At 63.0% G+C, this 41,818-nt stretch carries 36 protein-coding genes; 22 read left to right on the top strand and 14 right to left on the bottom strand.

Annotated elements, in window-relative coordinates:
* The 3 genes from HGI47_RS19970 to HGI47_RS19960 form a co-directional block, all read right to left on the bottom strand.
* Window positions 1-137, bottom strand: a 137-nt coding sequence (locus HGI47_RS19970) for an Lrp/AsnC family transcriptional regulator (protein ID WP_240950324.1), incomplete at its 3' end; no start/stop codon positions are given.
* 71 nt (window positions 138-208) lie between these two features.
* Entirely contained in the window at window positions 209-1,204 is a 996-nt protein-coding gene (locus HGI47_RS19965; RefSeq protein WP_168854536.1) for an alpha/beta hydrolase, read from the bottom strand.
* 27 nt (window positions 1,205-1,231) lie between these two features.
* Window positions 1,232-3,367, bottom strand: coding sequence for an FAD-dependent oxidoreductase (locus HGI47_RS19960; protein WP_168854535.1), 2,136 nt, complete (start codon window positions 3,365-3,367; stop codon window positions 1,232-1,234).
* Window positions 3,368-3,624: 257 nt separating this feature from the next.
* Between HGI47_RS19960 and HGI47_RS19955 the strand changes: the two genes are divergently transcribed.
* Both HGI47_RS19955 and HGI47_RS19950 read left to right on the top strand, forming a co-directional pair.
* On the top strand, window positions 3,625-4,020 hold the full coding sequence (locus HGI47_RS19955) for a VOC family protein (protein ID WP_168854534.1): 396 nt from the start codon (window positions 3,625-3,627) through the stop codon (window positions 4,018-4,020).
* Window positions 4,021-4,133: 113 nt separating this feature from the next.
* Window positions 4,134-4,988, top strand: a complete 855-nt coding sequence (locus HGI47_RS19950) for an SDR family oxidoreductase (protein WP_168854533.1) — start codon at window positions 4,134-4,136, stop codon at window positions 4,986-4,988.
* Between the two features lie 55 nt (window positions 4,989-5,043).
* Here the strand turns inward: HGI47_RS19950 and HGI47_RS19945 are convergent, their stop codons facing one another.
* From HGI47_RS19945 to HGI47_RS19930, 4 genes are read right to left on the bottom strand one after another with little or no spacing between them, the layout of a single operon-like run.
* On the bottom strand, window positions 5,044-5,943 hold the full coding sequence (locus HGI47_RS19945; protein WP_168854532.1) for an NAD(P)-dependent oxidoreductase: 900 nt from the start codon (window positions 5,941-5,943) through the stop codon (window positions 5,044-5,046).
* Window positions 5,944-5,963: 20 nt separating this feature from the next.
* On the bottom strand, window positions 5,964-7,400 hold the full coding sequence (locus HGI47_RS19940) for an aldehyde dehydrogenase family protein (protein ID WP_168854531.1): 1,437 nt from the start codon (window positions 7,398-7,400) through the stop codon (window positions 5,964-5,966).
* Window positions 7,400-8,623, bottom strand: coding sequence for a CaiB/BaiF CoA-transferase family protein (locus tag HGI47_RS19935; RefSeq protein WP_168854530.1), 1,224 nt, complete (start codon window positions 8,621-8,623; stop codon window positions 7,400-7,402). Before HGI47_RS19935 ends, HGI47_RS19940 begins: the two co-directional genes overlap by 1 nt.
* Window positions 8,620-9,426, bottom strand: coding sequence for a crotonase/enoyl-CoA hydratase family protein (locus tag HGI47_RS19930; RefSeq protein ID WP_168854529.1), 807 nt, complete (start codon window positions 9,424-9,426; stop codon window positions 8,620-8,622). The genes HGI47_RS19935 and HGI47_RS19930 overlap by 4 nt, the downstream gene beginning before the upstream one ends.
* Window positions 9,427-9,524: 98 nt before the next feature.
* On the opposite strand from HGI47_RS19930, the gene HGI47_RS19925 reads away from it, so the two are divergent.
* From HGI47_RS19925 to HGI47_RS19915, 3 genes are all read left to right on the top strand, one after another.
* Window positions 9,525-10,418, top strand: coding sequence for a LysR substrate-binding domain-containing protein (locus HGI47_RS19925; RefSeq protein WP_168854528.1), 894 nt, complete (start codon window positions 9,525-9,527; stop codon window positions 10,416-10,418).
* Window positions 10,419-10,513: 95 nt separating this feature from the next.
* Complete coding sequence (locus HGI47_RS19920) at window positions 10,514-11,659, top strand: acyl-CoA dehydrogenase family protein (protein ID WP_168854527.1); 1,146 nt, start codon at window positions 10,514-10,516, stop codon at window positions 11,657-11,659.
* A 14-nt stretch (window positions 11,660-11,673) separates the two neighbouring features.
* The gene (locus HGI47_RS19915) at window positions 11,674-12,639 is read left to right on the top strand and encodes an acyl-CoA dehydrogenase family protein (RefSeq protein ID WP_168854526.1); all 966 of its coding nucleotides are present in this window, start codon (window positions 11,674-11,676) and stop codon (window positions 12,637-12,639) included.
* A gap of 4 nt (window positions 12,640-12,643) precedes the next feature.
* On the opposite strand, the gene HGI47_RS19910 is transcribed toward HGI47_RS19915, so the two are convergent.
* Together HGI47_RS19910 and HGI47_RS19905 are read right to left on the bottom strand one after the other, a co-directional pair.
* Window positions 12,644-15,754, bottom strand: a complete 3,111-nt coding sequence (locus HGI47_RS19910) for an alpha-L-rhamnosidase (protein ID WP_168854525.1) — start codon at window positions 15,752-15,754, stop codon at window positions 12,644-12,646.
* Between the two features lie 31 nt (window positions 15,755-15,785).
* Window positions 15,786-18,011: a glycoside hydrolase family 3 C-terminal domain-containing protein gene (locus tag HGI47_RS19905; protein ID WP_168854524.1), complete on the bottom strand. Its 2,226-nt coding sequence runs from the start codon at window positions 18,009-18,011 to the stop codon at window positions 15,786-15,788.
* A 157-nt stretch (window positions 18,012-18,168) separates the two neighbouring features.
* Here HGI47_RS19905 and HGI47_RS19900 point away from each other — a divergent pair, with 157 nt between their 5' ends.
* Both HGI47_RS19900 and HGI47_RS19895 read left to right on the top strand, forming a co-directional pair.
* Window positions 18,169-18,894 carry a TetR/AcrR family transcriptional regulator gene (locus tag HGI47_RS19900; RefSeq protein ID WP_168854523.1) on the top strand — a complete coding sequence of 242 codons (726 nt, stop codon included), beginning with the start codon at window positions 18,169-18,171 and terminating at the stop codon, window positions 18,892-18,894.
* A 79-nt stretch (window positions 18,895-18,973) separates the two neighbouring features.
* Entirely contained in the window at window positions 18,974-19,294 is a 321-nt protein-coding gene (locus HGI47_RS19895; protein WP_168854522.1) for a hypothetical protein, read from the top strand.
* 184 nt (window positions 19,295-19,478) lie between these two features.
* On the opposite strand, the gene HGI47_RS19890 is transcribed toward HGI47_RS19895, so the two are convergent.
* A complete protein-coding gene (locus tag HGI47_RS19890; RefSeq protein WP_168854521.1) occupies window positions 19,479-20,561 on the bottom strand; it encodes a hypothetical protein in 1,083 nt (360 codons plus the stop codon).
* 123 nt (window positions 20,562-20,684) lie between these two features.
* On the opposite strand from HGI47_RS19890, the gene HGI47_RS19885 reads away from it, so the two are divergent.
* The 8 genes from HGI47_RS19885 (at window position 20,685) to HGI47_RS19850 (ending at window position 28,589) form a co-directional block, all read left to right on the top strand.
* A complete protein-coding gene (locus tag HGI47_RS19885; RefSeq protein ID WP_168854520.1) occupies window positions 20,685-21,335 on the top strand; it encodes a TetR/AcrR family transcriptional regulator in 651 nt (216 codons plus the stop codon).
* Window positions 21,336-21,508: 173 nt separating this feature from the next.
* Window positions 21,509-23,194 (top strand): FAD-dependent oxidoreductase, encoded by a 1,686-nt coding sequence (locus HGI47_RS19880; RefSeq protein WP_168854519.1) that lies wholly within the window; start codon window positions 21,509-21,511, stop codon window positions 23,192-23,194.
* The gene (locus HGI47_RS19875; protein WP_168854518.1) at window positions 23,187-24,998 is read left to right on the top strand and encodes an acyclic terpene utilization AtuA family protein; all 1,812 of its coding nucleotides are present in this window, start codon (window positions 23,187-23,189) and stop codon (window positions 24,996-24,998) included. The genes HGI47_RS19880 and HGI47_RS19875 overlap by 8 nt, the downstream gene beginning before the upstream one ends.
* Before the next feature lie 3 nt (window positions 24,999-25,001).
* A complete protein-coding gene (locus HGI47_RS19870) occupies window positions 25,002-25,874 on the top strand; it encodes a Coq4 family protein (protein WP_168854517.1) in 873 nt (290 codons plus the stop codon).
* A gap of 161 nt (window positions 25,875-26,035) precedes the next feature.
* The gene (locus tag HGI47_RS19865) at window positions 26,036-26,491 is read left to right on the top strand and encodes a nuclear transport factor 2 family protein (RefSeq protein WP_168854516.1); all 456 of its coding nucleotides are present in this window, start codon (window positions 26,036-26,038) and stop codon (window positions 26,489-26,491) included.
* A 39-nt stretch (window positions 26,492-26,530) separates the two neighbouring features.
* The gene (locus HGI47_RS19860; RefSeq protein WP_168854515.1) at window positions 26,531-27,310 is read left to right on the top strand and encodes an SDR family NAD(P)-dependent oxidoreductase; all 780 of its coding nucleotides are present in this window, start codon (window positions 26,531-26,533) and stop codon (window positions 27,308-27,310) included.
* Between the two features lie 13 nt (window positions 27,311-27,323).
* Window positions 27,324-27,896, top strand: coding sequence for a carboxymuconolactone decarboxylase family protein (locus HGI47_RS19855; protein ID WP_168854514.1), 573 nt, complete (start codon window positions 27,324-27,326; stop codon window positions 27,894-27,896).
* A 15-nt stretch (window positions 27,897-27,911) separates the two neighbouring features.
* The gene (locus HGI47_RS19850) at window positions 27,912-28,589 is read left to right on the top strand and encodes an SDR family NAD(P)-dependent oxidoreductase (protein WP_168854513.1); all 678 of its coding nucleotides are present in this window, start codon (window positions 27,912-27,914) and stop codon (window positions 28,587-28,589) included.
* Between the two features lie 41 nt (window positions 28,590-28,630).
* Here HGI47_RS19850 and HGI47_RS19845 read toward each other — a convergent pair whose 3' ends face one another.
* Window positions 28,631-29,116 (bottom strand): nuclear transport factor 2 family protein, encoded by a 486-nt coding sequence (locus HGI47_RS19845; protein ID WP_240950320.1) that lies wholly within the window; start codon window positions 29,114-29,116, stop codon window positions 28,631-28,633.
* A gap of 120 nt (window positions 29,117-29,236) precedes the next feature.
* Between HGI47_RS19845 and HGI47_RS19840 the strand changes: the two genes are divergently transcribed.
* The 5 genes from HGI47_RS19840 to HGI47_RS19820 all read left to right on the top strand — a co-directional run bounded on the left by HGI47_RS19840 (window position 29,237) and on the right by HGI47_RS19820 (window position 35,786).
* Complete coding sequence (locus HGI47_RS19840) at window positions 29,237-30,370, top strand: helix-turn-helix transcriptional regulator (protein WP_168854511.1); 1,134 nt, start codon at window positions 29,237-29,239, stop codon at window positions 30,368-30,370.
* 148 nt (window positions 30,371-30,518) lie between these two features.
* A complete protein-coding gene (locus HGI47_RS19835; protein ID WP_168854510.1) occupies window positions 30,519-32,249 on the top strand; it encodes a class I adenylate-forming enzyme family protein in 1,731 nt (576 codons plus the stop codon).
* On the top strand, window positions 32,249-33,115 hold the full coding sequence (locus tag HGI47_RS19830) for an amidohydrolase family protein (RefSeq protein WP_168854509.1): 867 nt from the start codon (window positions 32,249-32,251) through the stop codon (window positions 33,113-33,115). The genes HGI47_RS19835 and HGI47_RS19830 overlap by 1 nt, the downstream gene beginning before the upstream one ends.
* Window positions 33,116-33,204: 89 nt before the next feature.
* Window positions 33,205-34,275 carry an aromatic ring-hydroxylating dioxygenase subunit alpha gene (locus HGI47_RS19825; protein WP_240950319.1) on the top strand — a complete coding sequence of 357 codons (1,071 nt, stop codon included), beginning with the start codon at window positions 33,205-33,207 and terminating at the stop codon, window positions 34,273-34,275.
* Complete coding sequence (locus HGI47_RS19820; protein ID WP_370521804.1) at window positions 34,272-35,786, top strand: amidase; 1,515 nt, start codon at window positions 34,272-34,274, stop codon at window positions 35,784-35,786. The genes HGI47_RS19825 and HGI47_RS19820 overlap by 4 nt, the downstream gene beginning before the upstream one ends.
* Here the strand turns inward: HGI47_RS19820 and HGI47_RS19815 are convergent.
* From HGI47_RS19815 to mdlC, 3 genes are read right to left on the bottom strand one after another with little or no spacing between them, the layout of a single operon-like run.
* On the bottom strand, window positions 35,779-36,276 hold the full coding sequence (locus HGI47_RS19815) for an aromatic-ring-hydroxylating dioxygenase subunit beta (protein ID WP_168854508.1): 498 nt from the start codon (window positions 36,274-36,276) through the stop codon (window positions 35,779-35,781). The genes HGI47_RS19820 and HGI47_RS19815 overlap by 8 nt on opposite strands.
* A complete protein-coding gene (locus tag HGI47_RS19810; RefSeq protein ID WP_168854507.1) occupies window positions 36,276-37,613 on the bottom strand; it encodes an SRPBCC family protein in 1,338 nt (445 codons plus the stop codon). Before HGI47_RS19810 ends, HGI47_RS19815 begins: the two co-directional genes overlap by 1 nt.
* The gene (mdlC, locus tag HGI47_RS19805; RefSeq protein WP_168854506.1) at window positions 37,610-39,169 is read right to left on the bottom strand and encodes a benzoylformate decarboxylase; all 1,560 of its coding nucleotides are present in this window, start codon (window positions 39,167-39,169) and stop codon (window positions 37,610-37,612) included. The genes HGI47_RS19810 and mdlC overlap by 4 nt, the downstream gene beginning before the upstream one ends.
* Window positions 39,170-39,275: 106 nt before the next feature.
* Between mdlC and HGI47_RS19800 the strand changes: the two genes are divergently transcribed.
* Both HGI47_RS19800 and HGI47_RS19795 read left to right on the top strand, forming a co-directional pair.
* On the top strand, window positions 39,276-40,172 hold the full coding sequence (locus HGI47_RS19800; RefSeq protein ID WP_168854505.1) for a LysR family transcriptional regulator: 897 nt from the start codon (window positions 39,276-39,278) through the stop codon (window positions 40,170-40,172).
* Between the two features lie 56 nt (window positions 40,173-40,228).
* Complete coding sequence (locus HGI47_RS19795; RefSeq protein ID WP_168854504.1) at window positions 40,229-41,143, top strand: ketopantoate reductase family protein; 915 nt, start codon at window positions 40,229-40,231, stop codon at window positions 41,141-41,143.
* Window positions 41,144-41,818: the final 675 nt, after the last annotated feature.

Raw genomic sequence — 41,818 nt, 5'->3', positions numbered from 1 at the left:
GCATCCTCCATCCGCCGAATGCGCGTCGATACCGTCGTCGCCGTCAAACCAAGCGTCTCGGCAATCTGCTGGTTGTTCGCGCGACCATTCGCCCGCAATTCGCGGATGATCGCTATGTCCGTCGCGTCGATTGCCATTGTCAGACCTTGCGGATTGCGCGGCATGGCGGGCTGCTTACGAATGGCCCGCCGCTCTTCCGGGGGATGCTTCACGCCGCGCCGATGCCAAGATGGCGTTCGAAGAACCGCGCCATCAGATCAATCGCATCGCGCGATTCCGGCATGGCGACGCTGAACCAGAACCCGTGGGGCATGGCTTCGAACACATGCAGATCGGCATCGCGCCCGGCCTTGCGCAGCGCGCGGTGGAACAGGGCGGCGGAACTCAGCACGGCATCGCGCGTGCCGGTGATCAACAGCGTTGGCGGGAAGTCCGACAGATCGCCCTTGATCGGTGCGAGCAGCGGATCATTGCGATCTGCATTCCCAACGAACACGCCGCGTTCGCACTGCGGATCGTCCAGCTTTGCGCCAAGGTGGCCATAAAAGCCCGATAGCGTCAGGTAATTGAAAGTATCGCCCAGTTGCGTCACGTCGCCGCCAGCGGTGAAGACGCCGCAGGCAGCGGGCAGCGGCAAGCCTTCCTTCTTGAACCGCATGATCGCCATTGCGGTAAGAAATCCCCCCGCCGATGTGCCAAACAGGATGATATCATTGGCTGCATAAGTCTTCAGAGCATCGCGATACACCGCAATGATATCGTCCACGGCAGCGGGGAAGGGGTGTTCCGGGGCGAGCCGATAGTCCACGGCGATCACTTCGCAACCGGTTTCCGCCGCGATCGGGATGGCTTCGACCAGCGAGCCTGACCCCATCACGAAGCCGCCGCTGTGCAAGTTGATCAGCAACTTCCCGGCATGGCGGACGCCGCCCTTCGGCGTGATCCGGTGGCAGCGCACGCCATCTATGGCAGTTTCCGCGATGTCGCAGGGAAAAGCTTCCAGCGCCTGCTGGTTCAGCCATTCGAACATCGGGGCCAGCGGTTCGCGCATCAGCCACATCGGCACTGGCGGCGCGTCTTCGGGCATCTGCTGGTTGGGATCGAAGCGGAGATAGGCTTTGGCCTCCTCGCTGATGGTATCGGGCACGTCGAGCCTGACCCTGCCCAGATCGACCACGCCGTTTTCAACCTTGTAGCTGCGCATCACGTCATCCTTTAAGCCACGATACGGTCAGGCAGCCTGCGCCACGGCGCGCACCGCATTGCGCGCGCCGCGCATTGCGCCTTCGATATAGCCGACGCCGGTGGCATCACCGATGGCATGGACGGCAAAGCCTTCTGCACTGAGCGCATCGGCCAGCGACAGGTCGCCTTCCGCGCCTTTTGCCACGATCACGTTTCCGCCAGGCACTGTCTGGCGCACGCCGGACATGTCGGTAAAGCTCACGCTGTCGGTGCCGATCTCGATCCCGCTCACGCCGCCGTGCAGGCCGACGCCATGTTCGCTCAGTTCGGCCAGCAGGCGCATACGACGCACCAGCGTAAGCCCCTTGCCAAGACGCGGCGCTTCTTCGATGACGTTGACGGTTCGCCCACGTTCGCTGAGGAATTCGGCAAGTTCGAGGCCAACCAGTTCGCCACCGATGATGGTGACCGTATCGGCCAGCGGCATCCATGCGTGCGTGGCCTTGCGCACCAGCGCCAGATTGGCGGTGGCCCCGGTGGCCGCGCCGACTTTGGTGGCAAGGCGCGTGAACAGGCCGGTCTTGCGCTTCAACTCGTCAGAGCTTTCGCCCAGCATCATCCGGCGCATGTCATCGCCCGAATAGACGTGATCCTGATCGCCCCCGGCAATCGGCGGCATCCCGCGCGTGGCCCCCGTGGCAACGATCACGGCGTCCACCTTCATCGCGCGCAGCAGTTCGGGCGTAGCCACCGTGGACAGACGCACTTCGATGCCCGCTTCCTTTACCTCGCGCCGCAGCCATTCGAGAATGCGTTCGTTGGGTTCATAGGCAAGGCTGGCAAAGCGCAGCGTGCCGCCCAGACGATCCGATTTTTCCAGCAGCGTCACGTTGTGGCCCAGCGCGGCCAGCCTGCGCGCGGATTCCATGCCGCCCGGCCCGCCGCCGATGACGGCGACGTGCTTCGGCTTCGCTCCTGCCGCTGCCGGTTCGGCTTCAAATTCAAAGCCAAGCCCCGCGTTCACCGCACAGCGTGCCGGTTCGCCCATGTAGATGGCCGAAACGCAGGTGTAGCAATAGACGCAAGGGCGCACTTTTTCGGTCTGCCCTTCGGTCAACTTGCGCGGGAGATGCGGGTCGGCCAGCAATTTGCGGCCCATCGCGATAAAATCAGCTTCGCCTTTGCTGATGGCGCTTTCGGCGCTGTCCACTTCGATCCGGCCCGATCCGATCACCGGGATGTTCACCGCCTTGCGGATATCGGCAGTGGCCGGAAGGTTCCAGTTTTCCAGATGCGGAATGTTCGATTCCGAATGCAGCTTGCCAACGCTGGTATCGTGATAGGCTGTGATGGTGATGGCATCGACGCCTGCCGCTTCGACCATTTTGGCATTGGCGATGGCATCATCCAGCGTAATGCCACCCGGCTTGCCCACTTCGCGCCAATCGATCTTGATCCACACCGGGTAATCGGGGCCAACTTCGGCCCGGATCGCCGCAATCACCTCAAGCGTCAGGCGCAGCCGGTTTTCGCGGTTGCCGCCATATTCGTCGGTTCGCGAATTGGTATAGGGCGAAGTGAACGACGACAACAGATAGCCGTGCCCTGCGTGGATTTCGATGCCATCGAACCCGGCCTGCTTGGCGCGGCGCGCGCCTTCGGCAAACTGGCGAACAGCAACGGCGATGTCGTCCTTCTCCAGAATTTTTAGCTGCGGCGATTTCATCCCGGCCAGCGGAGCCAGTTCTTCCATCAGGAAATAATCGGTGAAATTGCCCTTGGGCGGAGGCGGCACGGCTGGTCCCCACAGCGGATGCCCCCACCGCGCATGGCTATACGCAGCCACGAAACCTCCATGATGCAATTGCGCCGCGATCTTTGCGCCGTTTGCGTGAACGCGGTCGGTCAATTCTTTCAGACCGGGGATGAACTTGTCATCCGAAATCGCGGTCTGCTGCATCGCCACCGCGCCGACCGGCCAGGCCACGCCGGTAACGCCCGAAATGATCAGCGCTGCGCCACCCTTGGCCTGCTCTTCATGATAGGCGATCATGCGTTCGCCCACGGTACCATCATCTTCCGAAAGGCTGACCCCCATTGCGGTCACGGCAATGCGGTTTTTCAACTCCATCGGGCCGATGCGGCCGGGTGAGAGCAGGTGCGGATAGAGATTGGAGAACACGGGCGCAGTCTTTCTCGCAAAATTGCCGGATGATGGCTTTGTTGGCCGACACATCGTTGAGGGGGAGGTGCGTTTCATCGGAATGACCCACGTCAAGCCATTCGCGCGGATTCACCCGCATTTATCCTCTCAATGCGCCTTTCAGCTTGTCATTGCGTAATCAATGCGCGATTGATCTACGATAATCAAGGATAACTACAACGGAATCTGCTAGTCCGTGCATAACCTGTCAGGCCGGGACGGAGGAGCATTTCAATATGACCGCACTTTCAACCTTTACCAAGCTGATCTGCCGCGATGAGGAGGCGATGGCCACCTATTACATGGCCGTCTATGGCTATGGCGTAGTGCAGCGCGTTGCCGGCTGCAGCGATGGCGAACCCTTTCGCGAAGTGATTCTGGCCCCCGGTGGTGACTGGACGCGCGGTTCGCTGGTCATGTTCAACTTTACCGAACGCGATGCGCCGCGCGATCAGCAGGTAATTCTGGGCTTCGTCGTCGAAGATCTGGACGCGCTGGTCGGGAAAGTTACCGCCAGTGGTGGCAAACTGGTCGGCCCGATCCGCGAAGAGGCCGATCACGGCGTGCGCGTGGTCTTTTCGACCGACCCCGAAGGCGCCCTGTGTGAAAACGTGCAGATGATTGCACACTGATCGATATCGCTTTTGAGCGGCTGACTTTGCCACGGAATGATAGTCAGTGAATACTTATAATCGGCGGGCCATGCCATGCAGCAGCAGCGCGCCATTTTCGGGAGAACAGCGCAATGGCGCGGGATAAAGACGTTTTCGATGGTGGCGTTGCCGTTATTACTGGTGCCGGATCCGGCATAGGCGCGGGCCTTGCCAGGCGTGCGGGCGCATTGGGGATGACCGTTGTCGTCACCGACATCAACGAGGCCGCCGCTGCCGAAACCGTTGCCGCCATCACCGCTGCCGGAGGAAAGGCAGAGGCCGCAAGGGTAGACGTTTCCGTGCCCGACGAACTCGACCGACTGGCCGAACTGGTGTTCGATCGTCACGGTGAAGTGCGCCTGCTGATCAACAACGCCGGTATCGAAACCGTTGGCAACACCTGGGAAGTGCCCACAGCACGCTGGGAAGCGACGTTGAACATCAACGTCCACGGCGTGATCCACGGCGCGCGTGCATTCGTGCCGCGCATCATCGCCAGCGGAAAGGAAGCATGGATCGGCAATCTTTCGTCGGTCGGCGCATTCGGGCAGATGCCGGGGCAGACGGCCTATACCGTCACCAAGCACGCGGTGCAGGCTTTCAGCGAATGCCTCTATCTTGAAATGGAGCTGAAGAACCTGCCCATCCACGTTTCGGCCATCGTGCCGGGCATGATGCGCACCAATATCTTCAACGCGGAAGCGGGCGCGGGCGAACCAGGCAACGCCGCCAACCACCGCCGTGCCATGTTCGAAATGATGCGCGATTACGGCATGGACCTTGATGAAGGCTGCCGCCTGTTCCTTGAACAGATGGCCGAAAACAAATTCTGGGTGCATAGCCAGCCAGAGATGAGCGAGCAGATCATCGCAGGCCGCATCAGATTCCTGCAGGACCAGACCCCGCCGATCATGCCAGATCTTGCCCGCCAGATCGCGGTCGATTGATCGATGCTGAAAGGCGGGCGTGGCGACGGGCATCGTCACCGGCCCGCCTCGCGGTTTAGGCCGTGCGCGGCGTATCGATAGCAGCGTTGCGGCAGGCCCATTCGAGCAGCGCCGAATAGTCCTTTGTCGCAAACTCCGGCACCGCCCGCGCCCCGCCATAGACGGCGTGCGCCGCTGCACCCACTGGCAGGCCCATGCGGTTCTCTGCCGCTGCGGTCATCGCCAGCGTCATATCCTTGAACGCAAGGTCGATGGTAAAGCCCGGCACGGTATCGCCTTTCAGCACCTTGTTGACCATCAGCGTGTGCAACTGCCCGTTCTGCGCAGTGGTGCTGCCGGTCACTTCAAGGATCGTATCGATATCAAGGCCCAGCCGCGTGCCCAGCGCCACCGCCTCGGCACTGACTTGCGCGATGGTCAGCAGCAGGAAGTTGTTCACCAGCTTCATCCGGCTGCCCATGCCCTGACCTCCGCAGCGCATGATGTCCTTGCCCATCGCGCGCAGCAGCGGTTCGACCCGCGCGAAATCAGCATCGCTGGCCCCCACCATGAACAGCGATTCCCCCCGTTCGGCATGAAGCACGAGGCGACCGATGGGGCTATCGACGAAGGCCACTCCCTTGTCCGCGCAGGCCTTGGCAACACGATCGGTGCCGTTGGCATCAATGGTCGACATGTCCAGCAGCAGTGTGCCCGGCGTCATCTGCGCCAGCGCGCCATCAGGCCCAAGCACCACCGCTTCGACATGCGGTGTGGCAGGCAGGCAGGTGACCACCACGTCAACGCCCTGCGCCGCTTCGGCTACTAAAAAAGCCTTGCGCCCACCCAGTTCAACGATGGCATCGGCGCGTACCGGATCGATGTCATAGGCGATCACATCAAAGCCCTTGCGCGTCAAATGCCTGGCCAGTGGCAGGCCCATCGCACCCAAGCCGATATATCCGACTGTGGTCATGTCTCTCTCCGTCCGCGCGTTCAGATCGCGCCGTGATTGATGTAGCTGGTCTTGCTTTCGGTGAAGAAATCGGCGGTCGCAGTGCCTGTCTCGCGCGGGCCGTATCCCGATGGTGCCCGCCCGCCGAGGGGGACGTGATATTCAAGCCCCGCTGTGGGCGTGTTTACCGTGACCATGCCGGCCTGCGATGCCTTGCGGAACCGTTCGGCGTTCTTCAGGCTGGTCGTGGCGATGCCCGATGACAGCTTGTATTCGCAGGCATTGGCCGCGTGGATCGCTTCGTCCAGATCTTCGACCATGATGACAGAGGCAATCGGGCCGAAGGATTCATGCTGGTTGCAACGCCACCCGGCTTTCGTGCCGATCAGCAAAGTCGGTGCCATGAACAACCCGCGCGTGCGGCCTTCTACCGCGCCGCCGCCCGCCACAACTTGCGCGCCTTCGGCCTTGGCATCGGCCACGAATTGCAGGTTCTCGTTGAATTGCTGCACGTTGGCGACCGCGCCGATCTGGGTATCGGCATCCAGCGCGTGACCCACGCGATAGCTGCCCGCAATCCTGGCCATGCGTTCGACAAAAGCGTCATGGATGCCGCGCGTCACGATCAGGCGTTCGGTGCCAGTGCAGCGCTGTCCGGTCTGGATCCACGCACCATTGCTGGCGATTTCGACGGCCAGATCAAGGTCCGCATCGTCCAGCACGACCAGCGCATTTTTGCCACCCAGTTCAAGTTGGCACTTGGTCATCGTTTCAGCCGCGCGGGCCAGAACAGTGCGGCCGGTGGCGGTGCCGCCGGTAAAGGTCAGCGCATCGGCCTCATCGATCATCACGTTGCCCGTCGCGCGGCCATCACCCATCACCAGATTGAACACGCCCGCAGGCACGCCCGCTTCTTCCAGGATTTGCGCCAGCATAACCGCGCAGCCCGGCACGAAGCTGCTGGGTTTGAGCACCACCGAATTGCCATAGGCCAGCGCGCCCGCCACTTTCCACGAAGGCAGCGCAATCGGGAAGTTCCACGGCGTGATCGCGGCCACCACGCCCACCGGTTCGCGCGTGACCAGCACGTTGAAGCCATCGCGCATCGAATTGTACCATTCGCCCTGCGCGCGCACCCCATCGCCAGCGGCATATTGAAAGCACTGCGCCGCGCGCAGCGCTTCGCCCACACCTTCGGGCAGAGTCTTGCCCTCTTCGCGGCTGAGCAGCAGGCCGATGTCCTTTGCGCGCGCTTTGATCAGGTCTGCCGCCTTGTAGAGAATATCGGCCCGCGACTGCATGTTGAATGCCCCCCATGCGGGCTGGGCGCGGCGGGCCGCTGCCATTGCCGCGCGCACCTCTGCCTCGCCAACCTTGGTGTAGCTGCCGACCGTTTCGTCAAGGTCCGAAGGGTTCACCGTTTCGAACGGCACGGCACCTTCAACCCAGCGCCCGTCGATGTAATTCGCGCCCTTCATCACAGCCTTTCCGCAATCACGCCAGCCTTGGCCAGACGCTCAACTTCATTTTGAGTCAGTCCTAACTTATCAAACAGGACCAAAAACGTGTCTTCACCCGAACGCGGAGGCGCATGGCGATATGTGGCGGGGGAGGCGGAGAGCTGCGCGGGAAAGCCCAGCACTTTCAACGGCGTTCCGTCTGCCCGCGCCATGTCTTGCACGAGCCCGCGCGCCTCGATCTGCGGATGCAACAGCACGTCGGGAATTTCGTTGACCTTGCCCCCCGGCAGTTTGGCCGCTTCCATCGCGGCAATCAGATCGTCCGATTTCCAGCGCGCGATGGCCCGGCGCATCTGCGCCAGCAGGGCATCGCGATTGACGCTGCGCGCCCCGCTGATCGCAAAACGATCATCGTCGGCAAGTTCGGGCAATCCGATCAGCGCCGTAAACGCACGGAACTGCCGGTCATTGCCCAGCGCCACCAGAATACTGCCATCGGCGCAGGCGAAATCCTGATAGGGCACGGTGTTGGGGTGTTGGTTGCCCAAGCGGCGCGGCACCATGCCGCCGTTCATCCAGTTCGACGCCTGATTGGCCAACAGCGACACTTGCGTATCCAGCAACGCCAGATCGATGCGCTGCCCTTCGCCCGTGGCGTGGCGATGGTTCAGCGCGGCTAGAACCGAAATCGCCGCATAAAGCCCGGTGGTCAGATCGCTGATCGGAATGCCCACTTTCATCGGCCCGCCGCCCGGCTCACCATCGGGCAACCCGGTCACACTCATCAGCCCGCTCATGCCCTGCACAAGAAAGTCATACCCGCCATTGTCGCGCAAAGGGCCGGTCTGGCCAAAGCCGGTGATCGAAAGGTAGATCAGGTCGGGCTTGATCGCGCGCAGGGCATCGTAATCCAGCCCATATTTGGCCAGTCCGCCCACGCGAAAATTCTCGATCACGATATCCGCATCCGCCGCCAGCCTGCGGATCAGGTCTGCGCCTTCAGGGTCAGCCATGTTGATCGCGACCGAGCGCTTGTTGCGATTGGCGCACAGATAATACGCGGAATCGCCGCTGCCATCATCAAGGAAGGGCGGCCCCCATTTGCGGGTATCGTCACCCTGGCCCGGCTGTTCCACCTTGATCACGTCTGCGCCAAGATCGCCCAGCACTTGCGAACACCACGGCCCGGCCAGCACGCGCGACAGGTCCAGCACCTTGATCCCTGAGAGCGCGCCTATCATTGATCCCTGAACTCCGGCGCGCGCTTTTCAAGGAATGCATCGACCGCTTCGTGGTGATCTTGCGTATGGTGCGCCAGCGCCTGGTATGCGGCGGACAGTTCCAGCAGCGGGGCCAGCTTCATGTCCTGCCCTTCGCGCAGCAGGCGCTTGGCCATGCGCGTGGCATGGCCGGGGTTCGCCGCAATCGAGCGCGCGATTTCTACCGCGCGCGTCAAGACCTGTTCGGGTGCAACCACTTCGCTCACAAGGCCATATTCCAGCGCCTGGGCCGCATCGATGGTATCGCCGGTCAGCGTCATCAGGCTGGCGCGCGCCATGCCGATCACGCGCGGCAGCAACCATGCGCCGCCATCGCCGGGCACGATGCCCAGCTTGACGAAACTTTCGGCAAAGAGCGCCTTTTCCGATGCCACGCGGATGTCGGCCATGCAGGCAAGATCCAACCCCGCGCCGATGGCAGGGCCGTTCACCGCAGCCACCACCGGCACTTCCAGTTCATACAGCGCAGAAGGGATCAACTGGATGCCGGTGCGATACTGGTTGCGGATCGAGAAAGGTGATCCGCCGAACATCCCGGCCTTTTCCGCCATGTGCTTCACATTTCCGCCCGCGCAAAACGCTTTGCCCGCGCCGGTCAGCACGACCGCGCGAACGCTCATGTCGCGCGTGGTGCGCGCGCAGAACTCTGCGATTTCCTCGCTATGCGCGGTTTCCGAAATGGCGTTGCGCGTATCGGGGCGGTTAAGCGTGACGATCACGACGGGACCATCGCGTTCGATCAGCAGGAATGGGGCTTCGGCCATCGGGGCTTCCTCTGCGGTTTTCTTGTGCGAAATGGCTAGGACAGACACACGCGACAGGCTAATATTGATTTTCCGATTATTGATAGTGAGCATATATCATGGACTTGCGCCAACTCCGCTATTTCAGCGCGCTTGCCGAAACGCTGAACTTCCACCGCGCGGCAGAACGCCTGCACATTTCGCAGCCGCCGCTGACAGTTGCGATCCGCAAACTGGAAGAAGACCTTGGCGTTGCCCTGTTTGACCGCGATCCGCGCGGCGTGCGCCTGACCGCCGCCGGGCAGGCCGCACTTGGCCCGGCGCGCGCGGCACTGGCGGCAGCAGAACAGGTGCGCGATGCAGTGCGGCAAGGCGCTGCGGGCTTGCGCGGAAGGCTATCGGTAGGCTTTATCGGATCGGCCATTGGCGATCTGCTGCCGCGCATCGTTTCTCCCTTCCGGCAGGCCTACCCGCAAGTGGAACTGGCGCTGGAAGAGATGAACAGCGTCGAGATCGTCCGAGCCATTGCCGCGCGCCGCCTCGATGTCGGGTTGGTCCGCCTGCCTGTGATGGATTCCGCACCCGTCACAATCGACGTGATCGAACGCGATGTGCTGGTGGCCGTGATCCCGCACGATGATGTGCTGTCACGGCGCAAGGTGGTGCCGCTCAGCGCGCTGTCAGATCGCGCCTTCATCATCTACAGCCCGGTTAGCGTGCTACACGCCACGATCCGGCTGGCCTGCCACCGCGCGGGCTTTACGCCATTGGTCGCGCAAGAGGCGGTGCAGGTGCAGACCATCCTCAGCCTTGTCGAAGCCGGGCTGGGGGTAGCCCTGATCCCGGCGCGCAGTGCCCGCTTTGCAGGGCCGGGCGTGCGCATCGTGGCGCTGGACGATGCGATCCCGATTGCAATGGGCATGGCCCGCGCTGCCGATGCCTCACCGCTCGCACGCAACTTCACCAGAACCGCGCTGGAAAGCGCCACTGATATTCAATCACTATCGAAATGACCGAATTAAATATTTGAATCACACCAGCCTCAGGCGCATCCATCGGCGGAAAGGCAGGCCATGCAGCTTGCCGCCGGGAAAGGAGCCTGTCCCCCGTGTTCGATACCCTGACGCTTGCCGCTCTTCCGGTCGAGGACGAAGCGCTGCGGCCTGCGATCCGCACCTTTATCGCGCGCCACGTTGCCGCCCTCCCGCTCGACCGCCGCGCACGATCATGGCAAGGCTTCAGCGCCGATTTCAGCCGCGCATTGGGTGAAGCCGGTTTCCTTGGGCTGACCCTGCCAAAAGCCTATGGCGGGCAGGGAAAAGGCCCCTTCGCGCGCTTCGTCGTGGTGGAAGAACTGCTGAGTGCAGGCGCGCCGGTTGCGGCGCACTGGATTGCCGACCGTCAAAGCGCACCGCTGCTCCTGAACTTCGGCACCGAGGCGCAGCGCCACAAGCACATTCCCGCAATCTGCCGGGGGAAACAACTGTTCTGCATCGGCATGAGCGAACCCGGCTCAGGCTCAGACCTTGCCAGCGTGCGGACCCGCGCTGACCGCACGGACAAGGGCTGGGTGGTCAATGGCCAGAAGATCTGGACCACCAATGCCATGCATTCGGACTACATGATCGCGCTGGTCCGCACATCGGGCACTTCGGCAGACCGTCAGGCAGGCCTTTCGCAGCTTATTGTCGATCTGAAAGCCCCCGGCGTCACCGTCCGTCCCATCGTCGATCTTACCGGCGATGCCCACTTTGCCGAAGTGTTCTTCGAAAACGTGGAACTGGGCGAAGACGCGCTGATCGGGAAGGAGGGGGAGGGCTGGAAACAGGTCGTGGCCGAACTCGCCTTTGAACGATCAGGCCCGGAACGCATCTATTCCAGCGTCGTGCTGCTTGATGCTTGGGTCAGGCATATGCAGGTTGCCAGGCGTAACACCGCCGCCGCGCTTGTGGGCCGCCTTACGACAGAACTCGCCACTTTGCGCGCCATGTCCATCGCCTGCACCGCGCGGCTTGTGGCGGGGGAAAGCCCGGTGGTGGAAGCCAGCATTGTCAAGGATCGCGGCACCGGTTTCGAACAGGAATTGCCCGTGGTGATAGCCGACGATCTGGCCGCCCACCCGGACGAGCCGGTGAGCGAAGAGCTTTACCGCACGCTGATGTATGTCACGCACATCGCCCCCAGTTTCAGCCTGCGCGGCGGTACACGCGAGATTCTGCGTGGCATCATCGCGCGCGGCATGGGCCTGCGGTGAAGGAACCGGAAATCATGGAAAGCCAAGAACTTCTCGAACCCTTCGTCCGTATGCTGGAGGCCGCTTGCCCGCCTGCGGTGGTCCGCGCCATCGAAGCAGGCGAATCCGCCGCGCCGCTATGGCAGGAAATCGCCCAATCCGGCTTTCTCGATGCGCTGGTGGCCGAAGAGCACGGCGGGCCAGGGCTTGCACTTGCCGATATCGAACCGCTGATCGCCGCGCTTGGCGCGCACGCCGTGCCGCTGCCTGTGGCCGAAACGATGGTTGCCCGCGCGCTGTTGGCACAGGCTGGCGTGGCCGCGCCCGATGGGCCAATCGTGCTTGTTACCGCAGTGGCGCAGCCGGTGCCCTGCGGTCTGGTGGCGGAACACGCCCTCGTCGCTACCGGCGAAGCGCTGATGCTGTGCAGCATTGCGGAAATGTCTCCCGCTCCAACGGGCGTCACCCATTCGCTCGCGGCGCGCCTATCCGGCATTCCGCAAGGCCCCACGCTGCCGCGCCCAACCGCTACCTTACGCGCCATTGCCGCCGTACTGCGCGCCTGCCTGATCGCCGGAGCTGCCGCGCGCCTGTGCGATCTGACCACGGCCTACGCGGCTGAGCGGGTCCAGTTTGGCAAGCCGATTGGTCGCCAGCAATCGCTTCAGCAGATGCTCGCCATCATGGCCGAAGACATGATCGCCTGCCGTATCGCCGCGCAAGTGGGCGCTGCCCACGGGATCGACGTGCCGATGCCCGTCGCCGCTACGGCCAAGATCACCACCTCATCCGCCGCCCCGCGCATCGCCGCCACCGCCCATGCCGTGCATGGCGCCATCGGAATCAGCGCGGAATACGATCTGCAACTGCTCACCCGCCGCCTGCACGGATGGCGCGTGGCCGATGGTTCGGAAAGCTATTGGGCGCAGCTTCTCGGCACAGCGCGCCTTGCGGGTGCAGAAACCAGCGTAGACTGGCTGCGCCATTCGGTTTTCGCCTGAACGGTCAGAGCTTCCCCGAAAAGCGGTTCGGCCCGGCCACCGCGCGCGCCGTGCGTCCGCCCGGCAACACCACGTCGCCATCCACGCCGCCCGGCAGTTCCACGTCCAGCCGGAACTGCCCGTCCTTTGCCGTCCACGCGGTTCGGATCGTGCCGCGCACGCTGCGATAGGTCACGCCACCCCGCCCCAGTGCGGGCGACATGATCGGTGCGATGCGCACCCTGCCAAAGCCGGGCGATGCCGCTGCAATCCCCGCCACCCGCCTGAACAGAAAGTCACCAATCGCGCCAAAGGCATAGTGGTTGCGGCTGTTCATGCCGGTATCGCCCTGATCGCTGTTCCAGCGCTCCCACATCGTCGTCGCGCCCTTTTCCACCATGTAGCCCCACGATGGGAAAGTGCGCTGGGTCAGCAGCGTGATCGCCATATCTTCCTGTCCGGCCATCGCCAGCGCATCGAGGATATGCGGCGTGCCAAGGAACCCGGTCGACAGGTGATTGCCCCGCCGCGCAATATCCGCCGCCAGCGCCCCGCCCGCCGCACGCATGGCTTCAGGCGAAAGCAGGCCAAAGCGGATTGCCACGACCATGCCGGTCTGGCTGCCGTTGCCGATCTTGCCATCAGCACCCACGAATGCCGCATTGAACGCGGTGCGGATGGCATCGAACAGGGCGCGATAGCGCGTCATCGCCGCCTGATCGCCAATCGCCTGCGCCATCTGCACCATCATCGTGGCATCGCTAGCCCAATAGGCGGTGGACAGCAGATCCTTGGGCGTGGTCGGCGCGCCGGGATTGGCGGTTGGCGCATCGACCGAAAGCCAGTCCCCATAATCGGCACCGCGCTGCTTGCGCCAGACGTGATCGGGATTGGCTGCCTCGATCCACACCATATAGGCTTCCATCGCCGCCCAGTTGGCGCGGATCACACCAGTATCGCCGTTCTGCATCCACGATGTGTGCGGCAGGATCACGCCCGCATCGGCCCAGCCGGGCGAGGACAGTTTCATCGTCGGCACAAACGGCGGGATGCAATCGGGGAACGCCCCCTTGGCGCTTTGCGAAAGGCGCGCATCTTCCATCACCCGCGCGGTAAAGGCGGTTACATCCATGTTCCACGCCGCCGCAGGCCAGAAAACCGCCGCATCGCCCATCCAGCCCAGCCGCTCGTCCCGCTGCGGGCAATCGGTGGGCAGGCCATAGAAATTGGACTTCTGGCTCCACACCGAATTGCGCCAGAACTTTTCGATCACCGGATCGCCGCACGAAAGCTCTGCCGTCAGCGGCAAGTCCTGATAGGCGACAAGCCCTTCAAGGCTCCACGCGCCCGTATCGTCCGGCACGCCCATAATCTCGGCATAGCGATAGCCGTGGTAGGTAAAGCGCGGCTCATAGACCTCTCGCCCGCGCCCTGCGGCGATATAGATATCGCGCGCCTTGGCGCTGCGCAGATTGGCCTGATCCACCGATCCATCGGCTTTGAGCATTTCGGCAAAGCGCATTTCGATGCGCGTGCCTTCCGGTGCGCTGATGGTCAGACGCGGAAAGCCTGCAAAGTTCTGCCCGAAATCCAGCACATAGCGCCCTGCGCCGAGCCGCTTTACGCTTGCCGCCTTGCGCGTTTCCAGAACCTTGATCGGCGGGCAGCGCTGCGGATCGGCCGGAATGGCCGGAGCCGCCACGACGCTTGCCGCGCGCCAGCCTTTATCCGGCCCACCGGCACTGGCCCATCCAGCCTGTTCAGCGCGCGCATCGTGAATTTCGCCATCGTAAAGCGAATGCTCCAGCACTTCGGCATCGGCAATCTGCCAGTTCCCACCGCTGGCGATCACGCTGCGCGATCCGTCGCCATGCTCGATCTCAAGCTGGCACAGCATCCGGCACGGTGCTGGCCCAAAGGCAAAGCGCGCCGATGTGCTGAACCGCGATCCATACCAGCCATCGCCCACCACCATGCCCAGCAGGTTCGCGCCGGGTTTGACCAGCGCGGTCACGTCATAGGTCTGGTACAGCACGCGCTTCGACGGATCGGTGAACTCCGGCGCCAGCTTACGGTCGGCAATCGCCGCGCCATTGATCCACGGCTGATAGATGCCCAGCGCCGTGGCATGAAGCCGCGCGGCGCGGATCGGGCGATCTATCGTAAAGGCGTGGCGCAAGCGGCTGGCAGGCGTTAGCGGCCAGGGTTCGCCAATCGGCAAGACCCCCTTGGCCGGAATCGCAGCCACCCAGCCGGAATCATCGAATTGCGACGCCTGCCAGCCTTCGGGTGCGTCCAGCAGCGTTTTCCAGCCAGCGCTGGCAGAAGTCATCCGGTCAGCCAGCCCGGCACCATGCCGCAACAGCGCCGCCAGCACGCAAGGCGGCACGCCAAAGCTGCCCTGACGGCTGCCTTCGATTGCGATGACGTTGCGCCCCTTGTTCAGCGTGACCGGCCACACGGCCATTTCGGTGTGGCGCGCGGGGCCATCGCGCGGTTCGGGCGCGGGCTGGCCGTTGATCCACACTCCGGTCAGTTCATGCAGCGTGGCGCAAAACTCTGCCGCGCCGCCGGGGTGATCAAACGTCCAGCGAAACGCGCAACGCTGCCCCACCTTCTGCCGTTCCGGGCTGGACATCCAGTGCAGCCCGGCTTCCCGATCAGCCTTTGCCACCAGCGTTTCGCTGGCGATCCATTCGCCCTGCCAGTCCTGCGGCGAAAGGCCCGTTTCCCACATCGCGGGCGCGCTGCTCAGTGGTTGGCGGCTGCCTTTGGTCCACGCTTCCACCTGCCACCACACGCGGCTGCGCGATGGCAATTGCGGCCCGGCATAAGGCAATATCCACGCCCGCAGCGCTTTCCACCCGTCCGCTGTCCCACACAAGGTCGCGGCCACTGGCAAGGTCTGCCTCACTGCGCGCCACGCACACGCGGTAGGCCTCCTGGCCCGCCCGACCATCACCGCCCAGCTTCCATGCAAACCGCGGCGTCGCATCGCCGAGCGCCAGCGGGTTATCCAACCCGCACACGCGCAAGGCTCGATCTGCGCCGGTGCCGCCATCGCCCGCAAGGGAACTACAGCCGCGCCCGCGCCAGCAATGCCGATGGCAATGGCTTCGCGCCTGTTGACCTTCATTTCATCTCTCCCGCCGCCATTCTTGCGATGTTCAGGGCTTCAGCTTCTGGGCCGAAAGCGTGGCCTGCGTGCTCAACACAGGCTCCGTGGCAGACCGCGCTAGTTCCACTTTCACCTTGCCCGGCTTCACCACCCAGCGCTGGCTGGGCATATCGAAATCAGCCAGCAGGCGCGGATCGGCCATGACCGTGATCGTGCGGCTTTCGCCCCGTTTCAGCATGGGCTTGTCCCAGCCGACCAGCCGCCGCGCCTTGCCCGGCAGAGTGACATAGACCTGCGGCACATCCGCCCCTTCGCGCCCGCCGGTATTGGTCACGGTAAAGCTGGCGCGCAGCGTCCGCCCACCTTTCACTTTCAGCCTCGAATAGCGGAACATGGTGTAGGACAGCCCGTGCCCAAAGGCGAACAGCGGCTTCTGGCCCGTGCGATCAAACCAGCGATATCCCGCGTCCGATCCTTCGGGATAAGTGATGTTGAACGGTGGGCTGTTGGTGTTCACGCCATACCGGATCTTGTCTTCCTTGCTCGGCGGCGGAAGGTCCGCGCCGGGCAGCTTCGGATTGGGCAACTGCGCCACGCTGGCCGGAAAGGTCACCGGTAAACGGCCCGATGGGTTCACCGTGCCCGCGATGATATCGGCAATCGCATCGGCCCCGCGCTGCCCCGAATACCATGCAGAAAGCACGACGGGCACTTTGCCCAGCCACGGCATCGCCACCGGATTGCCGGTTTCCAGCACCACTACGGTGCGCGGATTGGCGCTGGCGACCATATCGATCAGCGCATCCTGCGCGCCATCCAGTACAAGGTCCGCCTGATCCTCGGCCTCGGTGCTGAACTTGGTGGCAAAGACGATGGCAACGTCCGCCGCCTTTGCCGCCACCGCTGCGGCCTGTGCATCGCTGCCATCCAGATAGGTCACCTGAACACCACCTAAAGCGCCCTGAAGCGCCGCAAGCGGCACCGAGCCGCCCCATGCCCGGCGCGAAAAGACCGCTGCGGCACCATCGCTCAACTTCTCGATCACGCGGAAGCCACCCACCGGCACCACCTGGCTCGACCCGCCACCCGAAGGGACGCCAAGGTTCGCCTTGCCGCCAATGACAACGACCGACCGCACCGTTTTTGCCAGCGGCAGCAGCGCGCCTTCATTGCGCAACAGCACCGTCCCCTCGCGCGCGGCCTGCAATGCCACCTCGGCATTCTTTGCATAATCGATGGGCTTTGGCCCCAACGGCGTCTTGTCCAGCTCTTTGGCATAGATCGCCCAAAGAATGCGCTTCACCGCCGTATCGAGCGCCGCCGCCGGGATTCTGCCATCGGCGAGCTTGGGCCGCAATTCGGTGGAGAGCCACCGCTTTGCGTCCACCGTTTCGCCCGATTGCTGATCCAGCCCGGCCAGCAACGCTTCGGTCGAATGGACCGCACCCCAATCGGACATGACATAGCCCTTGAAGCCCCAGTCACGCCGCAACACATCATTCAGCATGAAGCTGTTTTCGCAGGCATAAATGCCGCCCACCTTGTTGTACGAGCACATCACCGATCCCGGATCGCCCCGCTCGATCCCGATCTGGAAGGCCAGCAGATCGCTTTCGCGCATCGCGGCCTCGCCCATGTTTACCGAAGCCGTGGCGCGCCCGGTTTCCTGATTGTTGAGCGCAAAATGCTTGATCGTGGCGATGATGCCGTTGGACTGGATACCCTCGATCTGCGCGCCTACCAGCACCCCGCCCAGCAACGGGTCTTCGCCCAGATATTCGAAATTGCGCCCCGCGCGCGGATCGCGCACCAGATTGACGCCGCCCGCCAGCATCACGTTAAAGCCCTTGGCCAGCGCCTCTGACCCGATCATCCGCCCGCCTGCGCGCAGCAGCGCCGGGTTCCACGTCGATGCCAGCGACAGGCCCGATGGCAGGGCCGTGGCCACATCGCCCTTGCGCATGTCCATGATGTTCGAGATGCCAAGGCTGGCGTCGGTGGCGTATTGCGGGGGAATGCCCAGCCGTTCCACACCGGCAATCACGCCCGCGCCCATCGGCATATCACGCGGACGCCTTGGCTTTGGAACCACAACCGCCATCGTGCCGTGGATCAACTGGACTTTTTCGTCCTGCGTCATCTGCGCCAGCGTGCGTTCGGCGCGCATCTGCGCTTCATCGGCAGAAGGCCGGCGCTCTTGCGCGCTCGCCCCGGCCCCGGTCAATGCCGTACTGCCCAGCGCGATCAGCGCCGCAGTGCAGGTCAGGCGTATCATTGGCTGCATGTCCCGTTCCTCGATCCCGGTGCGTGCAAAGGCGTTGCCCCCACGTCGTCCGTGCGGATGTGTCGCAAGGCAAGGGATGGAGTCAAGTAATAGATCACACGTGTTCGATTAATCTTGCCCGCAAAGCCTGCACGCTTGCGCGGCAGCCATGCCTATGGAACAAGCGCTGGCCATGAATGCGCCCACCAAAAACGCCCGGAAATCCACGACAAAGACGGCCTCAGCGGCCGCCGCCACGCACCAGCCGATGCGCGGGCGGCCTACAGCGGAACAAGTCTCGTCAATCGACCGGTCGATTGTAGACGCCGCGCGCGCAATGTTCCTTGCCGATGGCTTCGATGCCGTGGGCATGAAGCAGGTTGCTGAAAAAGCGCGTGTTTCCAAAGGCACGCTCTATGCGCGCTATGCTTCGAAAGAGGCCCTTTTCACGGCAGTGATCGAACGGTCGGTGGCAGACTGGTCTGCCGAAGCATCGTTGAGCGATCCCTTGCTCACCGATAATATCGAACAGCGCCTGCGCCATCATGCCACCATCATCGCCACCTGGCTTGCCCGGCCCGATGTGCTGGCAGTGCAGCGCCTCGTGCTGTCTGTTCGCGAACGCTTTCCCGCGCTGGCCGATGTGATGCGGGTGCGCGGCTATGACTATATCGTCGGCCTGATTGCGCGCGATATCGAAGATGCAGCGGCGCGCGATGGCAGGAATCTGCGCGATCCCGCCGCTGTCGCAAGGCTGCTGGTGGCTGGAATTACTGGCGCGCATATTCAGGAGGGCGCAGCTTCGGCCAGTGATGAAGACGAGAAGCCCCAAGGACTGGAAATGTTCGCCCAGCGCGTCGTCGATGTGATCGTCTGGGGTTGGGGTGCATGGTAGGCTTGATATTCGAACACAAGTGTGCATTTAATGCGCCAGCGACAAGACTCGCGATGTTCCCTGTCCCGAGAGGATGACCATGATCAGGATTGCCATTATCGCCACTCTCGCAGCGGCGGCTCTCCCGGCTGCTGCGATGGCTGCCGAACCGGCCAAGCCCGCGACGCAGGCTTCCGCTGAAAAGCCCAAGTACAACACTGGCGAAACCGACATCGGCACGCTGCTCGATGATCCCGTCGCGAAGGCCATCGTCGAAAAGCACATTCCGGGCTTTACGACCAACGAACAGGTCGAAATGGCCCGCTCGATGACGCTCAAGGCCGTGCAGACCTACGCGCCAGAAGACGTGACCGACGCGCGCCTTGCCCAGATCGACGCCGATCTTGCCAAGCTGAAATAAGCGCTGCGCTTTATGCGCCGCGCATGAAAAAGGGGCCGCAACCACCACGGTTGCGGCCCTTTTTCTGCCTTGGAGCGGGAAAACCCACCCCGCTGCGACTAAATCTCACCTGTGGTTCGATAAGTCTCGCTCCCCTCCCGCAAGCGGGAGGGGTTGGGGGTGGGTTTACTACCCGCCTAACAGCTCAAGCCGCCATGCCAAACGGCGCATCCACCGGTGCTTCTGCCGGATATTCCGCCGGTCCGCCAAAGTCATAGGCAGTGTTCAGCGCACGGATGAAAACCGGGTCATTCAACGGATCGCTGGGCGTTTCAATCTGGATGCCGCGCGAACGCACGTCCTTGATCAGCATGTCGATAGCCTGCTCGTGCGTCAGGTTATCGCTGCCGTCCATGTTCTTTTTCAACTCGTCAAAGTCGGTGAACACTTCGGCAGACCAGTGGACAAGGAAGCGCAGATCGTCGGTGCGATAGCGTTCGATCACCGTATCGCCCGTCTTCACCAGCCAGCCATCGCGGTCATCTGAGTCGCCCGAAAACACGCTGTCAAAGGCCAGCCCTTCCGGGCGGCGACGGTCGCGCGCGCCATTGGCTTCGCCGCGATGGACCAGCATTTCGTTCTGCACCACCACCGCGCGGTTATAGATGGGCGATTGCACGCGCGCAGGCTTTTTCAGCGGGCCTTCGGGCCAATAGGTAAAGCCGCTTTCGGCATCATGGCTGAACCATGTGATCACCTGCGCCATCTTGATCAGATAGTCACGGAACAGGCCGGACCGGCCCATGATCGAGCACAGCCAGGTTGGCGAATTTTCATAGCGCACACCCCGGAAGCTGGGCGTATCCAGATGCCCCGGATCGGTGTTGGCGCAAGGCCCGTTCACGTTGAACAGCATCATCTGCGGCTTGGCGTATTGCGCCCCCCAATAGGCCTTGGCGTGGTTCAGGAAAGCTTCGTTATAGAACACATCGTGCAGTTCAGGATAAAGCGGCGCCGAATAGTTTGCGAAGAAACCCCGGAATGTCGGCGTCAGGAACATGTCCAGCGTGGGGGTGAAGCCTTCAGGAAAGCCGCCAGCGAACGTGGCCAGCAGCGATTCTACCGTGGGAAAGTGCTGCGCCAGAATCAGCCTCCACGGCCCCTTGCCATGCACCACATCCAGCATCAGCCGCTTCTGTTCTTCGGTGAAGGGATTGCTGATCTCGCGCGGCGGGGACACCGGCTTCAGGATATCGGAAAGGTATTGCCTGCGGGATTCATCAAGCATCGCTGTCTCCTCTGGCCAAAAACGCAAGCGCAATTCACGCCCGTCCGGCTCTGTGAGCGAAAGTTATAGGTCGATAACTTTTTACGCAAGCGAATTTGCACGGACTTGCGCTATGCAGCCTTCATGACCGTCACGATGAAGCCCCCTGCGCCTGATCCCGCGCCGATGAACAAAGGCCAGCGCACCGCCAACCGCATACTTGATGTCGCCGAAGCGCTGTTCGCGCAGCATGGCTATGGCGCCACTTCGCTGCGCGACATCGCCGCGCAGGCGGGCCTTCAGCAGCCCGGCCTGTACAAGCACTTCAGCGGCAAGGACGATCTCTACCGGCAGGTCTATGAACGCGCGCTCAAACCGATGACCGATCTGATGGACGCCATTCTGGCCGGGCCTGACGACAGGTTCGATGAACTGACCGACCGCATGACCGATCTGCTGGCTCAACACTCCAACATCGCGCGCCTGCTGGTACGCGCGGCAATTTCATCTGAAGGACAGGCCGATCCGGTTGCGCTCGATTGGCTTGGCCGCCTTGTCGGCTATGGCCGGAAGTTGAGTGACAAGGCAGGCGTGCCATCGTCGGATGGCATTCTGGCCGTGCAGACCGTGGCGATCTTCAACATGCTGTTCGGTTTCTTCTGGGCGTCCCCGCTGATCGAAAGCCTTTCAGGCAAGCCCGCGACGGATCGGCCACTGATGGACATGCAGAAGGCCCTGCTGCGCACTTTCATCGGCGGAATGGGGCAATCTGGCAGGCCAATGTCTGACGAATAATCGTACCATGCGGCCAAAATGCCAGAAAATCGCACATTTTCGTAATCCATAGATTAAAAATCTACGCATGGTGTTGACACTCGCCCCCTTATAGCGGCAACTGCGTTGAACACCGGGAGAAAGCCCCGCCAATGGGGCGCCTGAAAGAATTGCAGCCACAGGATTGCAGGGCGATGAGCTGGAACAAGGAAGTCGATGTCGTCGTCGTCGGATCGGGCGCGGGCGGGCTGCTGTCTGCGCTGGTCGCGGCAAAGAACCATGCCGAAGTTCTGGTCGTCGAAAAGGACAGGCTGTGGGGCGGCACCAGCGCCACGTCGGGCGGGGGCATCTGGATTCCGGGCAGCGATCAGGCCAAGGCCGCCGGGTTTGAAGACAATCTCGACGATGCGTTCACCTATGTCCGCGCCCTTTCGGCAGACAACGTGCCCGACGAAAACATCCGCGCTTATGTCGATAACGCCGCGATCATGCTGCGCTGGGTCACCGCCAACACCCCGGTGGTCTATACCGCGCAGCCATACCCCGATTACCACGCCGAAAATCCCGGCGGATCGGTTACCGGATACCGCACGCACCTGCCCGAAATGCTCGACGGCACGCTGCTGGGCGATGATCTGAAGACGCAGCGCCTGCCGTCGCCCGCCGCCAGCCTGTTCGGCTATCTCAACTGGACTTTCGCGGAAACCTATCAGTTGCTCTATCGCGGCAAGGGCTGGCTGACCGGGCTTATGCGCAACATGGCCAAATACTGGCTCGACTGGCCGCTGCGCTTCACTTCGAAAAAAGACCGCCGCCTCACGCTCGGCAATGCGCTGACCGGGGGTTTGCGCGTGGCGCTCAATCAGGCGGGCGTGCCCGTATGGCTCAAAACGCCGATGCAGGAGATCGTCACCGAGGGCGGCAAGGTCATCGGCATCGTGGTGGAAAAGGATGGCAAACCTTACCGCATCCGCACCCGCAAAGGCGTGGTTCTGGCCGCAGGCGGGTTCGACAAGAACCAGCAGATGCGCGAAGCCCATGCCCCGCTCTATGCCAAGACGCACCTTTCGGGCGGCGTCACCAGCAACACTGGCGATTCCATCCGCGCAGGCCAAGCCATCGGCGCGGCCACGATGAACATGCAGTCCGCATGGGCCGCACCGGTGTTCTACGTTCCGGGCGAAGATCGCGGGCGGCTCTGCACCATCGAACGCGCGCTACCCGGCTGCATCATGGTTAACCAGAAGGGGCAGCGCTACCTCAATGAGGCCGCCTCCTATCATATCGTCGGGCAGCAGATGGCCCGGCGCGAACGTGAGCACCGCGATGCCTCGCCGAGCTGGATGGTGTTCGACCATCGCTATCGCCACCAATTCCCGATGGGACCACTGCTGCCGATGGTGCCCGACTGGCTTCAGGCAGGCGCTGTGAAAACCATCCTGAAAAAGGGCCGCACGATTGCCGAACTGGCACAGCAAATGGGCGTCAATCCCGCCACACTTGAAGCCCAGATCGCCCGCTTCAACACCCACGCGGCCAAGGGCGAAGATCCCGAATTTCATCGCGGTGAAGCTGCTTACGACAAGATGTATGGCGATTACCGCCATCAGCCCAATCCCTGCCTCCGCCCACTGACCGAAGGGCCGTTCTATGCCCTGCCGATCTACCCCGGCGATATCGGCACCAACGGCGGCCTGCGCACCAATGGCCGCGCCCAAGTGGTGGACGATGTGGACCAGCCCATCGCCGGACTCTATGCCGTGGGCAACAATGCCGCTTCGGCAATGGGGGAAAGCTATCCCGGCGCAGGTGTCACCATCGGCCCGGCCATGACCTTCGGCTTCATTGCCGCCCGCGATCTGACCGGCGCAAATGGCTGAAAGCCGGAAAGTCGTCCGCATCGGCGGGGCCAGCGGCGCGCTGAACGATAGCGCCATTGCCGTGCCCGGCCTGCTGCGTGTCCCCGATCTGAACTACCTCGCCTTCGATTATCTGGGTGAGGGGGCAATGGGCCTGTTCCGCCGGATGAAGCAGGCCAACCCCGCTTCCGGCTTCCTGCCCGATTTCGTCGATATCCATATCGGCCCTTACTTTGCCGAACTGAAGGCGCGCGGCATCCGCGTGATCGCCAACGCGGGCGGCATGAACCCCGAAGGTCTGGCCGCCGTCATCCGCCAACGCGCCGCCGAACAGGGTCTTGCCTTGCGCGTGGCGACCGTCACCGGCGATGATGCCGAACACCTCGTCCCGCAATTGCGCGCAGAGGGGCTGACCGACATGTTCAGCGGCGCAGACCTGCCCTCCGGAGACATCGGCCTTCACGCCTATCTTGGCGCATTTCCCATCGCGCGCGCGCTTGATGCCGGGGCCGATGTGGTGATCACCGGACGTGTCGTCGATTCCGCGCTGATCCTTGGTCCGCTGATTCACGAATTCGGCTGGGGCGCGGATGATCTCGACCTGCTGGCCGCAGGAACCGTCTCGGGCCACCTGCTCGAATGCGGTGCGCAGGCCACGGGCGGCACGTTTACCGATTGGCGCGACGTGCCCGATTGGGCCAATATCGGCTTCCCGGTGGGAGAATGCCACGCCGATGGCAGCATGGTCATCACCAAGCCAGAAAGCACAGGCGGCCTCGTCTCGGTCGGCACGATTGCCGAACAACTGCTCTACGAAGTCAGCGATCCGCGCGCCTATATGGTGCCCGATGTGACCTGCGATTTCACCGGCATCACGCTGGAACAGGTCGGTCCGAACCGCGTGTTGGTGCGCGGCGCAAAGGGCCACCCCGCGCCCGAAACGCTGAAACTGTGCGGCACTTATGACGATGGCTGGCGCTCGGTCGCGCTGATACCCATCACCGGCATCGATGCCGTGGCCAAAGCGCAGCGCACCGCCGATGCGCTGCTTGAACGGGTCGGCACAATGCTGCACGCGCAGGGCCACCAACCCTTTCGCCAGACCCATGTAGAGATCATCGGCACCGAAACCGCCTATGGCCCGCGTGCCCGCCCGCTCTCCCCGCGCGAGGTGCTGCTAAAGATCGTGGTCGATCACGCCGACCCAGTGCCGTGCCTGCTGTTCGGGCGCGAACAGACCACCGCCATCATGAACATGGCGCAGGGCACCTCCATCGCCCCCATCGTGGCCGCCCCGCGCGCGTTCCCGCTCACCGGTATGGTCTTCGGCCTGATCGCGCGCAGCCGGGTAACTGCGCAAGTGAGCCTCGATGGCGAGGCGCTCGATTTCACCGATCCTGTCCGCCCCGGCTTCGATCCGTCCGCATTGCCGCTCTATCCCGCGCCATTGCCGGAACCAGCGGCAGACCTCACGCAAGTCCCCCTCATCCGCCTCGCCTGGGCGCGCAGTGGCGACAAGGGGCGGCTGTTCAACACCGCCGTCATCGCCCGCAAGCCGGCCTACCTGCCGTGGATACGCGCCAGCCTTTCCGAAAGCGCCGTAACCGGCTGGTACCGCCACTTGTTCGATGATCCCGCCAGCGCCCGCGTCGAAGTGTTCGACGTACCCGGCATCCACGCGATCAACTTCGTCGCGCACGACGCACAGGGCGGAGGCATCAACCTGTCCCCCCGCTTCGATGCCGCTGCAAAAAGCATGGCGCAGCACTTGCTGGAAATGCCGGTGCAGGTGCCCGCAGCGCTGCTTGAACAAAACAAGGGATAATCAATGGCCGATGATCTCCCCTATCTCGCGCGTGGTGCAAAGCCGGTTGCCACCGAAAGCAGCGTGCTGGTCAGCAATTCGCGCTATCTTAACAGCCCGGCCCTGCGCGATTGGCTGGCCACCGCGTTCCTGCGCAAAAGTGGCAAGGATTCGCCCACCACGCTCGATGCGCACCAGCTTTACGGTATCCTCGGCACCCTGTTCGACGTGCCCCGGATCGAAGAGCTGTTCACGCAAGAACGCGCGCGCTGGCCCGAACTTGACCGCTGGTTTTCGGAAGGCTTCTCTTCCACCTTCACCGTGGACGAACTGCTGGCCAATCCCGAAGGCTCTCTCGGCCACATCTTTGGCCGCTATCTGCGTGACAACGGGTTTGAAATCGACATCGTGCCGCGCTTCGAACCGCGCAACCAGTTCGAATACTTCTCGCTGCGCAGTGGCCAGACGCACGATCTGGAACACATCGTCTGCGGCGGCGGGTTCAACATCATTGGCGAACTGGTCCCCTATTTCGGGCGGTTGAGCAATCTGCCGCGCTTTCTTGATGCCGAACTGATGGGCCTGATCCACCCCGGCCAGTTGCTCGGCGCGCTGCGCCTGATCTCGCGCACCGGACTGCACTATCCGCAATCGTTCCCCACCGCCCTGCGCGCGATCCGCTGCGGCATGGATGTGGGCGAACAGTCTGGCCCCTATTTCATGGCGAAGTACGAGGACGTATTCCATCTGCCCTTGGCAGAGGCACGGGCCGCGCTCGGCATCGTGGGAGCGGTCGATCTGGACAGCGCCGAAGCCTCGCTGGCGTGGGAAGAGTATCTCTCAGCCGCAAGAGAAATAGCACTTCGGCCCGATAATAAATTCGCAAATTGCGCATAAATTTCCTATAAGCCCATTATACGCGCTCCAAAAAAGAACAGATGTGACGATTCCTCTGGGTCGAACGGGTTGCTCGGCAAGCGCCCAGCCAGAAAGTCGCCTGATACCGACAAGATGAAGGACCGGTGCGATAACAGCGGCCGCCTTCGGGAGAGAAGTGCATGTTGAGCCTTCAGGAAATATCCGACCGGCTGGAGATTCAGGATCTCTTCGCCCGCTACAGCTTTGCCATTGATGAACGCGATTGGGATGCGCTCGACCGCATTTTTACGCCCGATGCGCAGATCGATTACAGCGAAACCGGCGGGGCCAAGGGCACTTTCCCGCAGATCAAGGCGTGGCTTCCGGTCGCGCTCGAACGCTTCCCCACGTTCCAGCACATGGTCGCCACGACCAGGCTGGACATTGCCGGAGACGAAGCGCGCAGCCGCACGATCCTGTTCAATCCGATGACGCACCGCTCTGCCGATGGCGCTGACCAGGTGTTCTTTATCGGCCTGTGGTATCGGGACCGGCTTGTCCGCACCGCCGAAGGCTGGCGCATTGCCGAACGCTACGAAGAAATGGGTTGGACGCACAATGTGCCGGACATGGCACCCGTGCCCGAAGTGGCCTGATTTATAATAATACCATCAATAGGATAGACGGGAGAATATATGGGCAAGCTCGCAGGCAAAGTCGCCATCATCACCGGCGGCGCGCGGGGCATGGGCGCAGCCACATCGCGGCTGTTCGTGGCCGAAGGCGCAAAGGTGGCCATTGCCGATGTGCTGGAAGACGACGGCGCAGCGCTTGCCGCCGAACTGGGCGAAGCGGCGCGCTTCTACAAGCTAGACGTGACCGACGAGGGCGATTGGACGCGTGTGGTCGCTGCGGCAGAGGCTGATCTTGGCCCGGTCGACGTGCTGGTGAACAATGCCGGTATCCTGATGTTCAAGAGCATTCTGGAAACCACCAAGGCGGATCTGGAGCGCGTTCTGGGCGTCAATCTGGTCGGTGAATTCCTTGGTATCAAGGCGGTTGCGCCGGGCATGATTGCGCGCGGGAAGGGGGCCATCGTCAATGTCTCATCCGTCGATGGCATGAAAGGCGCGAACAGCCTAGTCGCCTATGCCTCGTCCAAATGGGGCGTGCGCGGGTTGACGAAGGTTGCCGCAATGGAACTGGGCCACAAGGGCATTCGCGTGAATTCGGTCCACCCCGGCGGCGTCGATACCGTGATGTCCAACCATTCCGGCGCACCGCGCGCCGAGATCGACAAGAGCTATGGCAACGTGCCCATGCAGCGTATCGGCGGGCCGGAAGAAGTGGCCGCCGCCAGCGCATTCCTTGCCAGCAACGAAGCATCCTATTGCCACGGCACGGAAATCGTCGTCGATGGCGGGATGACCGTGGGTACATATTACATGGGCTTCCCCGGTTCGCCGGGAATGTAGGAGGGCGATCACGATGCCACGCATTACCGTTCCGCAAGATCATCAGGCCGATCCCTTCGGCTTCGCCGCGCGCACCCACGCCGTGCCCATCGTTTCAGCCAGCAGCGCCTTTTCCGCAGCGGTCTATCGCGAAAGCGGGCTGTCGCTGCGCGAATTCGAAGCGGCGCGGATGCGCACCGCGCAGATCAACGGCTGCATGGTCTGCAAGGATTTCCGCGCAGACCGCGATGCTCCGGCTGTGTTCAGTGTTGCGGGCGATCCCAACCGAAAGCTGGTGACCGACAACGGCCCCGCGCCCGACGAAGCCTTCTATACAGCGATTGAGGATTGGCGCGATGCGAAGGTGTTCTCCGCCCGCGAAAGGCTTGCCATCGAATTTGCCGAACGCTTTGGCACCGAGCCGCAAGCCCTTGCGATTGATGAAGATTTCTGGGCGCTGATGAAGGCGGCGTTCAGCGATGGCGAAGTGGTGGATCTGGCCTATTGCACGGCGGCATGGGTCGGCCTTGGCCGCGTTGCGCATGTGCTGGGATTCGATACAGTATGCCTTGCCAGCGCGCCGGCAAGTGATGCGTCACGTCATTAAAAGGGTTTTAAATCAATGCGTTCAGTGATCGTTACCGGTGGCTTCGGCATTCTTGGCCGGGCCGTGGCAGAAGCGTTCCGCGCAGGCGGGGATCGGGTGGCGCGGATCGATTTTGCAGCCACCGCGCCCGATGCGAACCCCTGCGGGATCGATCTGGGCGGCGTGGACCTGACTGATGCAGCGCAGGCGGCAGCGGCAGTTGCGCAGGTTCAGGCCGAACTTGGCGGCATCGATGTGCTGGTAAACGTGGCGGGCGGCTTTGTGTGGGAGCCGCTGGACGATGGCAGTCCTGCCACATGGGCGCGAATGTTTGCCATGAATGCAACCACTTGCGTGACCATGACCGCGGCGGCGCTGCCCACTTTGCGCAACACGCCCGGCGCGGCGATCATCAACATCGGGGCCGGATCGGCGCTGGTGGCGGGCGCGGGGATGGGGGCCTATGCCGCGTCGAAGCAGGCGGTTCACAAGCTGACCGAAAGCCTTGCAGCGGAGCTGGCGGGCACCGATTGCACCGTCAACGCCGTGCTGCCGAGTGTGATCGATACGCCGGTCAATCGTGCCGACATGCCCGACGCCGATTTTGCGCAGTGGGTGCAGCCCGCATCGCTGGCAAAGGTCATCCAGTTCCTTGCAAGCCCTTGTGCCAGAACGATTTCCGGGGCGCTGATTCCGGTTTCGCGGGGCGGTTGAGGGGCAATTCCTGAAGTGCACCTAGATGCACCTAGGCGCACCTAAGCGGCACTGACGGGCACCGAAAGCAGCACGCGCGCGGCCTCAGCGCCATCAAGCAGGGCATTGGCGCGATGCTGCACGCGCCAATGCCCGCCATCCGCATCGCGCCGCAAAGTCCAACAATTCGCCGCCACGCGAAACGCGCTGAAGGTGCCTTCATGGTGCCGGAAGACCACCGAATGTCCAACAGCGGTCGCGCTGTCTCCATTGACCGTGACCGCCACCGGGCCGAGCAGATGCGCGCAGCCATCGGCCATCAGGTCGCGGTGATAGGGTCCATCAATCAGCGCGGCGATTTCTGTCCGCCCGCGTGCGGTGGCGAAGCCGACGACTTCATAGGTGCCGTCTTCCGTCCAGAGCGCCGCCAGCGCCTGTGCATCGCCGCGATCTGCAAGGGGGCCGTAGCGGGCGATCACGTTTCGGATGGCTTCGCGGTCTTCCAGCGCTTGCAGGCGGCTGGCGAGAGCTTCGATAGCATGTGGCATCTTGTCAGGTCCATTGCAGCGCATTTCCGATATTCATTTCGCCCCTAGCACGGAAATGCGCAATATTCCGGGAAACAATCGCTGCTGGATGACAGGCAACGCTGCGCCTATGCTGCGGTCATGGCCGCTGCGATGGACCTTCAGTTTTCAGATCTTCTTGCCCGGCTCTATGCCGGGATCGGGGATGAGCAGCCGTGGCGCGGGTTTCTGGAGGCGCTGGCGGGGTGGATGGACGCGACATTTGCCACGCTGATCATCACTGCCCCCGGAAAGCGCCAGCCCGCCACCTTTCTGACGCCCGGCGGCAGCGCCGATTTTGCTAGCATCTATGCCGAAAGCCTGTTTGCTGACGATCCGTTTCAGGGATTGGCGGACGGGATCGTTACGTCTTACGCCGAGTTCATGGCCGGGCTGCCCGACCACGCCTTTGCCGAATATCGCCGCACGATGGCCGAGACAGGCTTCGATCAGGTGCTGGGCATCGATCTGCATTTCGGGCGGGCGGGCGGGCGCGTAGACAAGGGACGCAGGGACGATGGGCGGTATGAGGCGCGGTTTCGCATCAGCCGGCACAATGCACTGCCCGATTTCAATCGCGAAGACCGCGCGCGGTTGCAAATGCTTTCGCAGCATTTGCGCATCGCTGTGGGATTGTTCGAGAAATTGCAGTTTGCCGGTGCGCAGCACGGCGTGTTTCACGCCACGGCGCAAGGGCTGGGGCTGGCGCTGATCGTGCTGGACCGCAGCCGCCGCATCGTGAGCACCAATGCGCTGGCGGACAGCATTCTGGCCGAGAACGAGGGGCTGATGCGGCGCAATGGCGAACTGGTGCTGGCCGATCCGGCGCAGCAACGGCGGGTCACCGGGATGCTGGGCGATGATGCGCTGGCCACGAATCCGGGCCGCACGCGGTTCCGCATCGAACGGCCGGGACACGGCGATCTGGTGGTGACCGCGCGGCCATTGGATGTGCGCGCGATTCACGCAGGCGCAGGCGCGCTGGCGCTGTTTCTGGCGCGTCCAGGGCCGGAAAAAAGCACCGATCCACAGGCGTTGCGCGATCTGCTGGGCCTAACCGTGGCCGAAGCGCGGCTGACCGCCGTGCTGGCGCAAGGGCACAGTCTGGTAGAAGCGGCGCGGCAGCTGGGCATCGCGCACAACACCGCCAAAGTGCAGTTGCGCGCGGTCTTTGCCAAGACCGGGGTGAACCGGCAGGCGCAACTGGTGGCGCTGCTGGCTTCACTGGGAGGTTAAGGGCTGGGGGAAAGGGGCGCCAGTTTTGCGCGGGCGCTGTCCGAAGGAATCGCTGAAATGTGATATGCGCAATTAAATGCTTCTTGAAATACGCAAAGAACCAGATAAAAGGGGAATCAGGCAAAGCGATAAAAGGTTTGGGAGTGCGATGTCCGACACGGTGCGCGAAGACCATCGCAGCGCGAGCGCGACTGATCTGCTGAACGATCCGGTTTTGGCTGATCCGCTTCTGGCGCGCGTTGCCGGGCCGGGATCACCATTCGAGATCGGGCTGCGCGATGGGATGCGCCAGTTCGTGTCCGCGCCGACCGACCTGAACCTGCTGATCGAATCCGCGCGCCGGTTTGGGGATCGCACCTGTGTGGTCGATTTCAGCGACGATGGGGCAGAGCGCCGCCTGAACTATGACCAGTTGTTTGGCTGGCGTGACCAGCTTGTGCCCATGCTGCACATTGCGCGCGGGGACCGGGTGGCGATTGCCATGCGCAACAGCGCGGAATGGCTGGTGGCGTTTCTGGCGGTGATGAAGGCGGGCGGCGTGGCCGTGCTGGTCAATAGCCGTGGGTCTGGGCCGGAACTGCTGGCGATGCTGGAAGATGTTGATCCCGCCGTGGTGCTGGCTGACAGCGAACGTGCCGAGGCGATGCGCGTTGCCGGTTACGCAGGGCGGGTGCTGAATCTGAAGAAGCCGCTGGATGCAGGCGAACTGGCACAGCGGGCGGAAACGGCAGCCACCGATGCCGGGATTGCATCCCCCGATGATCCCTGCGCCATCCTGTTCACATCGGGCACGACCGGGCGGGTGAAGGGTGCGATCCTTTCGCACCGCAATGTCATTACCGGGCTGATGAGCACGCAGATGTCGGGCATGGTGGTGCTGACCAACATGGCGCAACAAATGGGCACGAGCGCGGAAGCGCTGATTGCGCAGATGCCGCAGCAGGCATCGCTGCTGGTCTATCCGCTGTTCCATGTTTCAGGCCTTGGCGCGGGGTTTCTTTCGCCGTTCGTCAGCGGGGGCAAAGTGGTCATCATGCGGCGCTGGAATGCGGAGGAGGCTGCGCGGCTGATTGCGGCTGAGCAGATCAGCATGTTCAGCGCGGTGCCGACGATGCTGTGGGACATTCTTCACCGTGCGCGGACAGACGGGGCAAGCCTTGTTTCGCTGCGCAATATCGGCAGTGGCGGTCAGGCCCTGCCGGTCAATCTGGTAGAGGAAGTCCACGCGCTTTGCCCCCATGCGCAGATCGGCACCGGATATGGCATGACCGAATGTTCGGGCGCGATTGCGCAGGCGGTGGGGCCGGATTTCATGCGCCGCCCCGCAGCGGCAGGGCGCGTGTTGCCGATGGTTGAGGTGCGCATCGAAGGGCCGGACGGCCAGATCCTGACCGGCGGCGAGGCGGGCGAGATCGTGGTGCGCGGGGCGCAGGTGATGCGCGGCTATTGGAACCGCGCAGGTGAAACGGCAGCGGTGCTGACCGATGATGGCTGGCTGCGCACCGGGGACGTGGGGTTCGTGGATGGGGACGGCTATATCTTCATCGTGGACCGCAAGAAGGACATGGTGATTTCGGGCGGCGAGAACATCTATTGCGCCGAAGTGGAACGGGTGCTGGGCGAAATGCCGGGGCTGACCGAATGCGCCGCCTTTGGCCTGCCGGACGAACGGCTGGGCGAAAAGCTGGTGGCGGCGGTTGTGGCCGCGCCGGGCACCGATGAAGCCACGGTGATCGAATGGGTGGCAAGCCGTCTTGCCCGCTACAAGGCGCCGGTGCGCGTCGCTTTCAGCCAGACAACGCTGCCGCGCAATGGGCTGGGCAAGGTCGACAAGATCGCCCTGCGCAAGCTGTGGCCGCAGCTTTCAGGAGAGAATTGATGGGAATGCCCAAGGATATCGGGATCATCGACTGTATGCTGGGCATACCGGATGCGGAGGACCGCGCCGAATGGTTTGCCCCGTTCCGCCCGCTGATCAAGGACAAGCAGACACTGGGCCAGTTTGCCATGCCCGCGCAGTATATGTTCAAGGACATCCCGCAATCGGGCCAGCAGGACGATTACATCGGCTGGACCGTGGCGCAGATGGACAAGCACAACGTGCAGCGCGCGCTGGTGGGCTGGAACGAGGATGACACATCGCGCCGGGCCAAGGAACTGTATGGCGACCGGTTCTTCTTTGATCTGCCGGTAAACCCCAACAACGGAACCGAAGAAGTACGCCGGATCAAGCGCATTCATGCCGAAGTAGGGCTTTCTGCGGTGAGCGTGTTTCCTTCGGGCACGTTGCCGCAAGTGGCGATCAACCACAAATACATGTGGCCGATCTATTCCGCGTGCGAGGAACTGGGCCTGCCGATCCTGCTGAACGTGGGCATTCCCGGCCCGCGCATTCCGATGGAAACCCAGAAGGTCGAACATCTGGACGAGGTCTGCTGGTTCTTCCCCGAACTGAAAGTGGTGATGCGCCACGGGGCCGAACCGTGGGAAGCGCTGGCGGTGAAGCTGATGCTGAAATGGCCGAACCTCTATTATTCGACCAGCGCCTTTGCACCCAAGCATTACCCCAAGGCGATCATCGATTACGCCAACACGCGCGGCGCGGACAAGGTGATCTATGCCGGGTATTTCCCGATGGGGCTGAGCCTAGACCGGATCATGGCTGACATGGAAAACGTGCCGTTCAAGGACGAGGTGTGGCCCAAGTTCCTGCGTGACAACGCGATGAAGGTGTTTGGCCTTTAGACATCCCAGGGAGCCGGGAAGTCTGCTCCTACCGCAAGATGGCCGGATGCGCGGAGACAACCCCCGCCACGGCAATTCAGGAGTACAACATGGCGGATACAGTGGCGACAGACGCCCGCACCGCACCTGTGGCGGTGTGGCAAATCCTTGAAAAGCTGCGCGGGCAGGATCTGATCGACTGGCGCACTGGGCCGGTCGAAGGGCGCGCTTCGGTGCAGGAGCGCAATCTGGATATCGGCTTTCCGTTCGGCTGGTATGCCATCGATCTTTCCGCAAATCTTGCCGTGGGCGAGGTGAAGCCGCTGCGCTATTTTTCCAAAGACCTTGCCATGTGGCGCGGGGAAGATGGGCAGGTGCGCGTGATCGATGCCTATTGCCGGCATCTGGGCGCGCACATGGGCCACGGCGGCAAAGTGCATGGCAACCTGCTGGAATGCCCGTTCCACGCATGGCGGTATGATGGGGAAGAGGGGATCGTGAAGGAGATTCCCTATTCCAAATCGATCCCGCCGCAGGTGAAGCGCAAATGCACGCGAACCTGGCATGTGACCGAGGCGAACCGCTGGATCTGGGTGTGGTATCACCCGGAAGATGCAGCGCCGCTGTTTGATGTGCAGCATCTGCCCGAAGCGACCGACCCCAAATGGACCGATTATGACGTTTTCGAATGGAACGTCTATGGATCGATCCAGAACATGGCCGAAAACGGCGTGGACGTGGCGCACTTCAAGTACATTCACGGCACCGCCAACGTGCCGCTGGGCGATCTGCGCTGGGGCGACTGGGGCCGGGGCGCCGATGTGAAGGCCAAGATGGGCACGCCGTGGGGCGAGGTTGATGGCCAGATCAGCTATGACACGATGGGACCGGGGCAAAGCTGGACGCGCTTTACCGGCATCTCGGAAACGCTGCTGGTGGCCTGCATCACCCCGGTGGAGCTGGACCATGTGCATGTCCGCTTCTGCTTTACCCAGCCGCGCGCGCAGGCCGAGGGCGAACGCGCGGGCGTGGCGAAGGCGATCATCCGCGATATCTGCAAGCAGTTCGATCAGGACAAGGTGATCTGGGATCGCCAGAAGTTCGAACCCAATGCGCTGATCTGCGAAGGCGATGGGCCGATTGCGCAGTTCCGCAAGTATTACGCGCGGTATTACGTGTGACGGGGCCAACGCGGCGCGAAGCCATTGCCGGAGGGATCGCGCTTGCAGCGAGTGCCGGTTTTTCAGGGGCGACGAAAGCGGCAACCATGAACGACGTGCTCGACACTCACGATTCCCTTGGCCTTGCCGCGCTGGTCAAGGCGCGCAAGGTTTCGCCCACCGAACTGCTGGAAGCAGCGATTGCGCGGGCCGAGGCACTGAACCCCAAGTTCAATTTCATGGCGCAGAAGCACTATGACTATGGACGTAAGGCGATTGCTGCGGGGCTGCCGCAAGGGGCGTTTACGGGCGTGCCTTGGCTGCTGAAAGACTTGAACACCTATATCGCGGGTGAAGTGACCGAGAACGGCAGCAGGCTGTATAAGGGCCAGCGTGCTGCCGTGACGTCCGAACTGGTGAAGCGGGTCGAACGCGCGGGCTTTGTGATTTTCGGCAAGACAACGACGCCGGAGTTCGGCCTGACCGGCACGACCGAAAGCGTGGCGATGGGGCCGACGCGCAATCCGTGGAACCCGGCGCACATCGCGGGCGGATCGTCCGGCGGCGCAGCGGCGGCAGTGGCGGCGGGCGTGATCCCGGCGGCACACGCCACCGATGGCGGCGGGTCGATCCGCATTCCGGCGTCATGCTGTGGGTTGTTCGGGCTGAAACCATCGCGCGGTCGGGTGCCGATGGGGCCTGCGCGGACAGAGGGATGGGGCGGCATGTCTGTCCACCACGCGGTGAGCCGCACCGTACGCGATTCCGCTGCTATTCTGGATGCGACGCACGGAGTGGAGCCGGGATCGCGCTATGGCGCGCCATCGCCGGAGCGACCTTTCCTTGCCGAAGTGGGCCGTGATCCGGGGAAGCTGCGGGTGGCGCTGATGCTTGTGCCATTTTCCGGCGCGCCGGTGGATGCGCAAGTGCTGGCCGCCACGCGCGATGCGGCAAAGCTGCTTGAGGGCCTTGGCCACCATGTGGAAGAGGCCGCGCCGAAGATCGATTTCGCCAGCATCGGGGCCAGCAGTTTTGCGCTGATGGCATCGGCGGTGGCGGCGGACTGCGTGGACCGGGCCAAGGCGCTGGGCATCGAACTGGGACCGGACGTGGTGGAGCGCACCACGCAGGACTTCATCACGATGGGCAAAGGCTATACCGGCATGGACTATGCGCGCGGCAACAACGCCTATCAGGCCGCTGCCGTGGCCATCGCGCAGTTCATGGAACGGTACGACGTGATCCTTTCGCCCACGCTTTCGGCCCCGCCGTTGCCGCTGGGCCGGATCGGGCTGGATACCGGGCGCAGCATGGCGGACTGGGGGCGCGAGGTGGGGGCGTTTACGGCCTTTACCGGCATCTACAACGGCACCGGCCAGCCGAGCATGTCGTTGCCGCTGGGCATGTCTGCCGACGGGTTGCCCATCGGCGTGATGGCGACGGGGCGCTATGGCGAAGAGGCGCTGCTGTTCCGGCTGGCCGGGCAGGTGGAAAAGGCCGCGCCGTGGGGGGCGCGGCGGCCTGCTATATAGAAGTCACGTCCACCACCGTGGGGATCACATCGTTGAGCAGGATGATCTTTTTGGCGGCGATGCGCCAATCGCCGTCTTCATGCCGCAGGTGGTATTCGTAACGCCCGAAGAAGCATTCCGCCCGGTTCATCCTCACGTCGAAGCGGTGGCAGGTGAATACGGCGCTTATATCCGCCGTTTCGCCTTGCGCTGCCGTGACCAGCACATTGCTGATCGCGTGGACCACGCGCGGGGGCGGGGTGGAGGCGGTGGAGAGGCCGGAGGTCAGCCGCATCACGCGGTCTTCCAGATTGCGGCGGCCTTTATAATAGATCAGCGACAGTTCGCGATCCGGGTCGGCGGTGGTCTCCGTCTCGTTGCGCCATGCGGGCATCCAGAATTCGATGTCGGGCGTGAACATCGCCAGCCATTCGGCATAGCGCTGCGTATCGATCAGCAGGGCTTCGCGGAACAGCAGTTCCTCGGCCTCGGCGCGGGTCAGTGTTGCCATCACGCAGCGCCCTCCATCCGGGCGACCCACGCGCGGTAATAGGCGTGATAAAGCGTTTCATCGCAAAGCTGCGAATCCGCCAGTACGCTGCGGGCCGGGTTCATCCCGATGCGGTCGGAAAAGCGGTTTCCGCCTGCGACCGATGCGGTCATTCCCCGCGCATAGCCTTGCAGCCACGGATCGACCGTTCCGGCATAGCCGATCTGGCAGTTCTCATAGCTCACCGTATCATCGGGCGTGGCCATGCCGGTTGGATTGAAGAAATCCTCGTACTGGCGGATGCGCTGGCGGCGCGCGGCGGCGCTTTCACCCACAGGCGCGATGCACCATGTGCGCATCTCGGTAAGGCCGGGGCCAAGCGGGCGGATCACGCGCAACTGGCTCGATGCGTTTTCCGCCACTTGCAGGTTGGGGAAGATCGTGAGGTTGCGCATATTGAACATCCAGTCGCGCTTGCCCTCGCCATGCCGCTCGGCCAGAACGGCAGCACTTTCGTACAGCGGGATCGCGGGCGTGATGCCGAACACGCCCCAGTTGAGCACATGGCCATTGGGGAACGAATAGCTGCCGCCACCCACGCCTTTCGTCTCTTCCTTCCAGTAATCGCTGTTTTCCCAGACCGAGGCGACAACTTCGCCGCTGGCTTCCTGCTGCCGCCGTTCGAGCACGCGGATGTAGGACGGGTGGGCGGAGGTGAAGTGATAGGCATCGGAACAGTTTTCCAACTGAAGCTTCCAGTTGGCCTGATAGGTGAACGTCACCTGCCCCGGCACCAGTTCCACGCCATCTTCACTCTGGTCCGCCACCAGATCGAGCAGCTTGGCCGCTTCGCCCAGATAGTCGGCCAGCGGCGGCACGTTGGCCGAAAGGCTGCCGAACAGGAAACCGCGATAGTTTTCAAAGCGGGGCATCGCGGCAAGGCCGTGATCCTGCTGATCGAAGGCCGCGCTATAGCATCCCGCCTTCTGCCACTTCACCGCCTTGCTGCGGCCCGCGCTGTCAAAGCTCCAGCTATGATAGGGGCACACGTGCAGGCGCGCATTGCCCGATTGCGTCTGCGCCAGACGCGCACCCTTATGCGGGCAGGAATTGACGAAAGCGCGCAACGCGCCCGCACCATCGCGCTGCACCATGATCGGCACGCGTCCGGCAAAGGTGGTGAAGAAATCGTGCGGGGCAGGCACTTGCGCCGCCAGCCCCAGAAACACCCACCCGCCTTCGAAAATCCGCGCCATTTCCGCTTCGAACACCTGTTCGTCGGTAAAGATGGCACGGTTGACGCGGAAAATGCCCTCTTCAGGCCGGTCATCGACATAGGCGGTCACATCGATGGTCATGCTACAACTGCCTCCACCAGCGTCGGCCCTTCTGCGGCGAAGGACCACTGCAGTGCCGCATCGAGCGCGGCGGCATCATCGGCGCGGCGCGAGGGCACGCCATGCCCCTGCGCCAGCGCGCAAAAATCGAGTTCGGGGAATTGCGTGCCGACAAGGCTTTGCATCCCGAAGTGCCGCCCGAAGCTGTGCAGCGCTTCATACCGCCCGTTCTTGATGATCACGAAGCTGACCGAAAGCCCAAGCTGTGCGGCGGCGTGCAACCCCTGAATTGCATACATGGCCGACCCATCGCCCAGCACGGCGATCACCTTGTCCTGCGGCCGTGCCAGCGCCATGCCGATGGCCGCCGGAAGCCCATGGCCCAGGCCGCCGCTGGCCGTGGTGTAGAACGTGTCCGCAGCAACGATGGGCAGGCGATCGTGCATCGCGCCCCGGCTTGATGGCGCTTCTTCGACGATCACCGATGTGCGCGGGCGCAGGGCGGCAATCTGTTGCAGCACGAAAGCATCGGTTATCGCGCTGCCATCGAGCAATGGCGGGCGCGGGCAGGGGGCAGGTGCGTTCCGGCCGGCCGCCGGGGCAGGGCCTTCCAGCAGCATGGCCAAGGCCGCATCGCAGTTTGCCACGATGGCCGTGCCCACTGGCGCCCATGCGGCGTGAACATGATTGTCGCCAATCAGCCAGACATCGGCGTGGGCCGGCATGTGCGGGCCTTGGCCCTCAACATGGTAAAGATTCATCGGCCCGCCCAGCGCCAGCACGAAATCATGGGGGGTGAGCGCAGCAACGATGGCTTCGCGCCCTGCTGTCAGAAAGCCTGCGAACAGCGGATGATCTTCGGGAAAGCTGCACCGCGCAGACATGGGCGCAACCCAAACTGCCGCCTTGTGCCGTTCCGCCAGCGCGATCACCGCATCCCACGCCCCATCGCGTGCCACGCCTGCGCCGACGACCAGTGCAGGCGCGCGGGCCTTTGCCAGCGCTGCGCCACATTGGGCGATTGGGGCGCTTTCGGGCACGCGGCGGGCGTGAATCGTGCGCGCCGGATAAGGATCGCAGGGCTGGTCCCAATCATCGATGGGGATGGAGACGAAGGTGGGGCCAAAGGGCGGCTCCATCGCCACATGGTATGCCCGCGCGATGGCGGCGGGCACATCCTGCGCGCGGGCCGGTTCGCAGGCCCATTTCACGAAGGGGCGGGGAAATTCGGTGGGCCGTTCGGCAAAGAGGAACGGTTCATAGGGCAGGATAGAGCGCGCCTGCTGCCCGGCGGTGACCACCAGCGGCGTCTGGTTCTTCCACGCGGTGAAGAGGTTGCCAAGCGCGTGGCCGGTGCCCGCAGAGCTGTGCAGATTGACCAGGGCGGCATTGCGCGTGCCTTGGGCATAGCCATCGGCCATGCCCAGCACGACCGATTCCTGAAGCCCCATCACATAGCGGAAATCCGCCGGAAAATCGCGGAACATCGGCAGTTCGGTGGACCCCGGATTGCCGAAGATCGTGGTCATCCCCAATTCGCGCAGCAGCGCAACGGTGGCATGGCGGACGGTCGGCATAGTGTCTCCCACAGGCGCGTGCCGGTTGCGGCATCTGGCTGTCAGTGTGTTGCGCCAGCGCGATAGATGCAATTGCATACTTGGCCGAAAGTCATACAGATGTTGCATGGATCTGGATCAACGCCAGTTGCGCGCATTCCTTGCCGTGGCCGAAACCGGCAGCCTTGGCCGCGCCGCCGCGCTTGTTCACTTGACGCAGCCGTCGCTCAGCCGCGTGATACAGCGCATGGAACAGGGGCTTGGGGCGCGCCTGTTCGAACGGCAGAGCAAGGGGATGACGCTGACCGCTGCGGGCGAGGCGCTGCTGCCGCACGCGCGCTTGCTGGAATCCGAAATGCTGGCCGCGCGTGCCGAACTCGATGCCTTGCGCGGATTGCGCCGGGGCACGGTGCGGATCGGTGCGGTGGCCGCCGTGATGCGCACGCTGGTGGCGCAATCGCTGGGCCGGTTTCTGCACGCCTTTCCGCAATTGACCGCCGAAGCGATAGAAGCGGTGGACGGCGAACTGGGCGATGCGCTGATTGGGCGACGCATCGATCTGGCGGTAACGGCCAGCCCGCTGCCGCCTGCGGACTTCGAACTGATCGGCACCTGCAACTATTCCGATGAATTTGCGGTGTTCTGCGCCGATGCGCACCCTTTGCCAGCGCAGCCCGCCTTGGCCGATCTGGCCGGGCAGGGGTGGGTGATGCCGGGCAAGGCGATGACCCCGCGCATCCAGTTCGAGGCGATTTGCGCGGAACTGGGCCTGCCGCCACCGGCCATCGTCGTTGAAACTGCATCGGTCGAAGCGATGATCGCGATCAGTGCGAACAGCGCGCTGCTGTGCTGGCTGCCGCAGCCCTTGCTGGCCGCGCACGTTGCCGCAGCCACGATGCGCAAACTCGATGTGCCCGCGATGGAGCGGACGCGCCGGTTCCTGCTCTATCGGCGGCGGTCGGGCCTGTTGCCCGGCGCAGCGCGGCAGTTCCTCGATCATTTTCCGCTGGCGAACAGGAGTTGACTGGTCGCCCGAATCGCAAGGACACTCGCGCACACACGTGAGAGGGCCTTTGCAGCATGGCGAAAGTGGTAATTGTCGGTGCAGGAGCGATGGGGTGCTTGCTGGCGGCCAGATTGGCGCTGGGCGGGCAGGAGGTGACCGTTGTTGACGTTGACGCGCAAAGGCTGGCCCTGATCGCACGCGAAGGCATCCACCTGCACGACGATCGCGGGCATCATGTGGCGAATGTCGGGGCTGCGCTGGCGGCGGACGTATCGGGTTCGGTCGATCTGGTGATCCTGATGACCAAGGGGATGCACAGCGCGGCGGCGATCCGGTCTGTCGCCCATCTCAGCGATGGGCGCTGCCTTGTGCTGACATTGCAGAATGGCCTTGGCAATGTTGAGGCTATTGCCGATGTGTTTGAAAAGAAGTGTATTCTTTGGGGTGTGACGGACTTTCCGGCGGATTTGGAAGGGCCGAATGCGGTAGCTTCGCACGGGCAGGGGCATATCTGGCTCGGCGGTATCGATGAAGCAGCCCATGCCCACGCCGGTACGGTTGCCGGATGGCTGAATGCGGGCGCGCTCAATGCCGCTGCCGATGCGGATGTGCAGTCTGCCGTGTGGGAAAAGGTCGCCTTTAACGCAGCGCTCAATTCACTTTCGACCATCACCGGGCTTCCCGTGGGCGGGCTGGACACGCCCGAAGGGCGCCGCATCGCCACCGCCGTGCTGGATGAAACCATTGCCACAGCCGATGCACTGGGCATTGCGATGGACCGGGAACGCCTTGTCGCCAAGACGGATTTCGCACTGGCCAATCACCGCACGCACAAGCCATCGATGCTGCAGGATCGCCTTGCCGGGAGGCTTACCGAGATCGAATCGATCAACGGCGCGATAGAACGCATCGCCGCGCAAGCCGGGGTTGATGTTCCCACCACGCGGCTGCTGGCCGATCTCGTGCGGATGGGAGAGCCCAGGACATAGACCAACCTGTGTAGTTTGTCTTTTAGGTGCGAAAAGCGATTGATCTGGTAGCAGTTGCCGGGGGTGGTGCACGCCCGTGGCATGTGCTGCAACATTGGAAATTCACACGCAGTTTTACGAACTACGCCTCTAGTCGTGGTCTGTCGGCCTAAACCCTCTAGGCTCAGGACCCATTAGATTCCTTGCGTAGAGGCGGATCGGTTGATCCAATGGCGGCGCGAGGAGGCGCTGCCATGAGTGTCTGATCTGGTTGTCTGAGGCGCATGGATTCACTGATAACGACAATATGCCGATAAGAATTACTATTTACCCGTAACTTCGCAACCGGCTGGATATTTTACATAATTATAATTATCAATCTAGACGTTCTCTCCTGGTGAATTCTATCTGGAAGTGCGAATTTTGAGGATTTCCGGGCACTTTGTGCCCCACTCAAAAGGACGCGCAATGGCTCATAACTACCGGCATCTCATTGGGGAACAAATCGCAGCCCACATAGCGACTTGAATTTTGTTGCCGGGGGTGGGGCGAGCCCCACCCCCGGCAAAACGCTACACTCTCATCGGGAGCTGGACCCCCGCAATAACCGCGACTTTGGCGGCACGCTGACCGGTTTTGTGTTTGACGGGTCGAGTGCGGGCATTTGAGCGGGCTGGTGGGCATTGCTGGGATGCC

This window comes from Novosphingobium sp. ERN07, from assembly GCF_012641335.1.
GTDB lineage: Bacteria > Pseudomonadota > Alphaproteobacteria > Sphingomonadales > Sphingomonadaceae > Novosphingobium.
The sequence above is the reverse complement of the archived record's forward strand: the minus strand, read 5'-3'. Positions and strand labels throughout refer to the sequence as shown.

What these genes read in the sequence shown, in the direction of transcription:
- HGI47_RS19885 (WP_168854520.1), top strand. Translation starts at nt 20,685, where the DNA reads ATGACCGTCACGATGAAGCCCCCTGCGCCTGATCCCGCGCCGATGAAC.
- HGI47_RS19830 (WP_168854509.1), top strand. Translation starts at nt 32,249, where the DNA reads ATGGGAATGCCCAAGGATATCGGGATCATCGACTGTATGCTGGGCATA.
- HGI47_RS19880 (WP_168854519.1), top strand. Translation starts at nt 21,509, where the DNA reads ATGAGCTGGAACAAGGAAGTCGATGTCGTCGTCGTCGGATCGGGCGCG.
- HGI47_RS19860 (WP_168854515.1), top strand. Translation starts at nt 26,531, where the DNA reads ATGGGCAAGCTCGCAGGCAAAGTCGCCATCATCACCGGCGGCGCGCGG.
- HGI47_RS19950 (WP_168854533.1), top strand. Translation starts at nt 4,134, where the DNA reads ATGGCGCGGGATAAAGACGTTTTCGATGGTGGCGTTGCCGTTATTACT.
- HGI47_RS19825 (WP_240950319.1), top strand. Translation starts at nt 33,205, where the DNA reads ATGGCGGATACAGTGGCGACAGACGCCCGCACCGCACCTGTGGCGGTG.
- HGI47_RS19835 (WP_168854510.1), top strand. Translation starts at nt 30,519, where the DNA reads ATGTCCGACACGGTGCGCGAAGACCATCGCAGCGCGAGCGCGACTGAT.
- HGI47_RS19800 (WP_168854505.1), top strand. Translation starts at nt 39,276, where the DNA reads ATGGATCTGGATCAACGCCAGTTGCGCGCATTCCTTGCCGTGGCCGAA.
- HGI47_RS19795 (WP_168854504.1), top strand. Translation starts at nt 40,229, where the DNA reads ATGGCGAAAGTGGTAATTGTCGGTGCAGGAGCGATGGGGTGCTTGCTG.
- HGI47_RS19865 (WP_168854516.1), top strand. Translation starts at nt 26,036, where the DNA reads ATGTTGAGCCTTCAGGAAATATCCGACCGGCTGGAGATTCAGGATCTC.
- HGI47_RS19855 (WP_168854514.1), top strand. Translation starts at nt 27,324, where the DNA reads ATGCCACGCATTACCGTTCCGCAAGATCATCAGGCCGATCCCTTCGGC.
- HGI47_RS19935 (WP_168854530.1), bottom strand. Translation starts at nt 8,623, where the DNA reads ATGATAGGCGCGCTCTCAGGGATCAAGGTGCTGGACCTGTCGCGCGTG.
- mdlC (WP_168854506.1), bottom strand. Translation starts at nt 39,169, where the DNA reads ATGCCGACCGTCCGCCATGCCACCGTTGCGCTGCTGCGCGAATTGGGG.
- HGI47_RS19945 (WP_168854532.1), bottom strand. Translation starts at nt 5,943, where the DNA reads ATGACCACAGTCGGATATATCGGCTTGGGTGCGATGGGCCTGCCACTG.
- HGI47_RS19895 (WP_168854522.1), top strand. Translation starts at nt 18,974, where the DNA reads ATGATCAGGATTGCCATTATCGCCACTCTCGCAGCGGCGGCTCTCCCG.
- HGI47_RS19930 (WP_168854529.1), bottom strand. Translation starts at nt 9,426, where the DNA reads ATGGCCGAAGCCCCATTCCTGCTGATCGAACGCGATGGTCCCGTCGTG.
- HGI47_RS19940 (WP_168854531.1), bottom strand. Translation starts at nt 7,400, where the DNA reads ATGAAGGGCGCGAATTACATCGACGGGCGCTGGGTTGAAGGTGCCGTG.
- HGI47_RS19890 (WP_168854521.1), bottom strand. Translation starts at nt 20,561, where the DNA reads ATGCTTGATGAATCCCGCAGGCAATACCTTTCCGATATCCTGAAGCCG.
- HGI47_RS19900 (WP_168854523.1), top strand. Translation starts at nt 18,169, where the DNA reads ATGCCTATGGAACAAGCGCTGGCCATGAATGCGCCCACCAAAAACGCC.
- HGI47_RS19815 (WP_168854508.1), bottom strand. Translation starts at nt 36,276, where the DNA reads ATGGCAACACTGACCCGCGCCGAGGCCGAGGAACTGCTGTTCCGCGAA.
- HGI47_RS19905 (WP_168854524.1), bottom strand. Translation starts at nt 18,011, where the DNA reads ATGATACGCCTGACCTGCACTGCGGCGCTGATCGCGCTGGGCAGTACG.
- HGI47_RS19845 (WP_240950320.1), bottom strand. Translation starts at nt 29,116, where the DNA reads ATGCCACATGCTATCGAAGCTCTCGCCAGCCGCCTGCAAGCGCTGGAA.
- HGI47_RS19910 (WP_168854525.1), bottom strand. Translation starts at nt 15,754, where the DNA reads ATGAAGGTCAACAGGCGCGAAGCCATTGCCATCGGCATTGCTGGCGCG.
- HGI47_RS19850 (WP_168854513.1), top strand. Translation starts at nt 27,912, where the DNA reads ATGCGTTCAGTGATCGTTACCGGTGGCTTCGGCATTCTTGGCCGGGCC.
- HGI47_RS19840 (WP_168854511.1), top strand. Translation starts at nt 29,237, where the DNA reads ATGGCCGCTGCGATGGACCTTCAGTTTTCAGATCTTCTTGCCCGGCTC.
- HGI47_RS19810 (WP_168854507.1), bottom strand. Translation starts at nt 37,613, where the DNA reads ATGACCATCGATGTGACCGCCTATGTCGATGACCGGCCTGAAGAGGGC.
- HGI47_RS19925 (WP_168854528.1), top strand. Translation starts at nt 9,525, where the DNA reads ATGGACTTGCGCCAACTCCGCTATTTCAGCGCGCTTGCCGAAACGCTG.
- HGI47_RS19955 (WP_168854534.1), top strand. Translation starts at nt 3,625, where the DNA reads ATGACCGCACTTTCAACCTTTACCAAGCTGATCTGCCGCGATGAGGAG.
- HGI47_RS19870 (WP_168854517.1), top strand. Translation starts at nt 25,002, where the DNA reads ATGGCCGATGATCTCCCCTATCTCGCGCGTGGTGCAAAGCCGGTTGCC.
- HGI47_RS19965 (WP_168854536.1), bottom strand. Translation starts at nt 1,204, where the DNA reads ATGCGCAGCTACAAGGTTGAAAACGGCGTGGTCGATCTGGGCAGGGTC.
- HGI47_RS19875 (WP_168854518.1), top strand. Translation starts at nt 23,187, where the DNA reads ATGGCTGAAAGCCGGAAAGTCGTCCGCATCGGCGGGGCCAGCGGCGCG.
- HGI47_RS19915 (WP_168854526.1), top strand. Translation starts at nt 11,674, where the DNA reads ATGGAAAGCCAAGAACTTCTCGAACCCTTCGTCCGTATGCTGGAGGCC.